Source organism: Streptomyces sp. NPDC050560, from assembly GCF_044457285.1.
GTDB lineage: Bacteria > Actinomycetota > Actinomycetes > Streptomycetales > Streptomycetaceae > Streptomyces.
Map to the genome: position 1 here is coordinate 1 of NZ_JBITGT010000008.1, position 57671 is coordinate 57671.

Genomic DNA, 57671 nt, shown 5'->3' on the forward strand with positions numbered 1-57671 from the left:
TCCGAACCCGGAAGCTAAGCCCTTCTGCGCCGATGGTACTGCGAGGGGGACCTCGTGGGAGAGTAGGACACCGCCGAACTCTTTGTGAAGAAGTGTCCCGCACGGGCCCCTGATTGGGGAGCCGGTGCGGGGCACTTCTGCGTTCTCTGACGGTTCCCGGAAGTGCGGTCGAAGGGCTCGGGTTCGCCTCCGAGGCGCTGGCGTAAGGTGCTCGTGGTATCTGCGGCACATACAGCGGGTGGTGAGGCAGTGCAGGGGAGACCTGTGGAGCCGGCGGAGGAGTCTTCCCCGTACGACATCGGCGAGGGCCCTGAGCCCACCGAGCGCGGGGTGCTGCGCTGGGCGTACCAGCAGCAGCGCCGGCCCATCAGGGCCGCGATCGCGCTCACCGCGCTCCACCAGATGTGCGAGGCGGCCGTCCCCGTGCTGATCGGTGTCATCGTCGACCACGCCGTGCGCCGCGGACACATATCCGACCTGGTGCTGTGGACAGCACTGCTCGGGGCGCTCTTCCTCGTGCTCACCAGCAGCATGCGGCTCGGCGGACGCTACAACAGGCGCGGCAGCCAGGGCGCCGCCCATGTGCTGCGGATGGCGGCCGTGGCCCGCATCCTCGACCCCCGCGGCTTCGCCAAGGGCGCGGAGGGCTCGGGCTCGCTGCTGTCCACCGCCACCTCCGACACCCTCCGCATCGGCCTCGGCAACCGCGCCTGGGTCATCGGATCGAGCGGGGTCGCCGCCCTCGTCTTCGGCGCCGTGGCCCTGCTGATGACCTCCGTACCGCTCGGGCTGCTCGTCCTGTGCGGCCTCGTACCGCTGCTCGCGGCCACCCGGTTCCTCGCGAAACCCCTCAGCGAGCGCGGCAGCGCGGAACAGGCGCAGGTCGCGCGGGCCACCGGCACCGCCGCCGACCTCGTACGCGGCATCCGCGTCCTCAAGGGCCTCGGCGCCGAGGCCGCAGGGGTGCGGCGCTACCGCGCGGCGAGCAGGGCCTCGCTCGCGGCCACCGTGCGCGCCGCGCGCTGGGAGGCCGGATACCAGGCCGTCACCCTGCTCCTCAACGGGCTCTTCCTGACCGTCGTCGCCTGGGTCGGGGCCCGCTTCGCCATCGAGGGGACCATCACCGTCGGCGAGTTCGTGGCCTCCGTGGGGCTCGCACAGTTCCTCGTCGGACCCAGCAACAGGTTCGGCATGGCGATGAGCGTACGGGCCAGGGCCCGCGGCTCTGCCAGGCGCCTCGCGGAACTCCTCGCCGCGCCCTACGCCACCGAGGGCGGCAGCCTCGACACCCCCGCACCCGAGCGCCCCGCCCCCGCCGAACTCACCCTGCGCGCCGTCTCCGGCGGGCCGCTGCACGGCGTGGACCTGAGCGTGCCAGCCGGGGCCACCGTCGGCATCGCCGCCCCCGACCCCGCGACGGCGGCCGCCCTGCTCGACGTCCTCGCGCTGCGCGTACTGCCCGAGTCGGGCCGCGTCGAACTCGACGGACTCGACCTCGGCGACCTCAGGCTCGACGCGGCCCGCGCCGCCCTGCTCGTCGCCGACCACGACGGGGACCTCTTCGACGGCACCGTCGCCGACAACGTCGCGGCACCACAAGGCGGCGACGACCCGGGCACCGCGCCGCACGCCGACGCCGCGCACCTCGCCGCGGCCATGGCGGCGGCCGACGCCGACCAGGTCGTCGAGGCGCTGCCGCACGGCGCCGAGAGCACCGTCGGGGAGCGCGGCCGAAGCCTCTCCGGCGGCCAGCGGCAGCGGGTCGCACTCGCCAGGGCACTCGCCGCCGACCCCCCGGTGCTCGTCCTGCACGAGCCCACCACCGCCGTCGACGCCGCCACCGAGGCGAAGATCGCCGAAGGGCTCGTCACCCTGCGGGCCGGCCGCACCACCGTGCTCGTCACCACGAGCCCCATCCTGCTCCAGGAGTGTGAACGGGTGTTCCTGCTCGACGACGGCGTGGTACGGGCCGACGGCACCCACCGGGAGCTGACCGACGGCGAGGTCTCGTACCGCACGGCGGTGATGGCGTGACCACCCAGTCCAAGAGCACACCGGAGACGGGCGGCGGCCGTCCCGCGGTGCCCGCGGCGCGGCAGGCGCCCGACACGGCGGGCGCGGGGGCGCGGGAGCTGCTGCCCACGGCGAGCGCGGCCGAGGTACGGGCCGAACTCCTCGCACGGCTGCGGGCCGCACCGCTGCGGCCCGTACTCGCGCTGGTCCTCGTGGTGGCCGGGGTCGTCGGCGGGCTCGTGGTGCCGCGGGGGCTCGGCCGGGTCGTGGACCTCGTCGCCGAGGGCGGCCACGGCACGTCCGCGATCACCGCGCCCGTGCTGCTCGTCGGCCTGGCCTGCCTCGCCCAGGCCGCCTTCGGCGGCTGGGGCAGCGCGCTCGTGGCGCGCACCGGCGAGGAGGTGCTGGCCGGGGTGCGGGAGAGCGCCCTGGAACGGGCCGTCGAGACACCGCTCGAACGGCTGGAGAAGTCCGGCTCCGGCGACCTCGTCTCGCGGGTCAGCAACGACGTGTCGACGCTCGCGGAGGCCGTACGGTCGCTGGTGCCGCAGCTCGCCGCCGCCGTGCTGGAGATCGGGCTCACCCTGGTCGCGCTGCTGCTGCTCGACTGGCGCTTCGCGCTCGCTTCGCTGCTCGTGGTGCCGTTGCAGGTGTACGCGCTGCGGTGGCTGCTGCGCAACGGGCGGCCGGTGCGGCGCGGCGAACGGCTCGCGCTCGGCGAGCAGGCCCAGACCATCCTGGAGTCCGTGGACGGCGCCCACACGGTGCGCGCGTTCCGGCTCGGCCCCGCCCGGCTGCGGGCCGTGGGCGCCAAGTCGCGGGTGACCCGGGACCTCGCGCTGCGCGCCACCCAGATCGCGACGCGGTTCTTCGGCAAGCTCAACGGCGCCGAGTGGGTCGGCCTCAGTGCCCTGCTCGTCGTGGGATACGCGCTGGTACGGGCCGACGCCGTCGGGATCGGCGCGGCCAGCGCCGCGGCACTCTACTTCCACCGGCTCTTCGACCCCATCAACGGGCTGCTGTCGTCGTTCGACGAGGCGCAGTCCGCCGGGGCCGCGGCGACCCGGGTCGTCGGGCTCGCCAGGCTGCCGCGCCGCGCGCCTGCGGGCGACGGGGCCCCGGGGGCCGTCGGCGGCGGGGGTACGGGCGCCGTCGTCGAGCTGGCCGGGGTGGGGCACAGCTATGTGCCGGGGCACCGGGTCCTCGGGCCCGTGGACCTGCGGCTCGCCGCCGGGGAACGCGTCGCCGTCGTCGGGACCACAGGCGCGGGCAAGAGCACCCTGGCGCGGCTCGTCGCCGGGGTGCACCGGCCGACCGAGGGGCGTGTACTGCTCGGCGGTACGGCGTACGAGGAGCTGCCGGACGAGACGCTGCGCGGGGCCGTGGCGCTGGTCAGCCAGGAGACCCACGTCTTCGCGGGCACGCTCGCCGAGGACCTGCGCCTTGTCGCGCCCGACGCCGACGACGCGGCGCTGCACACGGCGCTGGAGACCGTCGACGCGCTCGGCTGGGCGCGTGCGCTGCCCGACGGGCTCGGCACCCGCGTCGGACAGGGCGGCGCGCGGCTCACCCCCGTACAGGAGCAGCAGCTCGCGCTGGCGCGCCTGGTGCTGGCCGACCCGCCGGTCGCGGTGCTCGACGAGGCGACAGCGGAGGCGGGCAGCGCCGGGTCACGGGCGCTTGAGGCGGCGGCCGAGCGCGCCCTTGAGGGCCGTACGGCGCTGGTCGTGGCGCACCGGCTGACTCAGGCGCGGCGGGCCGACCGGATCGTGGTCGTCGACCGGGGCCTCGTGGTCGAGCAGGGCACCCACGAGGAACTGGTCGCCGCAGGGGGCGGTTACGCGGCGCTGTGGGCGGCGTGGTCGGGGGCGCGGGTGTAGCGCGCGCCCGGCGTACGCAGGCGGCGTGCGCTCCGGCGCTTCGGTGTCCGGGTGCTGCCGGGTGCCGGTGGGAACCGGTCGGGTCAGGTGGGGAGTTGGTCGGTCGGCCAGTCGGGCCAGCGGGACCTGGCCTGTTCGCGGGAGCGCAGCAGGGCGAGCGTGGGCAGGCCCTGTTCCGCACCCGAGGCGAGGAGCGCGGGGAGTTGGGGGAGCGGGGCGACCGCGGCCACGTCGTCGAGGACGAGGGAGAGTGGTGGGTCGAGCCGACCGGCGGATGACCGTTCGGCCATGCTCCGGCCGTGCTCGACCACGCTTGCCGCCAGTGCCGTCAGCAGTGGCATGGCTTCGGGGCGGGACTTGGGCTCCTCGATGGCCTCGCCCACCACATAGAGCGTGCCCCCTTCCGCGACGAGGGAATCCAGCGCGGCGGCGTCGCTTCGGCTCGGTGTGCAGGAGTCCCTGATGTGGACGGAGCCGAGCGCGGACAGGGCGCGGGCGATGAGCTGCTGGGCGATGTCGCGGCGTTCGGGGTGTGCGGTCAGCGCGCCCTCAAGTTCGCCCGCGGCGCCCGGCGCGGCCTTGGCGTGGGTGCGCAGCACCCGTACCGCGTCCTGGACGCCCTTGCCCTGCGCCCAGCGGTGCACATGGCGCAGTTGGCGGCCGTCCACGGCGGCGGCGTGCAGGAAGCAGCGCAGCAGGGTGTGGGCGGTGTCCACCACGGCGGCGTCGATCTTCGCGCTGGGGCGCACGGGGGCGAGCAGCGCTACGGCGCGCGCGCCGGCGGCCGTACGGTCCTGGCACCCGGCGGTTGGCGACCAGTGCATGCGCGCCGGGGTCTCGCAGAGGTGGGTGGGGTCGTAGAGGAGTACGGGGCCCAGTTTGGCGCGGGCGTCCTTGGTCTCCTCCCACAGGGCGGTGTCGGAGGTGATCACGAGCGCGGGGCCCTCGGCGTCGCGTACGGCCCGCAGCGCGGCGGGGCGGCGCACCTCGACGGGGCCGAGGACGGTGCCGCGGGGTGGGGCCGGTGAGGCGACGGGGGCGGCGGGGGCGGCCTCCACGGGTACGGGGTCGCTCGGGGCGGGCGCTGTCGGCGGGGGCGGCTCGGGGGTCGGCCGTGGGGCCGCCTCGCTCTTTGCCCGCAGGGGCGTCTCGGGCGGGGCCTGGTGGCCGCCGTGGGGGCGCGGTGCGGTGGGGCGCGCGGGCTTGCGGGGCGCGGGGCGGCGCTCGTACGGGTCGCGGCGGCGCGCGGCGGGCGCGGGGCGCTGTCGGGCGCGGCGTGCGCGCTGTCTGACGGCGCGCCAGCGGGTGACGGTGCCCATGACGAAGAGCGCGAGCACAAGCGCCACCATCACCTGGCCGATGAGCAGCCCCCACATGAGGCCGTAACCCGAGAGCTGCGTCGGCGGGGTGTCGGGCCAGGCGCCCGCTAGGTCGTGGGGGCTGCCGATGAGCTGGCGGACGGCGGCGGGGGTGTGGGCGAAGGTGACGCCCTTCGGCCAGGAGCCGTGCGCGAAGAGCCCGGCGAGGCCGGTCGCCGTCCAGATGAGGGCGGTGATGCCGAGCAGGAACGCGAGGAAGCCGACCAGCAGTCCGTCGGGGACGCCGCCGCGGCGCGGGGCCTCCGGCTCGGGGCCGGGGCGCCGCGCGCGGGGGCGCGGGACGGGGCGGCGCGGGGGCTCGTCGTACCAGTCGTCGGGGTCGTCCGGGGCGTCGAGGCCGTCCGGGGCGTCGGGGTCGTAGTACCCGTCTCGCCCGTCTTGCTCGTAGCGGCCGTGGGGCCCCTCGTGTTCGTAGCGCCCCTCGCGCCGCCCGTAGCGGTCGTCCCGCTCGTAGTGGTCGTCCGGGATGCCGGGGGCTCCGGCCCCGCGGGGGTCGTGCTCGTACGCCTGCCCGTGCTCGGGGCCGTTGCCGTGGCCGGGCCCAGGGGCGGGTTGTGGCCTGCGGCGGCGGCCCTGGTCGCGCTTGCGGTCCCGCATGTCAGGGCACCCCTCAGGCCACCGTGGACTCGGGGGAGTCGGTCAGCCGTTGTTCGACGAAGGCGGCCGCGCGCTCCTCGGCCTCGATCTCGGCGGCGCGCAGGGCGTCGTCGGGGCGCGGCGCGGACTCGGTCATGGCGCGGTCGGTGAAGACGAGGGGGCGCTCGGTCTCGGTGACGAGGTGTTTCACCACTTGGACGTTGCCGTTGACGTCCCAGACGGCGATGCCGGGGGAGAGCGTCGGGATGATCTCCACGGCCCAGCGCGGCAGGCCGAGTACGCGTCCCGTGGAGCGTGCCTCGTCGGCCTTCTGGGCGTAGATGGTGCGGGTGGAGGCCATCTTGAGGATGGCCGCCGCCTCCTTGGCTGCGGCCCCGTCGACCACGTCGGACAGGTGGTGGACGACGGCGACGAAGGAGAGTCCGAGCCGGCGGCCGAACTTGAGCAGGCGCTGGAAGAGCTGGGCGACGAAGGGCGAGTTGATGATGTGCCACGCCTCCTCGACGAGGAAGATGCGCTTCTTGCGGTCCGGCCTGATCCAGGTGTGTTCCAGCCAGACGCCGACGATGGCCATCAGGATCGGCATCGCGATCGAGTTGCGATCGATGTGGGAGAGGTCGAAGACGATGAGTGGCGCGTCGAGATCGATTCCGACCGTGGTGGGGCCGTCGAACATGCCGCGCAGGTCGCCGTCGACGAGCCGGTCGAGGACCAGGGCGACATCGAGGCCCCAGGCCCTTACGTCGTCTATGGCGACGTTCATGGCCTCGGCGGACTCGGGTTCGGGGTGGCGTAGCTGCTCGACGATGTCGGTGAGGACGGGCTGGCGGTCGACGATGGTCTCGTTGACGAAGGCGTGGGCGACCTTGAGGGCGAAGCCGGAGCGCTCGTCGAGGCCGTGGCCCATGGCGACCTCGATGATGGTGCGCAGCAGGGCGAGCTGTCCGGTGGAGGTGATGGCCGGGTCGAGGGGGTTGAGCCGGATGCCGTGGTCGAGGGCGGCGGTGGGGTCGAGCCTGATGGGGGTGATGCCCAGCTCGTGCGCGATCAGGTTCCACTCGCCCACGCCGTCCTCGCCCTGGGCGTCGAGGACGACGACCTGCCGGTCGCGGAAGCGCAGTTGGCGTAGGACGTAGGTCTTCTCCAGCGCGGACTTGCCGTTGCCGGACTCGCCGAGCACCAGCCAGTGCGGGGCGGGGAGCTGCTGGCCGTAGAGCTGGAACGGGTCGTAGATGTAGCCCTTGCCGGAGTACACCTCTCGCCCGATGATCACACCGGAGTCGCCGAGTCCCGGCGCTGCGGTCGGCAGGTAGACGGCCTGGGCCTGGCCGGTGGAGGTGCGTACCGGCAGCCTGGTCGTCTCCACCTTCCCGAAGAGGAAGCCGGTGAACGCCTCCGTGAGCATCGACAGCGGGTCTCGCATCAGAACATCAGCCCCTACCTGCGGATACCGGTCGCGAACGGAAGCGTGTTGACGAAGGCGCGGTGGTGCTCGCGGTCGCACCACTCCAGTTTCAGGTACGACTTCCCGGCCGAGGCGCGGATGGTCCGCTTGTCCCTGGCCAGGGCCTCGGGGGAGCGGGACGAGACGGTGATGTAGCCGACCAGGTTCACCCCGGCGGCGCCGCTGGCGAGGTCCTCGCCGCGCTGGTCGAGACGGTTGTGGGCGGCCATGTCACGGGGGTCGACGGTGCGGTTCATCTTGGCGGCGCGGCTGGCCTCGGCCACGTCGTTGGTCTTCTCGGTCAGCATGCGCTCGATGGCGATCTCGGTCGGTTCGAGATCCATCGTGACGGCGACCGTCCTGATCACGTCCGGGGTGTGAACGAGCAGCGGGGCGAGGAAGTTGACCCCGACCGGGGTCATCGGCCACTCCTTGACCCAGGCCGTGGCGTGGCACCACGGCTCCCTGGTGGTCGACTCGCGGGTCTTGGCCTGGAGATAGGTGGGCTCCATGGCGTCCAGCTCGGCGGGCCAGGCGTTCCGTTCCGACATGGCCTGGATGTGGTCGATCGGGTGGTCGGGGTCGTACATGGAGTGGATCAGGGACGCGAGCCTGCTCTGCCCGAGCGGCTGGCGCACCCGGATGTCGGCCTCCTGTAGCCGGGAGCAGATGTCGGTCAGCTCACGCGCCATCACCACGGCGAGTCCTGCGTCCCGGTCGAGCCTGCGGCCCCTGCCGTTTCTGGCGGCCCTGGCCATGGCCTGGGCCTCGGCGGCGAGGTCCCTGTTGTAGTGCATACAGGCGACGAGGTACGCGCGGTGCTGCTCGCTGCTCGTCGAGACCATCGACTGGAGCTGGTCGTAGGAGTGCTGGAGCCAGACGAGCGAGCGGTCGTCGCCGCGGGCCGCGACGTCCTTCGCGTGCGCGTCCGGGTCGGCCGGCAGGGTGCGGGCCAGCATCTGGAGCCGGGTGACGAAGCCGTCCCCGTTGGCGACGTGCTTGAGCAGCGTGCCGAAGCGGTCGACCAGCGCCTCCTGGTCCTCCGAGTCGCGGAGGCCGACGCCCGGGCCCTCGATCTCGATGGCGGCGGTCACGGTCCTGCGGTCGGCGTGCAGCAGCACGGCGATCTCGTCGGGGCCGAAGGGCGCGGCGAGCCAGGAGATGCGGCCGATGCCGGGCGGCGGCCCGACCTCGACCTCGCGGCCGTCGAGCGCCGTGCCCGCCTCCGCCACGTCGGAGCGGTAGGTGGCGCCCCGCCTGGCCTGCCGCTTGAAGCTGCGGTTGATCTCGAACCAGCGGTAGAAGGTGCGCCGCTTGTACGGCACGTACACCGCGGCGAGCGCGAGCAGCGGGAAGCCCATCAGCAGCACGATTCTCAGGCTGAGCACAGGCACGAGGAGCCCGCACATCATGCCGAGGAACGCGCCCCCGATGATCAGCGCGATCTCGCCCGTCTCGCGGTTGCGGCCGACGATCGCGTTCGGCCGCGCACGGCCGATGAGATACGTGCGGCGCGGCGAGACCGGGTGGGACAACTGCGAAACGTGTGGCTCCGTCGTCAACGCCCGTCACCTCCTGAAGTGTTGCCGGTGTTGCCTCCCGAGCCGCCTCTGCGGGTGGCGGCGTGCGGGGTGTTCAGGGGGCTGCTGCGCGGCGGGGGCGCCGCGGGCGTGTCGCCGCCGCGTGAGCCGTGCGCGGCCATGCCGCCGCTGGCCGGGTTGGCTGGTTTTGCGGGACTCGCCTGGCCGCCGGAGTCCTCGGCGCCGCGGGCGCTGTGGGTCTTGATGCCCTGGGAGACGAGGGCGGCGGGGGAGCTGATGACGGCGGCGGCGCGGCCCTCCGCGCCCTGGTGGATGCGGTTGCTGCGGACGTTGGCGATCTCGTCGCCGAAGCCGGGGACGAAGCGGTAGATCACGGCGCTCGCCATGATCGCGAGGAGGATGATGGCGAGTCCGGAGACCACGGCGGAGAACGCGCCGGGGCCGTCGTCGGAGTCGCTGAGCGCGCCGGCGAGGCCGAGCACGATCACGATCACCGGTTTCACCAGGATGACGGCGATCATGATGCCCGCCCAGCGGCGTACGTGGCCCCACAGGTTCTTGTCGACGAGGCCCGCGTAGACGACCGTGCCGAGGAGGGCGCCGACGTAGAGGAGGGCGGCCCTGATGACGAGTTCGAGCCAGAGGACGCCCGCGGCGATGATCGACACGAAGGAGACGACGATCAGCATGATCGGGCCGCCGCCGATGCCGTCGCCCTTGGAGAGCGCGGAGGAGAACGAGCCGAAGAAGACGTCCGTCTGGGAGCCGGTCGTCTTGGACAGCACCTCGGTGACGCCGTCGGTCGCGGACACCACCGTGTAGAGGATCAGCGGGGTGAAGGCGGAGGCGAGCACGGTCAGCCAGAGGAAGCCGACGGCCTCGGAGAGCGCGGTGGTCAGCGGGACGCCGCGCACGGCGCGCTTGGCGACCGCGAGCAGCCACAGCAGCAGGGTCAGCACCGTGGAGGCGGCGAAGACGACGGCGTACTGCTGGAGGAACTTGGGGTTGGTGAAGTCGACGTTCGCGGTGTTCTCGACGGCCTCGCTGAGCTTGCCGATGGTCCAGGAGGCGGCGTCGGAGCAGCCCTTGGCGAGGGAGGAGAGGGGGTCGAGGGGGTTGGAGGTGCCGGGGGGGAGGGTGCCGCCTCCGCCTCCGCCGCCTCCGCTGCCGGAGTCGTCGCGGGAGCAGTAGTCCTTGGCGGGGCCGTGAATCAGGTCGCAGGGGTCGCTGCTCGGATCGGGAGCGGCGGCAACCCGGGTGGCCGCGAGGATCACCACCGTCTGGACGGCTGCGACCGCCGCCGCGAGCTTGGCGCCGCGGTGGTTAGCGCGCATAAGTGAACCCTCCGTACCCCTCGACGGCCTTGGCGATCTCGTCGGAGTCGGAGGCCCGGTCGTCACCCGGGACCGGCGTGGGGCCGTCCTTCTGCGAGTGCGTGATGATCTTCCAGTCCTGGCCCGTCCACGCCATCGTCATGCTGATGGTGAACCAGCTGTTGGTGACGGGGTTGGTGGACTTCTCCCCGGCGAGCCCGAGGAGCCCCTCGCACCAGACGCTCACGGTGGCGCGATCCGTCGAGTAGCTCGCGGTCTTCGTCCCGATGGGCGAGGTGCGGGAGACGAAGGTGTAGCCGCTCGGGGCCGAGCCGTCGGACTCAAGGCCGAGGGCCTTGTCGAAGTCGGCGGAGTACGCCTTGTCCAGCGACTGCTTGAAGTCGCTCACTCGTGAGGGGGTGATGATCGACTGGAGGATGCCGTCTCTCTTGCCCTTGTTGAACATGTCCGCCGACCCCAACGCCACCGCATAGTTCGCCGCCGCACTCTGCGCCCCCCTTTCGTCATGGGAGAACCCCGCCGGAATGCCGCCCGAGTCGGTGGGGACCGGGCGGTCGCCGCTGGCGGACGTGGGGGCCGTGTGGGGCTTGGCGCTGTCGTCGGACGACGAACCGGAATCCCCGCCACCACGGTTCGCGAACGCGATCGCGGCGATCAGCAGGACCGCCACGCCCACGATCGTGACCAGACCGCGCGGAGAGGTGCGTGCGGGGCGCGCGCTGCTGCCGCCGCGCTCCGGGAGCCGGGTACGGGTCTGCCCCCGGCCGCCGACCTCGCCGTCGCGCCCGGGGTCGCCCCCGTACCCGTGGTCATCGCCCAGACTCATGCCGCGTTCGCCCCTTCAGCCGTCTGCCCGACCCCGTAGTACGACGGTAGCCGTGCGCGCCGTCGCAGGGGCGTGGTGTGGTGACTCGACATCAGGGAAACGCAACCTCGGCCGGTGGGCAGGCGGGACGGGTGGGGTGGGAGGTGGTTGAGGAAGTAAGGGAGGAAGGAAGAGGCGGGAGAAGCAACGGAGGGGCGGGAGGGGATAAGTGGGGTGATCGGGTAAATGGGGGGACTTGGTGGAAACAAGGGGTCCCGGTGCCCGGGTGACGGTGCTTCGGCCGCTCTCGGCGGCCCGGCCGAGGCGCCGGGCTACACGGCCATGCCGTACACGATGGTGAAGAGCGTGCCGAGCGAGCCGATGATGAACACTCCGGTGAGCCCGGCGATGATGAGGCCCTTGCCCTGCTCCGCGCTGAAGGTGTCGCGCAGCGCCGTGGCGCCGATGCGCTGCTTCGCGGCGCCCCAGATCGCGATACCGAGACAGAGCAGGATGGCGACGGCCATCACGACCTCGATCATGACCCGTGCTTCGCTGCCCAGGCTCCCGAAGGGCCCCCAGTCCGGGGCGATCCCGCCGATGATGGTGGTGATGTCGCCCTTTTCGGCTGCCATAAGCATGTAACTCACCGCCCCTGTTGGGTAGTTTCACTCCCCCTGCCATCCGCAGAGGTCGCGTCCATTCTCACCGACAATGATGCCTGCGTATGTCGACTTGACGTCAGCGATTGGCGGGTTTCGTACGGAACCGTTGTACGGGGGCGCCTCTGGTGGGCCGTCAGCGGGCGCCTTCGTGGGGCGCGCCAGCGCCGAGCCGGGACGCGGACCGATGTGCGAATGAACGTATCGTCACTCTGTGTATCACGCGAGTGGACCCCGAGCAATGAGGAAAAGGGAACACGCCGGGTGCGGGGGGCGTGACCTTTGCCTCATCGTTCGGGGTCGGGTGACGGGATAGGGCCGTCCTGGCGCGGGATTCCGGGCGCGTGGCCGCGCGGACGGCGCGGCCCCCGGGCTCCGGAACGCCGGAGTCCGGAGGCGGGAGAGCGGTTACGAGTCGTAGCCGTCGCCGCTGCCGTCGCCGCCGCTGCCGTAGCCCTGTACGACATAGGCGCACTCGGTGTACGTGTAGCCGGACTCGATCTTCGCGGTGTCGCTGCCCGCGCTGCCCGAGGTCGGCTTGTGCAGGAAGTACGTGGTGCCGACGGGCAGGTGGAGGGTCTTGGACGGGTAGTGCTTGCCGCTGTCCTTGCAGGCGTCGAGCGCGGCCTCCGCCTCGCCCGAGTAGTGCGAGCAGCTTCCGCACGGCTTCAGCGTCAGCTTGCCGGTCACCGGCCCGGTGTAGAGCACCTCGATGGTGTCGGGGCTGTCGTTCTCGATGGTGACGGGGATGCTGCCGCCCTTGTCCGCCGACGGCAGGTGCTCGCCCGCGCCCGGCACGGCCTGGGCGACCTCGGCGGCGATGGCGATCCGCTTGGCGGACGCGGCGTTCTTGTCCTTGCCGTAGTCCTTGACGAAGCCGTTCAGGGTGTCGAGGGCGGACTCGAAGTCCTTCTTCTTGAACTCGTCGACGCCGCAGGCGTAGGTGCCGCCAGGCACCTTGCCGCGGGCGCTGCCCGCGTCGTCGTTCAGGGCGCCCTTGCCGTCGCCCGCGTCGTCGGCGAGCGCGGACGCCTGGGCGTCGAGGGTGCGCAGCCGGGTGGCGGCGGCGCAGGGGTCGTCGCCCTTGACGTCGCCCGCGGCATCGTCGATGGCCGCCTTGAAGGCCGGCTCGACCTTCGCCGCCTGCCCCGATTCGGGGAAGGTGGTGAGGAGTTCGGCGAGGTCGCCGTTCTTCGGCTCCGCGTGCGCGTCCACCCCGATGTCGGCCGCGCCGCACTCGTACAGCGAGGTGGCGAGCCGTTCGTCGGGCCAGTCGGCGAGCGCGCCGAGGGTCTTCTCGTCGATCGTGTCGGGCACGTTGCGCAGGTACTTCAGCGGGTCGATCGCGTCGCAGTACTTCTTGTCGTCGTACGGTGCGCCGACCGCGCGGTAGTACGCGTCGAGCCGGTCGGGGACGAGCTTGCCCGCGCGTGAGTCCCGGTGGCCGCCGTCTATGTCGCCGTAGGTGTCGAGCGCCTTGGCGTAGTCGGCCTTGACGGACGTGAATGGCTGGTTCTTTGCCTTCTGTACGAGGGTGTCGGCGTCGTGCAGCCGGTCAAGGAGCGCCTGTTGGGTGGCCTCGTCGCGGGCGCCGTCGTAGAGGTAGGCGCCGCTGACCGGCACCGCGAGCAGCACCAGGCCGAGCAGCGCCGCCACCGGCGCCTGCGGCGGCCAGGCCAGCGGGGAGCGCAGCGCGCGTATCGCGCCGTGCACCGCGGCGACCACCAGCACGGCGGCGTATCCGGCGAGGACGCCGGGGGCGACGCCGTCGGGGTCGGCGGGCAGCGCGAGCAGCAGCAGGAGGCCGGTGGCCACCAGGCAGACCGCCAGGGCGAACCAGCGGCGCAGCAGTGCGTAGCCGATGCCGAGGCCGCTCAGGTTGAGCAGCGCGACCGCCGTGGCGCGCAGCGGGTCCGCGGGGCCCCGCGGCGGCGGTGGCGGGCCGGGCGTGACCGTCGGAAGCTGGATCGGCGGCGGCGCCCCGTACCCGGAGCCCTCGCCCCCGTCGCCGAACCCGCCTCCCGAGCCCTGGCCATAGCCCCCGGGCCCCTGCCCGTAGCCCCCGCCGCCGTACCCGTAACCCCCCGGGCCGCCCCCGTACGGGCCGCCGGGCGCGCCGTAGCCGTACCCCGGGCCGGCCCCCTGGGAGCCGCCGGAGCCGTCCGCGCCGCCGTAGCCGCCCGGCGGGGGCCCGAAGCCGCCGCTCTCACCCGGGGGCGGTCCGAAGCCCCCGCCGCCTCCGCTGCCTCTGCCACCGCCCTCGCCGTCCCCGGACGCGCCCGTGCCGTCCCGCTTGTCCCATGCCATCGCGTCCCCCCGGTCCCCGGGGACACGGCCAGGCGCGTCCCCCGTCTCCACCTGGTTGTACGTTCCACGGTCCGAGCACCGCGGACATACGTCAACCGCGCCCCCCAGGCCACGCGCCCCTGGCCCGGGGCCCGTTCACTCTATGCGCGATGCGCCGGGACCCCTCCCGGTTTTCTCCCGGCCCCCAACGGCCCCCGGCAGCCACGGCCGCCCCGTGCGCCCCAGGCCGCAGGGTGCGAGTCCGGCCACGCTGCCCCGATGGCCGGGCGGGCGGCGCCCCGCTCCGCCTACACTTGCCGGGGTCTGTTGCCTTGGGGCGAAGGGCGGTTGACGGTGCGTAAGGCTTGGCTGGTGGCGGGCCTTGCCGGGAGTGGCGGGCTCGGCTTCGTCGTGCTGCTCATGGTCGGGACGTATCTGGTGGCCGGGAGCATGGAGAGCGGCGGTGGCGGCGGCACCGTGGCGCTCGACGGCGAGTCGGTGCCCGCGGCGTACCGCAAGAGCGTCGAGGACTGGGGCAACCTCTGCCCCGCCATCAACCCCGCGCTGCTCGCCGCGCAGCTCTACCAGGAGTCCGGCTTCAACCCCAACGCCCGCAGCGCGGCCGACGCGGAGGGCATGGCGCAGTTCATCCCGTCCACCTGGGCCGCGCACGGCGTCGACGGCGACGGCGACGGCAAGAAGGACGTCTACAACCCCTACGACGCCATCCCCTCCGCCGCCAGCTACGACTGCAAGCTCGCCTCCTATGTGAAGGACGCCCCGGGCGACCAGACCGCCAACATGCTCGCGGCCTACAACGCGGGCGCCTACGCGGTGATCAAGTACGGCGGCGTGCCCCCGTACAGCGAGACCCAGAACTACGTGAAGACCATCACGACCCTGGAGAAGAGCTTCGCGAAGCCGGTGACCAGGCTCCAGCCGTCGCAGCAGGCGGCGGGCGCGATCTACTACGCGCAGAAGAAGCTCGGCACCGAGTACCTGTGGGGCGGCACGGGCACCGGCGCCGAGGGCGGCCGCTTCGACTGCTCGGGGCTGACGAAGGCCGCGTACGACTCCGTGCACGTGGAGCTGCCCCGGGTGGCGAACGACCAGTACAACGCGGGCCCGCATCCCGCGCGGGGCGAACTGCTCCCCGGCGACCTGGTGTTCTTCTCCGACGACCTCAGCAACTCCCGGGCCATCAGGCACGTCGGGATCTACGTCGGCGGCGGCTACATGATCGACGCGCCGAGGCCGGGCGCCGTGATCCGCTTCGACCCGGTCGACACCCCTGACTACTTCGGCGCGACCCGGGTCACCAGCGCGGGCGCCCAGGCGCTCCCGTCCGACGGGCCCTCCACCGAGCCGCCCTTCGCCCCCGCGTCCCCCTCGTCACCAGCCTCGTCTCCCTCCTCGGGGGAGACGTCGGAGGCGTCGGAGGAGCCGTCAGGTTCGGCGACCGACGCGGCGGAGACGCCCGCGTCCGACACATCCGACGAGTCCAGCGCGTCCGGCGGCGGCTCGCCCTCCGGGCGGCCCGGGGTGCTGGGCGCGGCGGGTGCCCGATGAGGGCCGTACGCGCGCCAGCGCCGCCACGCCCCGAGCGGTGCGTAGCCCCGGCGCACCCGTGCCGGGAGCCGTCCGCCACGGTCCGTCTGAACTGCGAAGACGAGTCTCTCTTCGATAACGTCTGCGTGATCATCCGGTAGAGAGCGGAACGAGGGGAACCTGACTGTGCGTTCCTGTTGCTGAGGCGGACGCACACCACGGGGGCCGGTGGAAGGGCGCACGGCGAAGTGCGCCACATGAACGACGAGCAGAGCAGACGAAGGGGCCGCAGGCCATGGCTGGACTCGCAGCGTCCGGGTCGAACCCCGACGTCGACTTCCTCTACGACATCAACGGCCTCGGCCACGACGCCCCCCACTGGCTGGCCCGCGCCGTGGAGTTCGCGGGGCTCTGGGGGCTCCCGGCGGTCATGGCGCTGCTGGTGCTCGGCTGCTGGTGGACACAGCGCCGGGCCGCGGCCACGCCGGAGGCGGCGGCCACCTCCGCCGCGGCCGTCCTGTGGTCCCTCATCGGCGCGGGCGTCGCCGTGCTGGTCAACGTCCCGATACGGGACTTCGTCGGCAGACCCCGCCCCGCCTCGACCCACGACGGCGTCCATGTGCTCGCGGGCGGCCAGGGCGGCTACTCCTTTGTGAGCACACACGCCACGCTGACCATGGCGATGGCCGCGGGGCTCTTCGTCGCCCACCGCAGATTCGGCCTCGCCGGGATCGTGGTGGCCCTGGCCGACGGCTTCTGCCAGGTCTTCCTCGGCGTGCACTACCCGACCGACGTGATCGGCGGCCTCGCCCTCGGCACCGCCGTCGCCCTCCTCGGCGCCCCGCTGGCCGCCGCCGCCCTCACCCCCCTCACCCGCGCCCTCGGCCGCTCCCCCCGCCTCTCCCGGCTCACCACCTCCCGGGAGCGCGGCCCGTCGTCGTCACCGGCGACCGGCCGCGGGGAGCCCGCGGAGAGACCGGCACCGGCGCCCTGCGACCCGGACCGGGACCAGAGCGGGCCCAGGGAGAGCGACCTGGCCGCCTGACCCCGGGCTCGGACCCGGCCGCGGCACGCCACGGCGGCCCGCGGCCTCCCGCGCGCCGGACGCCCGGCGGCGGGGCAGCGGCCGCGCGGTGGCTCAGGTGCCCTGCGGGTATCAGATGCCCTGCGGGTACGTGAAGAAGCCGTCCGGGTCGTAGCGGTGCTTGACCTGTTCGAGGCGGCTCGCCGCGTCGCCGTAGTACGCCGGGCGCCAGTCCTTCAGGGTGGGGTCCGTGTAGTTCTGGTACGCCGCGCCCGAGGCGTGCGGGCGCATCGCGCCGTGGGTGCGGTCGAGCCAGTCCCCGGCGGCCGTGCCGGAGGTGCCCGCCTGCCAGGACGCGACGTACTGCGCCAGCATCCGGGACCTGCGGTGGACGAACGCGGTCGCGGTGGGCGCCACCCGGTTCACGGCGCCGCCGAGCGCGGTCAGCGCCACGCTTCCGGTGCCCGAGTCCACCGAGGCGAGGTGGTCGAGCAGGGTCTGGATGCCGTCCTTCGACAGCGAGCGGTCGAAGAAGTCCGAGCGTGCCGCGTACGTCTCGCGCTTCAGCGCGCCGCCCTCGCTGCGGCCCGCCGTGGGCCCCGGCAGATGGCACTGCTCCCCGCTGTACGTGGAGCAGCCCGCGTACACCTCCATGGAGTCCTCGTACGAGCGCCGCTTCAGCGAGACGCTGCTCGCGGGGCCGCCCGCGCGGTCCGCGAGCCGGTCGACCGCGTTCTGCAACTCGCCGTAAGTGCCCAGCGAGAACGCCGAGACGGTGATGCCGGGCACGCCGCCCGCGGCGTTCTCGATGTCGAGCGCGGACCATATCTCGTCGGGCTGGTCGGGGCCCCACTCCTGCCAGGCGGCGACCACGTCCGCCGCCCTGCTCCACGGCCACGACATATAGGCGGTGACGCCCTGCGGCGCGGGGTGGGTGCGAAAGCGCAGCTCGGTCACCACCCCGAAGTTGCCGTTGCCGCCGCCGCGCAGCGCCCAGAACAGGTCGGAGTTCTCCTTCGCGTCCGCGTGGAGCTGCCGCCCGTCGGCCGTGACCACGGTGGCGGCGGTGAGGTTGTCACACGTCAGCCCGTAGGCGCGGGAGGCGACGCCATGGCCGCCGCCGAGGGTGAGGCCCGAGACGCCCACGGTGGGGCAGGAACCCGCGGGGATGGTGACGCCCTTGGCGGTGAGGGCGCGGTAGACGTCGATGAGCTTGGCCCCGGCCCCGACGACCGCCTCCGAGCCGCTGACCCGGATCGAGGAGAGCCGGGACACGTCGACGACGAGCCGCCCGTCGCCCGACGACCAGCCCGCGTAGGAGTGCCCGCCATTGCGTATCGCGACATGTGTCTTACGGGCCCTGGCGTAGGCGAGCGCGGTACGGATGTCGTCGACGCCCGCGACATACGCGACGGCGGCCGGCCGCAGCCCGTCGAAGCGGGTGTTGTAGAGCTGGCCCGCGCTGGTCCAGTCGTCGTCGCCCGGCCGCACCAGGCTCCCGTCGAGGCCCTTGCCGAGCGCGGCCAGGTCGGCGGGCGCGGACACGGAGGGCGCGGGCGGCCCCGAGGGCCCCGCCGACTTCGAGCCCGATGGCGGGTGCGAGTCCCCGTTCGCCCCGTCGGACGAGCCGCCCCCGCCGCCGCACGCCGCCAACCCCGCGCCCGCCAGCACCGCGGCTCCCGCCCCCATGAACGCACGCCGTTCCATCACGCCCCGCTCCATGCCGCCTCCACCGTCAGGTTCCTGATTCCCCAGGGAAACGAGACGACGCCTGCGACACGCGGGGTTCCGGGGCGCGGGGAAGCACGGCGGGCGGTGCGGGCCCCCGCCGGGCCGTGTGTTCAGTCCCCGTGCGCCCCCGCGGCGTCCGCGAGATGCGCCTCGACGTCGGAACGCGCCTTGCTGCGCGCTCTGCGGGCGGGGCCGCGCCAGCCGCAACTGCACCGGGCGAGACAGAAGCGCCCCGCCTCCGCCGTGCTCGTGCGGTGTCCTTCGACGGTACGGGGCCCTGTCACATCGTCCTGCTGCGCCACCCCTTCACCGTACGCGCGCGCGGCCGGGTGAGGTACGGCGTGACGGCTGGCGCGGGCGGTCGTTGAGCGAGAGGGACCACGGGAACGGACCGGCGCAGGGGGTTGGCGGGCGATGGCGGCATGGCGAGTGGGGTCTCCTGCGGACGAGGGGACCCCCGGCCGGGTTGGTGCGAGGACGGGGGAGTGCCGGGGCCCCCGCGGGCGGAGGGGCGCCGCGGCGGTCACTGCGGCGGCGGTGGCCGGGCTGGTGTCCTGCGCCGCGGGCTGCTCGGGCGACGGCGCGGCCGAGCAGGGCAGCGGGACGGTGGGCGGCTCCGCGGAGACGGTACGGGCCGCCGCGGCGGTCCTGGTCGAGCAGGGCACGTCGAAGGCGCGCACGGCGATGGAGATGGCCTCGGGCGGCACCCGCGTCACCATCAGGGGCGAGGGCGTCTACGACTACCGGGCGCGTACCGGCAGGCTCAAGGTGCTGCTGCCGCCCGACCCTGGCGGCACCGAGGAGCACCGCCCGATCACCGAACTGCTCGCGCCCGGCGCGCTCTACATGAAGCACAGGGGCGCGGGGGTGCCGGACGACAAGTGGGTACGGGTCGACACCGCGTCGCTCACCGACGGCAATCTGGTGACGGGCGGCGCGACCGATCCGCTGACCGCCGCGCAGATCCTGCGCGGCGCCGGGCAGGTCACGTATGTGGGCTCGGTGGATCTCGCGGGGGTGCGGGTGCGGCACTTCCGGGGGGTCGCCGATCTGGGGAGTGCGGCGCGGGCCGTGGGGGAGGGGTCAGGTGGGGCGTCGCTCGCCGCGGCGGCGAAAGGGTTCTCCAGGACCCGGGTTCCGTTCGACGTGTATCTCGACGGGGACGGGCGCATTCGCAAGCTGCGGCATCGGTTCAGTTATGACAACGGGGAGGGGGCGCGGCCCGTCGAGGTGACGTCCGTTGTTCTTCTCTATGACTTCGGGGCGGGGGCCGAAGTGGCGTTGCCTGAGGCCGCGGAGATTTATACGGGGCGTGTTCAGGGGCCCTGAGGGGGCCTTCGGCTGGGGGGCCGGGGTGGGGGGTGCGGTGTCTTTCTTGGCTGGGGTTCGTCGTGGTTGGGTGCGCAGTTCCCCGCGCCCCTTCTGGGGGGGGGCCGGGGTTGTGGGGATTGGTGGCGGTTCGTTGTGGTTGGTCGCGCAGTTCCTCGCGCCCCTGGGGGGGGGGTGCGGTTTCGTTCCTGGGCTGGGGGTTCGTTGTGGTTGATTGCGCAGTTCCCCGCGCCCCTTATGCAGTTCCCCGCGCCCCTTATTTCGGGGGTTGCTTGGTGGGGGTGGTTCGGAGGGAGGGGGTGGGTGGGGGCTGGAAATGGTCCATCCGTGCCATGTGCGGTGTGTGGGGTGCTGCCTAGGCTTGGGGCCTGTCGTCGCGCTCCCGTCTGCCCCGCCGCGAGTGGGACGACTGGACCTTAGAGCCCATGGCGGCGTGGAGGGGTGAGGCGCGTGGCTCCGGTGCTGGGAACGGCGGTGCAGGATGTCATCGCCCTGGCCGAGATAGAGCTGTGCGGGGATCTGATCATCGCCGCCTCCACCGCCCGTGAGGAACGTCTCAGCGCGGCCCGTATCGACGAGGTGCTGGGCGTCTCCGAGGAACGGCTCGTCGCCCAGGGCCTCGGCTGCTGAGCGGCGCCCGGGGCGCCTGAGCGCCCCCACCCGGGCCGGTTCCGGCACACCTCTGCGCCCCCCGGCCGGGCGGCCGACGGGCCCCGGGCTCAGGTGCGCAGCAGGCGGGCGATCGCCTTCGTGGCCTCCTCGACCTTCTCGTCGATCTCGTCACCGCCCTTCAGCGCCGCGTCGGCCACGCAGTGCCGCAGGTGCTCCTCAAGGAGCTGGAGCGCGAAGGACTGGAGGCCCTTGGTGGAGGCGGAGACCTGGGTGAGTATGTCGATGCAGTACACATCCTCCTCGACCATCCGCTGAAGGCCCCTGAGCTGGCCCTCGATGCGGCGCAGCCGCTTCAGGTGCTCGCCCTTCTGCTTGTGGTAGCCGTGCACACCGCGGTCGTGGTCGGTGACCACGGCGGGCTCCGTGGGAGGCAGCGGCTCGTTCACCGCGTCGGTGCCGGCGGTCGTCATCCCGTCCTCCAAGGAACGCGCAAGGGCTCGCAGAGCCACTCGGTGGGCCAGGGGAACACCTGCTGGAGAGATATACCCCTAGTGGGTATATGGTACCGATTTCTTCCGGGTAGGGAACGCTTGACAGAACCCCCCGGTGGCCGCACTGTCCGATAGGCGACACTGGGGACGCCGGTTAGCCGTGGCTAGATGTTGCGCTTAGCATCAGCCTGTCCGAAAACCAAGCATCCGAGGACCCTACGTGCGCTTTCGTCTGACCCCAAGGGAGACGAGCTTCTACGACATGTTCGCCGCGTCAGCGGACAACATTGTCACGGGCTCGAAGCTCCTGATGGAACTGCTCGGGGCGGACACCGCTGCCCGTGCCGCCATCGCCGAACGCATGAGAGCCGCGGAGCACGCCGGGGACGATGCCACACACGCCATCTTCCACCAGCTCAACTCGTCCTTCATCACCCCGTTCGACCGCGAGGACATCTACTCCCTCGCCTCCCAGCTCGACGACATCATGGACTTCATGGAGGAGGCCGTCGACCTCGTCGTCCTCTACCAGGTCGACGAGCTGCCGAAGGGCGTGGAGCAGCAGGTCGAGGTGCTGGCCAGGGCCGCGGAGCTGACCGCGGAGGCCATGCCCAACCTGCGCACCATGGACAACCTGACCGAGTACTGGATCGAGGTCAACCGCCTGGAGAACCAGGCCGACCAGATCCACCGCAAGCTCTTGGCCCACCTGTTCAACGGCAAGTACGACGCGATAGAGGTCCTCAAGCTCAAGCAGATCGTGGACGTGCTGGAGGAGGCGGCCGACGCCTTCGAACACGTCGCGAACACGGTGGAGACCATCGCCGTCAAGGAGTCCTGAGGCGACGTGGACATCTTCGCCCTCGTCGTGACCATAGCGGTCGCGCTCTTCTTCACGTACACGAACGGCTTCCACGACTCGGCGAACGCGATCGCGACCTCGGTGTCCACCAGGGCGCTGACACCGCGGGCCGCCCTCGCCATGGCGGCCGTGATGAACCTCGCGGGCGCCTTCCTCGGCAGCGGTGTCGCCAAGACCGTCAGCCAGGGCCTCATCTCCACCCCGCACGGCGACCAGGGGATGGGCATCCTCTTCGCCGCCCTCTTCGGGGCGATCGTCTGGAACCTCGTCACCTGGTACTTCGGGCTCCCGTCCTCCTCGTCGCACGCGCTCTTCGGCGGCATGGTGGGGGCGGCGCTCGCCGGGGGCATCACCGTGTACTGGTCCGGGGTGCTCGACAAGATCGTCATCCCGATGTTCCTCTCGCCCGTCATCGGGATCATCGCGGGCTATCTGGTGATGTGCGCGATCCTCTGGCTCTTCCGCAAGTCCAACCCGCACAAGGCCAAGCGGGGGTTCCGGGTCGCGCAGACCGTGTCGGCGGCCGCGATGGCGCTCGGGCACGGGCTCCAGGACGCCCAGAAGACCATGGGCGTGGTGGTGATGGCGCTCGTCATCGCCGACGTGTCCGACTACGGCGACCCGATCCCGGTGTGGGTGAAGCTGGTCTGCGCGGTGATGCTGTCGCTCGGCACGTACGCCGGCGGCTGGCGGATCATGCGCACCCTGGGCCGGAAGATCATCGAACTCGACCCGCCGCAGGGGTTCGCGGCGGAGACCACCGGGGCCACGATCATGTTCGGCTCCGCGTTCCTCTTCCACGCGCCGATCTCGACGACGCACGTCATCACGTCGGCGATCATGGGCGTCGGCGCGACCAAGCGGGTCAACGCGGTGCGGTGGGGGGTGGCGAAGAACATCGTGCTCGGGTGGTTCATCACGATGCCGGCCGCCGCCGTGGTCGCGGCCGTCAGCTACTGGGTGGTCCTGCTGCTCTTCGGGTGACCTGGCGGCCCTGGCCCCGTCGGCGCGGGCCGCTGCGTGGGCGCGCGCCGTGACCGGTGACAGCGGGGGCCCGCCCCCTGGGAGCTTCGAGGGGGCGGGCCCTTGCCTCGCGGTGGCACCGCCATGCAGCACCGCGAGGGTCTGCCGGGACCCGCCCGAGGCGGCGCGTCCCGAGACGCTCAGCCGAAGCGGCCGGAGATGTAGTCCTCCGTCGCCTGGACCGAGGGGTTGGAGAAGATGCGCTCGGTCTCGTCGATCTCGATCAGCCGCCCCGGCTGGCCCACGGCCGCCAGGTTGAAGAACGCCGTGCGGTCCGAGACCCGGGCGGCCTGCTGCATGTTGTGCGTCACGATGACGATCGTGAAGCGCTCCTTCAGCTCCCCGATCAGGTCCTCGATGGCGAGGGTGGAGATCGGGTCGAGCGCCGAGCAGGGCTCGTCCATCAGCAGCACGTCGGGCTCCACGGCGATCGCCCTGGCGATGCACAGCCGCTGCTGCTGGCCGCCGGAGAGGCCGGAGCCCGGCTTGTTCAGCCGGTCCTTGACCTCGTTCCAGAGGTTGGCGCCCCTGAGGGACTTCTCGACGGTGTCGCCGAGCCGGCTCTTCTTGTACGAGCCGTTCAGCTTGAGCCCCGCCGCCACGTTGTCGTAGATCGACATGGTGGGGAACGGGTTCGGGCGCTGGAAGACCATCCCGACGGTGCGGCGCACCGACACCGGGTCGATGTTCGCGCCGTACAGGTCCTCGTCGTCGAGGAGCACCTTGCCCTCGACGCGGCCACCCGTGGTGACCTCGTGCATCCGGTTGAGGGTCCGCAGGAAGGTGGACTTGCCACATCCCGAGGGGCCGATGAAGGCCGTCACCGAGCGGGGCTCCACGGTCATCGAGATGTCCTCGATCGCCTTGTGGGAGCCGTAGTAGGCGGTGAGGCCGCTGACGTCGATTCGCTTGGCCATCTGGATCACTGCTTCTTTCGTCGCCGCGTCAGCGGCCGGTCTTGGGGGACTTCCAGCGGGCGATGCCGCGGGCCACCAGATTGAGGATCATGATGAAGATGATCAGGGTGAGGGCTGCCGCCCAGGCGCGGTCGTACGCGGCGCCCGAGCCCGCGCTGTTGGCGTACTGCTGGTAGATGTAGAGCGGCAGCGACGCCTGCGCCCCGTCGAAGGGGTCGTTGTTGATGAAGGGCGAACCCCACACCAGCAGCAGGACGGGCGCGCTCTCACCCGCGATACGCGCGATGGCGAGCACCACACCGGTGGTGATACCGCCGATGGATGTCGGGATCACCACCCGCAGGATGGTGCGCCACTTGGGGACACCGAGGGCGAGCGACGCCTCGCGCAGCTCGTTCGGGACGAGCTTCAGCATCTCCTCGGTGGAGCGGACCACCACGGGCATCATCAGGATCGCCAGGGCGAGGGAGCCCGCGAACCCGGAGGGGCCCATGTCCAGCATCAGAATCCAGAAGCTGAGGACGAACAGACCGGCGACGATGGACGGGATGCCCGTCATGACGTCGACGAAGAAGGTGACGGCCGCGGCCAGCTTGCCGCGCCCGTACTCGACGAGGTAGATGGCGGTCAGGATGCCGATCGGCACGGCGATCACGGTGGCGATGCCGACCTGCTCAAGGGTGCCGATGATGGCGTGGTTGATGCCGCCGCCGGGGTCGCGGTCGGCGACCACGCCCATCGAGTGCGTCAGGAAGTAGCCGTTGAGCACCTTGACGCCGCGCTCGATGGTGACCCACACCAGGGAGACCAGCGGGATCAGCGCGATGAGGAAGGCCACCCAGACGACGCTGGTGGCGACCCGGTCCTTGGCCTGCCGCCTGCCCTCGACCCGGTAGGCGACCGCGTACGAGCCGGCGACGAACAGCACGGCGGCGATCAGGCCCCACTGGATGCGGCTGCTGAGCCCGGCGCCGAGGCCGATGGCGACCGCCACGGCGACGGCGGCGACCGCGATCGCCCACGGCGACCAGCGGGGCAGCGTCGCGCCCTGGAGGGCCGAGTGCCGCTTGGGGGCGATGTCCTGGACGGTGCTCATGCGTTCGCCCCCGAGTACTCGCGGCGGCGGGCGATGATCGCGCGGGCCGCGCCGTTGACCAGCAGGGTGATGACGAAGAGCACGAGACCCGAGGCGATCAGCGCGTCCCGGCCCTCCTCCGTGGCCTCGCTGAAGTTGCTGGCGATGTTCTGCGCGAAGGTGCCGCCGCCCGGGTCGAGCAGGCTGGCCTTGATGTCCATGATCGGGGAGAGCACGGTGGCCACGGCCATCGTCTCGCCCAGCGCGCGGCCGAGGCCCAGCATCGACGCGGAGATCACGCCGGAGCGGCCGAACGGCAGCACGGCCATCCTGATGACCTCCCAGCGGGTGGCGCCGAGCGCGAGCGCGGCCTCCTCGTGCATCTGCGGCACCTGCCGGAAGACCTCGCGGCTGACGTTGGTGATGATCGGCAGGATCATGATCGCCAGCAGGATGGAGACCGTGAGCAGGGAGCGCGGGGCGCCGCCCTCCCACGAGAAGATGTGGGTCCAGCCGAGGTAGGTGTCGAGCCAGCCGAAGAGGCCGTTCAGATGCGGGACGAGCACCAGCGCGCCCCACAGGCCGTACACGATGGACGGCACGGCGGCCAGCAGGTCGATCACGTACGCGAGCACGCCGCTGAGCTTGCGGGGCGCGTAGTGCGTGGTGAACAGGGCGATGCCCATCGACACCGGCACCGCGAGCAGCATCGCGATGATCGACGAGACGACGGTGCCGAAGGCCAGGACCGCGATGCCGAACACCGGCGGGTCGGTGTTGGCGTTCCACTCGAAGGTGGTGAAGAAGTTCCCGTGGTCCTTGCTGATCACCGACACGGAGCGGTAGGCGAGGAAGGCCGCGATGGCGGCCATGATCACCAGCAGCAGGATGCCGGACCCGCGGGAGAAGCCGAGGAATATTCGGTCGCCCATGCGAGTGGCGCCGCGCGCTTCCCTGCGGTGCTGCGCGTCGCTCGGCACGGGGGGTGGGGGAGGAGCCGTGGGGCTCTGGGTTGTGGTGTCCATGCTTAGTCTCCGGTCTGCGGAGCCGCTTCGTGGGCGGCTCCGGGCGGCGGTGCACCGGACGGCGCGGGCGGTCGGCCGGGGCTCGGCGACCGCCCGCGATCGGGTCAGCTCAGGCCGCTGATGGTGTCGCGGACCTTGGTGGCGATCTCGTCGGGCAGCGGGGCGTAGCTGTTGTCCTTCAGCAGCGCCTGGCCGTCCTCGCTCGCGATGTAGTTGAGGAAGGACTTGGTGGCGGGCAGGGTGTCCGCCTTGTTGCCCTTCTCGCAGGCGATCTCGTACGTGACCAGGGTGATCGGGTACGCGCCCTCGTCGCTGGGGTCGTAGTTGAGCTGGAGGGCGAGGTCCTTGCCCTCGCCGACGACCTTCGCCGCGCCGATGGCCTTGGAGGCGTTGTCGACGGTGGCCTTGACCGGGTCGGCGGCCTTGGTCTTCACGTCGACGGTCTTGATGCCGTTCGTGGCGTACGACAGCTCGAAGTAGGAGATGGCGCCGGCGGTCTGGGTGACCTGCTGCGCGAGCCCGGAGGAGCCGGTGGCGGACTGGCCGCCCTTGGCCTGCCAGACCTTGCCGCCCTCGTACTTCCAGTCGCTCGCGGCGGCGGCCTTCAGGTATGCGGTGAAGTTGTCCGTGGTGCCGGACTCGTCCGAGCGGTGGAACGCCTGGATCTTGGTGCTCGGGAGCTTGGCGTCGGGGTTCAGCGCCTTGATCGCGTCGTCGTCCCAGGTCTTGATCTTGTCGTCGAAGATCTTGGCCAGGGTCGGGGCGTCGAGGACCAGGTTGTCGACGCCGGGGACGTTGTAGCCGATGGCGATCGGGCCGCCGACCATCGGGAGGTCGATGGCCTGGCTGTCCTTGCAGACCGACTTCGACTTCTCGATCTCCTCGGGCTTCAGCGCCGAGTCCGAGCCCGCGAACGCGGTCTGGCCCTGGAGGAACGAGGTGACGCCGGCGCCTGAGCCGTCCGGCTTGTAGTTGATGCGTACGTCCTTGCAGGCCGCCGTGTAGTTCTTCACCCACGCGTCGATCGCGTTCTTCTGCGCGGAGGAGCCGTTGGCGAGCAGCTCACCCTTGGCGTCGTCGCACTTGATCGACCCGGCCTGGGCGTTGCTGCTGTTGCCCGTGCCGCTGCTGGCGTCGTCGCTGCCGCCGGTGTCGTCCGAGCCGCACGCCGTGAGGGCCAGGGCGCCGGAGACGGCGACGGCGCCGAGGGTGAGGGCGCGAAGCCGGTTCTTGCGCTGAAGCTTCACTTTCGGGAGTTCCTTCCAGGAGCCGCCTCTCGCGGGCGGCGTGCGAAGTCGGGATCGCATGTCGTTACGGACGGTTGCTGCGCGGCGCGTGTGGGGAGCGGCACGCATCGTTCTGGGGCCGAAATTAGGCAGATGAGGTGAAGCGCCCGATGGGCAAAAGTGAACGGCGGGTGAACCTCGGCGGGCGGTGCGGTTAGGTAACGGAATGCTCACGGACGAACGTCGTCCATGTCACGCGACGTCGGGGTCCGGCGCGGGCCGTGCGCCGCACGGGGCGGGGGTGGGCGGGGAACGGCTCCGGGCGGCACGGGTCGAGCGCCCGGCTCGGAGGTTTTTTCCTCATTTTCAACCGATCCCCGAGCCCCCGCCCGCGAGAGACGCGCCGGGAGGGGGCCGAAGGCCCCACGGGACCGCCACGCCCGCGCCGGGGAGACGTGGCCCACCCCCGCGCCGGGAGGACGTAGCCCCGCGCCCGCGCGCGCCGGGCAGAAGGGGCGGCGCTCTTTCTCCGCCCGCCGCAGCCGCAGCGGCTACGCCCCGCCCGCCAGGGTTCCGAGGAGGGAGGCCACCAGCTCCCGGTCCTGCCCGACCGTCAACCGGCCCCGTGCCTCGACGGGCGGCAGCCACACCACCCGGTCGACCTCACGGTTCGGGGTGAACACCCCTCCGGTGGCCCGCGCCGCCCAGTACCTGACCTGCTTGGGCCGCCCGTCCACCAGGTAGCACGCCGTCGGCAGCTCCGCGCCGAGCCGGCACTCCATGCCGGTCTCCTCACGCACTTCGCGCACCGCGGCCCGCCGCGCGGACTCGCCGCGCTTGAGCTTCCCCTTCGGATGGGACCAGTCGTCCCACTTGGGCCGGTGCACCAGCGCCAGCTCGATCCCCCCGCCCGGCGCGGGCCGCCACAGCAGGCAGCCCGCGGCGAGCACGGTCACCCCGTCGGCACCCGTCACCGTCATCGCGCCCTCACCACCTCCCGCAGCCACGCCTCGTGGAACGCGAACCGCGCCGCCTCCACCTCGTGCCGCTGGTCCGCGTGGAGCAGCCCGAGCGCGTACGCGGTCGACGGGGCGATCCGGGGCGTACGCGCCGCCGCGGCGGCAGCGGCGGCGGCCTCGGCCGCGTCCCGGTGCCGGTCGAGCGCGCGCCCCGCCTCGGCGAGCCTGCCGTCCCTGCCAGGCTCGCGCTGCCGCTCGGCGCCCAGCACCTCGCGCGCGTACCTGTGCAGCCGCAGCAGCAGCCTTACCTGGTGCCAGGGCGCGTCCTGGGCGTGCGGCGCCGGGTCGGCCGCGAGGCTCTGGGCGAGCGAGTCCGCGTTGTACGGGCGCCCCGCGCGGTGCAGCGGCAGCGCCGCGACCGCCTCCATCAGCCGGTTCTCCGCCTCCGCCGCGTACTGCGCCAGGTCGGCGCCAGCGGCGCCCGGCAGCAGCGGCACCTCGCTCGCCAGTACCGCCACCCGGTCGGCGAGGGCGTGGAAGCGGGAGGAGCCGAGGGCCTGGAGTGCGGTGGAGTGCGCCCTCGTCCTGGCCAGGGTGAGCTGCCGTTCGAGCAGCGCGCCCGCCTTCGCCGCCCCCACCGTGAGCGTCCCCGGCATCGGGGGCCCCGCGGCGGGGCCGGCCGGGGGCTCGGGCTGCGGTGTGAGCGGCGGCGCGGTGCGCAGGCCGTTCGCCGCGGGCCTGCCGCGCGCCGGGACGCCGCGCCGCTCGCCGCCCGCCGCCTGGGCGCCCGGCCGCTCGCGGCCCGCCCGCGCGGGCGGCGCGGGGTCGGCCGCCGGGTGCTGTCCCGGCACGCCGGGGGCGCCGGAGAGCCGGTGCAGCGCGCCGAGCAGCCGTTCGAGCCGGGCCGCGCAGGCGTGCTCGTGGCCCAGCGTGCTGGAGAGCCAACCGAGCTCGGCGCGGAGCGCGTCCGACCACTCCGGGTCGAGCAGCGGTCTGAAGGTGTGCAGGGTGCCGCCGATCCTGCGGGCCGCGGCCCGCAGCGCGCGCACCGCCTCCGCCGGCTCCTCGCCGCCGCTGCCTGCGCCGCCGCTCTCCCGGTGCTGCCGCAGCGAGCGGAGGAACTCCGTCGCCTGCCCCTGAAGCTGCCCGGGCAGCCCTTCTTTGCCCGCGGCCAGTCCGTCCCCGCTCACGGCCTGCTCCCCCGAGACCCGCGCCGCGCCCGGCCTGGCCTCCTCGCTCGGTGGGGCGGCGGCCTGTGCCCCGCCGCTCCCCGGTGGTCCTTGTACTCGGGGCGCCGGGGGCCGCTCACGCACCCGCCCCTCGGCCGCCCCGTACACCGCGCCCGCCGGACCCGCGCCCGCCGGGGGCGGTCCTGTGCCGCCCCGGTGCCGGGCCCCGGACTCCGCGGCGCGCCCCCGGGCGCCGCCGCCGGGGTCATGGTGTCGCTGTGCCACGCCGGCGCCTCCGGGCGTCTATGAGCGTCTCCTGGATGTTGCGCAGCGGCCTGCCGGAGGAGGGGTCCGTCGCGTGCCGCGTCCAGTCGCCGTCGGGGCCCAGGTGCCAGGAGGAGGTGCTGTCGGACATGCCGGTCTCCAGCAGCCGGTTCAGCGTCGCCCGGTGGGCGGGGTCGGCCACCCGTACCAGGGCCTCGATCCTGCGGTCCAGGTTGCGGTGCATCATGTCGGCGCTGCCGATCCACACCTCGGCCTCGCCGCCGTTGCCGAACGAGAAGATCCGCGAGTGCTCAAGGAAGCGGCCGAGCACGGACCGTACCCGGATGTTCTCCGAGAGCCCCGCGACCCCGGGCCGCAGCGCGCAGATCCCGCGCACCCACACGTCCACCGGGACGCCCGCGCGCGAGGCCCGGTACAGGGCGTCGACGACGGCCTCGTCGACCATCGAGTTGACCTTGATACGGACGAAGGCGGGCCGCCCGGCGCGGTGGTGGTGCGCCTCCTTGTCGATCCGCGAGACCAGGCCGTCCCTGAGCGACTTCGGCGCGACCAGCAGGCGCCGGTAGGTCTCACGGCGCGAGTAGCCCGACAGCCGGTTGAACAGGTCGGAGAGGTCGGCCCCGACATGCGGGTCCGCGGTCAGCAGCCCCAGGTCCTCGTAGAGGCGCGCTGTCTTCGGGTGGTAGTTCCCCGTGCCCACGTGCGAGTAGCGGCGCAGCGTCTCGCCCTCCTGGCGCACCACGAGCGACAGCTTGCAGTGCGTCTTGAGGCCGACGAGCCCGTACACCACGTGGCAGCCCGCCTCCTCCAGCTTGCGGGCCCACTTGATGTTGGCCTGCTCGTCGAAGCGCGCCTTGATCTCCACGAGCACCAGCACCTGCTTGCCGGACTCGGCCGCGTCTATCAGCGCGTCCACGATCGGGGAGTCGCCCGAGGTGCGGTACAGGGTCTGCTTGATCGCCAGTACGTCGGGGTCGTTCGCGGCCTGTTCGAGGAACGCCTGCACGGACGTGGAGAAGCTGTCGTACGGGTGGTGCAGCAGGACGTCGCGCTCGCGCAGCGCGGAGAAGATGTCGGGCGCGGTCGCGGACTCCACCTCGGAGAGTCCGCGGTGGATACGCGCGACGAACTTGGGGTACTTCAGCTCTGGCCTGTCCAGCGAGGCGATGCCGAAGAGCCCGGTGAGGTCGAGCGGCCCCGGCAGCGGGTACACTTCGGCCTCGCTGATCTTCAGCTCGCGTACCAGCAGGTCGAGGACGTACCGGTCGATGGACTCCTCGACCTCCAGACGCACCGGCGGCCCGAAGCGGCGCCGCATCAACTCCTTCTCCAGGGCCTGGAGAAGGTTCTCCGCGTCGTCCTCCTCGACCTCAAGGTCCTCGTTCCTGGTCACCCGGAACATGTGGTGCTCAAGCACCTCCATGCCGGGGAACAGCTCCTCCAGATGCGCCGCGATCACGTCCTCCACCGGCACATACCGCTGCGGGGACGCTTCGAGGAAGCGGGACAGCAGCGGCGGCACCTTCACCCGCGCGAAGTGCCGGTGCCCGCTGACCGGGTTGCGCACCACGACGGCGAGGTTCAGCGAGAGGCCCGAGATGTACGGGAACGGGTGCCCGGGGTCGACCGCGAGCGGCGTGAGAACGGGGTAGATGCGGTTCCTGAACAGCGTGAACAGGCCCGCCTGCTCCTTCTCCGACAGCTCGTCCCAGCGGACCAGGTGGATGCCCTCCTCCGCGAGCGCGGGGGAGACGTCCTCCTGGTAGCAGGCGGCGTGCCTGGCCATCAGCTCCCTGGCCCTCGCCCAGATCATCTCCAGCACCTCGCGGGGCTGGAGCCCGGAGGCGGAGCGGGTGGCGACCCCGGTCGCGATACGGCGCTTGAGACCCGCGACCCTGACCATGAAGAACTCGTCCAGATTGCTGGCGAAGATCGCCAGGAAGTTTGCCCGTTCGAGCAGCGGGGTGCTCGGGTCCTCGGCCAGTTCGAGTACGCGTTCGTTGAAGGCGAGCCAGCTTCGCTCACGGTCGAGGAAGCGCCCCTGGGGCAGCTCGGTGGCCTCGGCGTCCTCCTCGTAGACATCGAGGTCGGCGTCGAGATCGGGGTCGAGGTCGGGGACGGCGGCGGCGACGGTGTGCGGGCGGTGCGCGGCGAGGGAGCCGACCGAGGGCTGGGTGTGCTGCGCCCCGGGGCCCGGGGCCACACCGCCGACCCCTGCGGCGGCACCAGGCCGGGGCGACGGGGTCTGCGCGTGGGCGTCGGGCTGTGTCATGACCCTATTCTTCCGCGCACCCGGCCTGCCCGGCGCGCTGAAGGTCGCACCGGAGCCTGGGGGCGTCCCGTTCTGCGGCTGGTCGGGCACGGCGGGCTGCATTCCGCGAGCGTCGCAAGGGAGTCTGAATCAGTGGTTACGGCCATATGACCCCCCGGGGGACAGCCGGATTCTCCCCGGTGGACGAGGCTTGGGGTGCGCTTGGCTCGCGGTGCGTCGGGGGTGCTGTCTTTGGGGTTGTCGGTGGTGGTCTCGGCCGTGGGGGCCCCTCGGGGGTGGCGCGGGGCTGCCTCGGCCCCGGTGGGGGGCCGGTGGTCGGGCTGGTGACGGCGTGGACGGTCGTGATGGTGGTCTTGATCCGGCGGGTCTCGGAGCGTCCGTGGCCGGTGTCCTGGGTGTGGCCCTGGAGCGGGATGTCTTTTGAGGGAAGAGTTTTGAGCTGCTTGGAGCCGCTTTCGGGGGTTCTTCTGGCTGCCTTTGGCGATCGGTGGCCTCTCCGGGCTTCTCGTCGGCGTCCAGTGGGCGAGGACGGGCCCAGTGGTGCTGCGCCGACAGGCACGCTCTTCCCCTCGGATCACGGGGCGTAGAGAACTCCATGACCCCGGAAGCCCGTCCCCGTCCCCCGCGCCACCTCGCGCCCGACAGATCGACACCAGCCGGACACCACACGACTGCACCAAAGCCTTGCGAGGAAGCCGGCGAACGCCTCTTCACCTCCTCCTCGGCGGTCCGCGAGGCGCTTTCCTCTGCCGCACGTCTCCCGACCCGTACCCCCGGTACGGGATGTCAGTTGAACTGTTTTCCTCGCCGTGCCGTTGTTTCACAGGTAAGGGCAGCGGAAGCCGCGGTCCGAGTTCAGAACGGCACTCCGGTACCGATCGACCTCTGTCGACGTCGTCAAGGGAGAGTGACTGAAATGCCAAGTAGCAGCAGTGACAGTGATTTTGAGAATCTACGCAATGCCGTCTCTCCACAGCTGAATCCAAGCTACTACACCGATCAGCAGCTAAGCAGCCTGAGGAGCCTGGACGATCTGATTCTGGACAACGAGGAGCGTGGTGCCAGGCAATTTGTCCGCGCGAACCCCATGGATGAAGAAATGGACGATATGAGGGTCGTCACAATGCGCGACGCGCAAGAATTCACTCGGACTAGGACTGCGCTCGCGGCGGCTTGGGCATCTTATCAACGCCACCCGGATTCGGCCCGTCGTGAAAACGCTCATGAGCAAGCGGCGCTAGCGCATGATGCGGCTACCGCACAGTGGATAGAGACGGGAATGAATTACTGTACAGAAATAAGCAGATACTTGGATTCACGAGACGAGGACGTGGTGAATATCGCTCAGGGATGGATGGACGAGCGGCCTGTAGATCTGCTGACCCCAGACCAACGCGAAAACTTGCGAGACGGGTACCAGGCTCTCGCGATGCAGCGAGTGACTCGACCTACCCGAGCAGGGAGGGGAGAGGATTACCCTGGGGCGGCGACTCTTGACGCATTCTTCGCGCGAACACTTGGTGCGGGTGCCGCACAGATGGTGAATGGAAACGGCCGACGAGCGGGCGAGACGTCACAACGACGGGTAAACGGCCACGGCCAGAACGGAGGCCACAGGCGAGCGCGCCGTTGACAACGGCTCGGAGTGCGTCCCGCGCGACGAGTCGGACGACGCCCGCTCGCCCTTCCTGCGTGGTCCGGCGACGCCTGAGGGCCGAGTGGAGCTCGCCTCCACCGGGACCGGGCGTTCGGCCCGTGCTCCCCGAGGGGGCCTCTTCGCCACCTATGCGCAGACGCGAGGCTCTTGGCGCTTCATGCGGACCTCCACCGGGCTGTCAACCTGATCAGGTCCGAGAGTCGTCCGTGGTCAATCCGGTTCGAGGGTACCGGCCGGCGCCTGCCGACCTGACCCCCGAAACCGCCGACGCGCCCAAGCCCCCACCCGGCGTCCGCGCACAAACCCCCCACCGGGGCCGAGGCCGCCCACGAACGGAAGGGTCCGTGTGGGCGACGAAGTCGTTCACACGGACCCGACCCACGACCAATGGAAACGCCCCCAAGTCCTCCCCAAAGCAGACCACGACCGAGACCACCACAAAACCACCCCACAATCCCGCACCCGATACCAACGGCAAGCCGAGACCGAAGAACCACGAACCACGAACCACGAACCCGAGGAACCACGAACCCCGAACCGCGAACGGAGAACGGAGAACCGGAACCCGGAACCCGGAACCTAAGACTCGGCCCGATACATCAGGTCCGTTTCATAAGTGGCGAAGCCGAGTCCTTCGTACACCCGCACCGCCGCCAAGTTGTCGGCATCGACATAGAGCATCCCGGTCTCCACCCCCCTCCCCACCAGATAAAGCAGGCCGACGGCCGTGAGCGCCTTCCCGAGCCCGCCCCCCTGCTCACCCGGGCGGACGCCCACCACGTACACCTCACCCACGCCCTCCCCCCCATGCACCTTCGTCCAGTGGAAGCCGATCAGCTCCCCACCGCGGAAAGCGAGGAAGAACCCCTCGGGGTCGAACCAGTCCTCCGCCATCCGGTCGTCCAGGTCGCGCTGGGTGAGGGAGCCCTGTTCCGGGTGGTGGGCGAACGCCTCCGCGTTCACGGCGAGCCAGGCCGCGTCGTCCTGCCCCGGCACGAACGGACGTACCGTCACGCCCTCGGGGAGCACCGGCTCCGGGATGTCGAGTCCGCCGAGCGGGCGCCGCATCTGGCGCAGTTCGCGGAAGAGGCTGAGCCCGAGCACCCGCGCCAGGTGCCGCGCCGCGGGGTGGCCGCCGTGCGCCCAGACCCGCAGCCGCTTGCCGGTCTCCGCGAGCAGCGCGTTGCCGAGCGCGCGCCCGTGGCCGCGGCCACGGGCGTCCGGGTGTACGACGAGTTCCGCGGCGGGCGCCTCCACCGGGTCCGTGGCGTCGAGTTGGGCGTAGCCGAGCAGCGCGGGCGCCGCCGCGTCCCCGACGGTCAGCAGCAGGTGCCGCACCCCGGCACGCGGGCCGCCCCGCAGCCGCAGCCTGCCCTGCTCCGAGACGGGCTGCTGCCCGTCCGCCGCCGCCGCGGCGGCCAGCAGCGAGGACACCTCCTCCGCCTGCGCCGCGGTCAGTTCCTCGGTGGTCTCGATGCGACGCTGTCCCGCCTCGCTCGCTGATGCGCTGGTCATGACCACGAGCGTACGGGCAGCAGCCGGGGCGCGGGAGGAAGCCCGACCCCGGAAGGCAACCCGTACGTAACCCGCGCCCCCTGTTCCGCTACGCGCGTTGACCCTAGGCTGCGCCCCGGCGCAGCAACGGCGCCCGGGCGGCACCCGAAGGGAGCGGCCCGTCACCCGTACCGCAGTCACCTCACAGGGGGGCACGTGTCAGCCAAAGCCCAGTCACGGCACCGTTCGAGACGCCGTTCCCGCCAGGCCCTCACCGCCGCGGCGCTCGCCGCCGCCTGCGCGCTGCTCGCCGCGATGCCCGCCAGCGCGACGGGGACCCACGGCGGCCCCCACGGTCACGGCCACGGTCATGGCCACGGCAGTCATGGCCACGGTCACGGCGGCCACGGCGGGCACGGGCACGGCAAGCCCGCCCCGACCGTCGACGTGCAGATGCTGTCGTTCAACGACTTCCACGGAAACCTCAAGCCCCCCGCCGGCTCCGACGGCAGCCTCACCGAGACCGAGCCGGACGGCACCACGAAGACCGTGCAGGCGGGCGGCGTCGAGTACCTGGCCGGCTCGCTGCGCACCGCACGCAAGGGCAACCCGTACAGCATCACCGCGGCGGCCGGCGACCTGGTGGGCGCGAGCCCGCTGCTCTCCGGGCTCTTCCACGACGAGCCCACCGTCGAGGCGATGAACAAGCTCGACCTGGACGTCACCAGCGTCGGCAACCACGAGTTCGACGAGGGCGCCACCGAGCTTGCCAGGCTCCAGAACGGCGGCTGCCACCCCGACGACGGCTGCTACGAGGACGGCAGGACCTTCGAGGGCGCCGACTACCCCTACCTCGCCGCGAACGTGACGGACGAGAAGACGGGCAAGCCGATCCTGAAGCCGTACTGGGTGTGGAAGCACAAGGGCGTCAAGATCGGCTTCATCGGGGTCACCCTGGAGGGCACCCCCGACATCGTCACCGCCGAGGGCGTCAAGGGCCTCAAGTTCCACGACGAGGTGGAGACGGTCAACAAGTACGCCAAGGAGCTGGACAGGCAGGGCGTCAAGTCGATCGTCGCGCTGATCCACGAGGGCGGGATGCCCGCCTCGACGTCGTACAACTACGACTGCGACTCGCCCGGCGCGGGCGACGGGATCTCGGGGCCGATCGTGGACATCGCCAAGGGCATCTCGCCCAAGGTGGACGCGCTGGTCACCGGCCACACCCACCAGGCGTACGTCTGCACGGTCCCCGACCCCTCGGGCAAGCCGCGCATGGTCACCTCGGCGTCGTCGTTCGGACGGCTGTACACCGACACCACGCTGACGTACGACAAGCGCACCAAGGACATCGTGCGCACCAGCGTGAAGTCCGCGAACCACGTGGTCAGCAGGGACCAGCCCAAGGCGCCCGACATGACCGCGCTGATCGACCACTGGGACTCGCTGGCGGGCCCGATCGCCAACGAGCCGGTCGGCTATATCGCGGACGACATCACGGGCGAGGGTGACGAGTCCCCGCTCGGCGACCTGATCGCGGACGCCCAGCTCGCGTACGGCAGGACCCTCGACCCGGAGGCCGACCTCGCCCTGATGAACCCGGGCGGTATCCGCGCCGACCTGGTGAAGGCGGCGAGCGGTGACGAGGGCGACGGGGTGGTCACCTATGGCGAGGCGTTCACGGTGCAGCCGTTCAGCAACACCGTGAACCTGGTGAACCTGACCGGGGAGCAGTTGGTCACGGCGCTCCAGCAGCAGGTCAGCGGGGCCAACGAGGCGTCCCCGAAGATCCTCCAGATCTCGGACGGGCTGACGTACACGCTGGACATGACCAAGTCGGGTGCCGACCGGGTGGTCGCGGACTCCGTGAAGCTGAACGGTGAGCCCGTCGAGCAGGACGCCAACTACCGCGTGGTCATGAACAACTTCCTCGCGGGCGGCGGCGACGGCTTCGCCGAGCTGGGCAAGGGCACCGAGCCGCTGGTCGGCGGCGACGACCTGGCCGCGTTCTCCGACTATCTGAAGGCCAACTCCTCGGCGGACGCGCCGCTCTCGCCACCGGCCGCCGACCGCATCACGGTCGTGCGGTAGGGGCGTGCGGTAGCGGTCGTACGACCGCGGGCCCGCGGCGCGGCGGCTCGTACGGGAAAGCCCGCGGCACGGCGGCTCGTACGGGAAAGCCGTGGTACGCAGGCGAAACCGCGGCGCGCAGGGGAAACAGGAGGGGCTCCGTCCGACGGGCGGGGCCCCTTCCGCCGTCTCCGCCGCCGCCGTGGGCCACCGCTTCCGTGGCGGTGATATTTTTCGATCATGTCTGGAATTCCACGCCTCCCGGGGCTGACGTCGGACGAGGCGGACGGGGTGGTCAGGGCCGCGCTCGCGGTCGGCGCGGAGCGCGGGTTCCCCCCGCTGGCCGTGGCCGTCCTCGACGTCGCAGGGGAGGTGATCGCCCTGCGCCGCGCCGACGGCGGCATGCCCATGACCAGCAGAATCGCGGTGGCCAAGGCACGCACCGCGCTGCTCGCGCTGAAGCCGTCGGGGCAGGTCGAGCTGCCGGGCGGCATCGTCGACGGCATCCAGCACCTCTACGGCGGCGACTTCGTCCCCTGGGCCGGCGGGGTCCTCATCACCGAGGGTGATCTGATCCTCGGCGCGGCGGGCGCCTCCGGCGGCCACGCCCGAGAGGACGAGGAGGCGGTGCGCACGGCGGTGCGGCGCTGGCACGAGGACCGGTCCCGGTCCCCTCTTCCGCCGCCCCCGGACGGCCCCTACCCCGCTCCCTGACCGCCCGCGTCCGAGCCGCCCGGCCCGCCCTGGCCTTCCGGACCCTCCTGGCCTCCCCGGCCACCCCGCCCGCCCGGTGAAGGGTCGCCTGGCGGTGGGGTCGCCGCGCCCGGGAGGCGTACCGTCGCCACCGTGCCCGTGCCCTCCTCCGCCGGGCGCAGGGCCACCTCGCCGCCGCTCTGGCGCACCGTGCGCGCCACGATCGACAGGCCGAGCCCCGAGCCGGGCAGGCTGCGCGCGGAGGGCGAGCGCCAGAAGCGGTCGAAGACGTGCGGCAGCTCCTCCGGGGGAATCCCGGGCCCGTGGTCGCGCACCGTCAGCACCCCGGCCGCGAGCCGCACCTCGACGGTGCCTCCCACCGGGCTGAACTTGACCGCGTTGTCGAGGATGTTGACGATCGCGCGCTCCAGCGCGGGCGGCTCGGCCCGTACCCACCAGGGCTGCACATCGGCCGTGACGGACACCTCGGTGGCGCGCAGCCTGGCCCGGCCGAGCGCGGTGTCCACGATGTCGTGCAGCGCCGTCACCCGTACCCGGTCGGGGTGCTGGCCCACGTCGGGCCGCGACAGCTCCTGGAGGTCGCCGATCAGCGCCGCAAGCTCCGTCATCTGCGCCCGCACCGACGCGAGCAGCGCCGTCCTGTCCTCGGGCGGCAGCGCCCGTCCTGTCTCCTCGCTGCGGGCCAGCAGGTCGATGTTGGTGCGCAGCGAGGTCAGCGGGGTGCGCAGCTCGTGCCCGGCGTCCGCGATCAGCCTGGCCTGGCGGTCGCGGGAGGAGGCGAGTGCGGCGGTCATCGAGTTGAAGGAGCGGGAGAGCCGGGCGATCTCGTCCTCGCCCTCGGCCGGGATGCGCACCGTCAGGTCCTCGGTGCGCGCCACGTGTTCGACCGCGCCGGTGAGCTGGTCCACCGGCCTGAGCCCGGCACGCGCCACGCCGAGCCCGGCGGCGCCCGCGCCGAGTACGCCGATGCCGGAGGCGAGCAGCAGCATCAGGGCGAGTTCGTTGAGGGTGGAGCGGGTGTCGTTGAGCGGCAGCGCGATCTGTAGCGCCAGGTCGCCGTAGCGCAGGCTCTGCACGGAGAGCGCGGTGGTCAGCACCCGTACCGGCTGGCCGTCGTCGCCCGTGCCGTCGCGGAAGTGGCGCACCCCGGGGGCGCCGCCGCTCGCCACGTCCTTGTCGTCGTCGGTGACCTTGAGCGCGCCCGCGGCGCCCGGCCAGACACAGCGCCCGCCGTCGGACTTGACCACCTGGAGGTAGTAGTCGGTGCGCACCGGGCCGTTCTGGGCCGGCGGGGCCGACTCGGTGCAGTTGCCGAGCACGCCCTGGACGTCCGAGAGCCTGACCGAGCCGACGGTGTTGACGAGGTCCGCGTCCACCTCCCCGTACAGCTTGCCGCGTACCAGGAACCAGCAGACCACGGAGACCGCGGCCACCGCGAACGCCACGGCCGCCGCCACCAGCATGGCGAGCCGGGTGCGCAGCGGCAGCGCCCTGATGCGGCGGGCGGCGCGCGCCACGCTCGTCGGGGGGTGCGGCGGCGGGGGGCCCGCCGTGGGCGGTGCCGGAGGTGCCTCGGTCACTCGCCGCCGCCAGGCCGCAGTACGTACCCCACGCCGCGCACCGTGTGCACGATCCGGGGCTCGCCGCCCGCCTCCGTCTTGCGGCGCAGGTACATCACGTAGACGTCGAGGGAGTTGGAGGAGGGCTCGAAGTCGAAGCCCCAGACGGCCTTCAGGATCTGCTCCCTGGTGAGGACCTGCCGCGGGTGCGCGAGGAACATCTCCAGCAGGGTGAACTCGGTACGGGTCAGCTCCACCGGGCGCGGGCCCCTGAACACCTCGCGGGTCGCCAGGTCCATCCTGAGGTCGCCGAAGGACAGCACGTTGGAGACGCCGTCCTCCTCGGCGCCGCCCGCGTCGGCGGCGTAGGAGCTGCGGCGCAGCAGCGCCCTGATGCGGGCGAACAGCTCGTCCAGCTCGAACGGCTTCACCAGGTAGTCGTCGGCGCCCGCGTCGAGCCCGGTGACCCGGTCGCCCACGGTGTCGCGCGCGGTGAGCATGAGGATGGGCACCGTGGAGCCGCCCGAGCGGATGCGGCGGGCCGCGGTGAGGCCGTCCATGCGGGGCATCTGGATGTCGAGCACCACCAGGTCGGGCCGGTACTCGGCGGCCTTCTCCAGCGCGTCGGCGCCGTCCACGGCGGTCTCGGTGCCGTAGCCCTCGAAGGCGAGGGAGCGCCGCAGGGCCTCGCGCACGGCGGGCTCGTCGTCGACGATCAGAATCCTCGGTTCGCCTTCTGGGGGAGTCATGCCTGCGTCCTCGGGGTCGGGCTGCCGTGCCCGGTCACCGGGCGCGGCGCGGACAGGGTGTCTGCGGCGCGGCGCCACGGCCTGCGGGCGCGACACCGCGTCTTAGCCTCGCACGGCCGCGCCCTTCGGCACGGCAGCAGGCCGCGGCCGGTCAGGCCCCACACTGCCTGACCGGCCGCGACGGTGGGCGGGGGGTGCCGCGCCTCACCCTCGGAGATGGTCCAGGTCGGCCTTGACGACGTTGATCGGGATGGCGAAGCCGAGACCGACGCTCCCGGAGTCGGACGACGACTGGTCGCCCGAGTACATCGCGGAGCTGATCCCGACGACCTGGCCCTCCATGTTGAGGAGGGCGCCGCCGGAGTTGCCGTGGTTGAGCGAGGCGTCGGTCTGGATCGCCTTGTACGTGGTGGTGCTCGACCCGGTGTCGCCGTTGAACTGCTGCCCGCCGAACCGGAAGGGCCACTCCTGCCCGTCGCTCCCCTGGCCGTTTTGGCCGGAGCCCTGGCTCTGGTCGTCGTCGACAGGCACGGTCACGTCGCGGTTGAGCGCGGAGACGATACCGCTGGTGACGGTGCCGCTCAGGCCCTCGGGGGAGCCGATGGCCACGACGTCGTCGCCGACGCGCAGCGCGTCCGAGTCGCCGAGCGTGGCGGGCTTGAGCCCCGAGGCGCCCTCCAACTGGATCAGCGCGAGGTCCTTGTCGGGGTCGGTGCCCAGGGTGCGCGCGGTGTACGTCTTGCCGTCGCTGGTGCGCACCTTGATGGTCGAGGCGCCCGTCACCACGTGGTTGTTGGTGACGACCTGCCCGCTCTTGGTGATGACCACCCCGGAGCCGAGGGACTCGCCCGAGGCGCTGGTGCTGGTGATCTCGACTATGGCGGGGCTCGCCGCCTGGGCCACCCCGGCGACGGTGCCCTTGCTGCCCGCGGAGACGGTGGTGCCGCTCACGGTCGAAGTGCCGCCGTCGTGGGAGCCGGTGAGCTGCTGGACGCCGTACGCGCTCGCGCCCCCGACGGCCGCCGCCGCGATCGCCACCGCGGCCAGCAGCCCCAGCGGGCCGCGCATCCGGCGCCGGTGGTGTTGGTGCACGGTGGGGGCGTGGGCGGGGGGCGCGGGCGCCGCCGCGAAGGACGCGTAGGTCCCGTCGGGGCCGGTGGGGCCGCCGGGCGCCGTGGTGTTCGGGTGGCCGGTGGTGTCGGGGTGGTCCGTGGCGCCCTGGGGTGCTGGCGCTTCCTGCCCGTAGGGGTGCCGCGGTCCGCCGTGGGGATATGCGGACTGCCGCTCGCTCTCCCCGGGATACTCGGGGTACTCGCCGCCTCGGCGGATGCTCTCGTCCATGTCCCCAAGCCTGTGCGCCGTTCATGAAAGCACCGTGAGGACGTCCTGAGAAGGGCGCGAGAAGCGCGTATGCCCGATATAAGTACCGCCGGGGACGGGGCCGTTCCGGCCGGAGCGCGCGGGCGGGGGACAGCGGCGCGGGGACGACGGCGGCCACCCGGGGGAGCGGCCAGGGGGCGCCCTGGGAGGCGGGCCCGGGAGGCGGGTCGGCGCCTTGGGAGGCGGCCCCGCGAGCGGCTAGGCGCAGCCGCAGGAGCGCCGTACCACCAGCCGGGAAGGGAACTGCCGCAGCCGCTCGCGGTGCGGGCCGCCGGTCCTCGGGCCCTCGTCGAGTACCAGGTCGACGGCGGCGCGGGCCATCGCGGGGCGGTCGGAGGCGACGGTGGTCAGCGGCGGGTCGGTGAGGGCCGCCTCCTTGACGTCGTCGAACCCGGCGACCGCCAGCTCGCCCGGCACGTCGATCCGCAGCTCGCGCGCGGCCCGCAGCACCCCGATGGCCTGGTCGTCGGTGGCGCAGACGATCGCGGGCGGCCTGCGCGGCCCTGCGAGCAGCCCGAGGGCGACCTCGTACGCGTCGTAGCGGTTGTACGGGGCCTGGAAGAGGCGCCCCTCGATGGGCCGCCCCGCCTCCCGCATCGCGCGCCGCCACCCCTCGACATGGTCGGTGACCGGGTCGCCGACGGCGGGGGTCTCCTCGATGCCGCCGAGGCAGGCGACGTAAGCGCAGCCGTGTTCCAGCAGGTGGCGGGTGGCGAGCTGGGCGCCGCCGACGTCGTCCGTGACGACCGCGACGTCCTCGATCGCCTCGGGGCGGCGGTGCAGCAGCACCACCCGGGCGTCCCACGCGTCGATCTCGACGGCGGCGGTCTCGCTCGGACCCTGGCTGACCAGGATGAGGCCGGAGACCCGCATGCCGAGGAACGCCCGCAGATAGTGCACCTCGCGCTCGTCGAGGTAGTCGGAGTTGCCGACGAGCACCATCTTGCCGCGCTCGGCCGCGGCCTGTTCGACGGCGTGGGTCATCTCGGCGAAGAACGGCTGCCGGGCGTCCGGGACGATCATGCCTATGAGGTCGGTGCGCCGCGACGCCATGGCCTGCGCGACCCGGTCGGGCCGGTAGCCCAGCTCCTTGATGGCGGCGAGCACCCGCTCCCGGGTGGCCGGGGCGACGGGCCGCGGTCCGTTGTTGATCACATAGCTCACGACCGCGGTCGAAGTACCCGCCAGCCGCGCCACATCGTCCCGCGTCACCTTGGCCACGCCGAGAGTCTACGCGGATGGACCGGTTCCCCATCCCGGGCGGGGACGGAATTCCCCGCCGGGACGGCACACCCGGGATCGCCGCGGGCGGGAGCGTGCCCCCGCGCCGCGGCGGTCCTCACCCCGCCGGCTGCGGCTCCCTGGCCTGCTTGGCCTGCTCGGGCGGCTCGGGGGTGACGAAGCGGTAGCCGACGTTGCGCACGGTGCCGATCAGCGACTCGTGCTCCGGGCCGAGCTTCGCCCGCAGCCTCCGTACGTGCACGTCGACGGTCCTGGTGCCGCCGAAGTAGTCGTAGCCCCACACCTCCTGGAGGAGCTGGGCGCGGGTGAACACCCGCCCCGGGTGCTGGGCCAGGTACTTCAGCAGCTCGAACTCCTTGAAGGTCAGGTCGAGGACCCGGCCCTTCAGCTTCGCGCTGTACGTGGCCTCGTCCACCGAGAGATCACCGTTGCGGATCTCCATCGGGGAGTCGTCGTTCACGATCTGCTGGCGCCCCGTCGCGAGCCGCAGCCGCGCCTCGACCTCCGCGGGCCCCGCCGTGTCCAGCAGCACGTCGTCCACGCCCCAGTCGGCGGAGACCGCGGCGAGGCCGCCCTCCGTCACCACGAGCACGAGCGGGCAGCCGGGCCCGGTCGAGCGCAGGAGCTGGCAGAGGCTGCGTACGTGCGGCAGATCACGCCTGCCGTCGACGAGGATCACGTCGGCGCCCGGGGTGTCCACCAGCGCGGGGCCCTCGGCGGGCGCCACCCGTACCTGGTGCAGCAGCAGCCCGAGGGCCGGCAGCACCTCGGTCGAGGGCTGGAGGGCATTGGTCAGGAGAAGGAGTGAACTCAACGGCCTCCACCCGCCTCAGTGGTCCGACTGTGGTGCTTCGCTCGCTTGCCCATACGTCGCTTCCTCCTCGGTCCCTGGTGGGTACCGCACGCCTCGCGAGACGCGTTCGTATACAACGGCCCGGAAAGCACAAAAGGACCCGAAGGCGTCGATGCCCGGGTCCCACTCGCGACAGAATAACCCACATGAGCGTGGTACGGGCAGGTGGAGACGGGCGCACAGAAGCGGACGGGACGGGGCGCGCGGGCCTTCGCACCCTGTTGAGGGCGGCGGACGGGGTCCGTATCGACGTGGCCTACCGGCCTGGTCCCGGGGGCCGCGAAGGGCGCGGGGGGCCCGATGTGATCGTGGTCGCGCACGGCTTCACGGGCGATCTGGACCGTCCGCACATCCGCCGTATCGCGGCCGGTTTCGCCCGTCGTGCCGCCGTGGTGACCTTCACGTTTCGGGGGCACGGGCGCTCGGGGGGCCGCTCCACGGTGGGCGACCGGGAGGTGCTCGACCTCGCGGCCGCGGTCGCCTGGGCCCGGTCGCTCGGGCACCGCAGGGTCGCCACCGTCGGCTTCTCGATGGGCGGCTCCGTGGTGCTGCGGCACGCGGCGCTGCACGGGGGCGGGGACCCGGACACGGACGCCGGGCGCACCGCGCGGACGCGCACCGACGCCGTGGTCTCCGTCAGCGGGCCCGCGCGCTGGTTCTACCGCGGCACCGCCCCGATGCGGCGGGTGCACTGGCTGGTCACCCGCCCCGCGGGCCGGGTCGTCGGCCGCTACGGGCTGCGCACCCGCATCCACGACAAGGACTGGGACCCGGTGCCGCTGTCCCCCGTGCAGGCGGTGCCGCTGATCGCGCCGACGCCGCTGCTGATCGTGCACGGCGACCGCGACCCGTACTTCCCGCTCGACCACCCCCGGATGCTGGCCACCGCGGGCGCGGGCGCGGCCGACCTGTGGCTGGAGCAGGGCATGGGCCACGCGGAGCACGCCACCACCGACGCCCTGGTGGCGCGGATCGGGGAGTGGCTGGAGAAGCGCGGATAGGCCGGGGGCGCGCGGCCGCGCCCCGTCCGGGTGGCGCTGCGGGCCGCCGGAGGCAGGCATGATGGACGGCGGCACCGCAGCGGCAGTCGGACGGCGGCACCGTCGCGGGAGACGGAGGAGAGGGAGGCGCCCATGGCCACCGGCACCATCCGCTACTGGGCGGCCGCCAAGGCGGCGGCCGGTACGGCCGAGGAGGCGTACGACGCGGGCACGCTCGCCGAGGCGCTGGCCGCGGTGCGCTCCCGGCACCCGGGCGAGCTGGCACGGGTGCTGACGCGCTGCTCCTTCCTCGTCGACGGCAACCCCGTCGGCAGGCGCGGCCATGAGACGGTACGGCTTGCCGAAGGCGGCACGGTCGAGGTGCTCCCGCCGTTCGCGGGAGGGTGAAGACGGCCACGATGGCGGTCACGACGGTTCACGACGGTTGAGGACGGTAAGGACGCCCATGAGTGAGCAGCCGGGCGGGGACCACTGGCCCGCGGCCCATCACGAGCACGGGTACGGCGACCAGCCCGAGCAGGGCCACCCCGGCCCGTACGCCCCGCCGCCCGCGGCGGGCGGTGCGCCGGGGCCCGCCCAGCAGTGGGAGGGCCAGACCTGGGAGACCCACACCCAGCCGGTGGTCCAGGACACCGGGGCGGAGACGGCCTACCTCCCCAGGACCGAAGGCCACGGCTACGCCCAGGGACCCGGCGCCCCCCAGCAGCAGCCCTACGCCCCCGGGCCCCAGCAGGGCTCCGGCTACGGCGGCCCCGGGTACCCCCAGGCATACCCCGACGCTTATCCGGACGCGTACCCCGACGCCTCCTACCCGGACGCCTCCTACCCCGACGCCTCGTACGGCGCCGCCCCCTCCTACGGCGGCCCCGCGTACCCCGCCTCCTACGGCGACCCCGCGGGCGCCCCGCCGCGACAGCCCGCGCCCGGGCCCCCGTACGGCGCCACGCCCCCGCACACCGCGTACGCGAACCCGGCGGCGGCCCCCGGCGGCGCCCCCGACCACGGCGACCACGGCTACGCCCACCCCGGCGCCCAGCCCGCGCCCGCGCCCGGACCCCAGGACCACACCCAGGAGCCCGAGGGCGACCGCGGCGGCTACGGGCCCGCCACCCTCTCCGGTAACGCCCGGGTCACCGACGCCCAGCGGGCCAGGGCCGAGGGCCGCTCGCCGATCATCGAGCCCGGCATGCAGCCCGCCGCGCTCACCGCGCTGCTCGGGCTGCTCCTCGCGGGCGGCGCGGCCGTCGGCCCGTACGGGCTGCTGGTGCCGCTGGTGCTGTTGCAGGCGGTGACGGCGGCCGGCTGGTTCCGGCTGAACGGGATGTGGCCCGCCCGGCAGGGCATCGCGCTGGCGTTCCTCGGCGGCGTGGTGGCGGACGCGGTGCTGCTCGGCGTGGGCCGCGAGTACGCGCCCGCGGCGATCCTCGGCACCCTCGGCGTCTGGGTGCTGCTGGCGCTCGCCCTCCAACTGCGCAGCCACGCCTCGGCCGACGAGCGGATCGCGGGGCTGATGGCGACGGTGGTCTCGGCGGCGCTGGCGATCGTGGCCGCGGGGCACCTCGGCGCCGACCGGGACGCGGTGCTGGTCGGCGGCGTGGCGGTCGCGGCGGCGATCGTGGCCCGCGCGCTGCCGCTGCCGCTGCCCGCCTCGGTGGTGCTGAGCCTGGCCGTGGGCGGCGCGGCGGGCTTCGCCGCGGGCGGCGCGGGCGACTTCGGCGCCAGGGCGGGCACGGCGCTCGGCGTAGCGGCGGCCCTCTCGGCCCTGATCGGCCACCGCGCCGCCAGCTACGACTACCCCTCCCGCTTCGTCCACATGACAGCAGGCATCGCCCTCCCCCTCACCGCCGCGGCCCCCGCGGTATACGCCCTGGGGGAATGGCTGACCTGAGCACGGCCCCGGGGGGCTGGGAAGCGGGCCTGCCGCGGCCCCCGCGGGCCCTCTCGCACCGAACGGTCTCCTTCACACCTCATGTGCGCGATTTGGCCTGATCGGGGCATCTTTCTGACGGGTAGTCGTGATCCGCCTGCGGAGCGTCGCATCCGTGCAGCAAACTGGGTTGATCAGGCGACGTCTTGGGGGTGGACGATGACAGTGGTCGAGCAGTGGACGGCCGATCACGACGACGAGACGGTGATCGTCGTCACCGAGGAGGAGTTCCTCGCGGCCGCGCGGCGCGCGTTGGACGATCTCGGTCTGACCTACGCCGAGTTAAAGGACCAGGCGCGGCGGCACGACTTCACGTCGGCCCAGGCGCACGCCCTTTGGGTATCCATCGGCGGCACGGTTGACCTCTGAGCTTCCCAAGCTCAGAGCGCGAGTTCGATTCTCGTCACCCGCTCCAAAGAAAAGCCCCAGGCCGTCGGCCCGGGGCCTTCGTGTTATCTAGACCTCTCTAAGCGTCGCGTGCCAGATCCGTGCCAGATTGGCCGTCCGGCATCTTTCGTGCAGCTTTTCGCTGCCGCTGAACCAGCCTGTCGAGTCCGGCTGCAACTTCCTGCTGCCGCTCCATATCCGAATGCTGATACATGAGCGCGGCCCGCTCCGAGGACTGCCCGGCGCGCACCATCGTGTCCTTCAGGGTGGCGCCCGAACGAGTGGCCAGGGTGTGCCCTGTGTGCCGCAGGTCGTAGAAGCGGAATGTCTCCGGCAGCCCGACCGCAGTCCGCGCCCTTGCGCCACTTCCGGCCGAAGGTCGACCGCCGGAACGGCTTGCCCCGCTCCCCCACGAAGAGGAGCCCATCCGTCCCCGCCTGCGCGTACCAATCCAAATGTCGCCGCAACTCGATGTGCAGGAACGGCGGCAGGACCACGAGCCGCTTGCCCGCATCCGACTTGGTCGGCCCCTCAGCCCTCCGACCTGTCGTGAGCTTCGGCGCCGCCTGCCGAACGCGGACCGTCATCGTGTCCAGGTCGACATCCCAGCGGCGTAACTCCGCTTGCTCCTCGGGACGCAGCGGCCCGTATGCACCGAAGTAGACCATCAGCCGCCAGCGCGGCCCGAGGGCAGAGGCCAGCGCGTCTACCTGCTCGACGGTCGCGATGGAGCGTTCGGCTGCCGTCTCCTTCCCGGCCCCCCGGATGCGGCAGGGGTTGCGGCGGATCAGCTCGTCCTCGGTCGCGGTCTCCAAGATCGCCTTGAGGAGCCGGTAGCTCTTGGCGACGGTGGTTTCCGCGCCGGTCGCATCGAGCCGTTCGGCGCGCCAGCTCCGCACCTGCGGCGGAGTGATCTTGTCGAGATCGAGTTCCCCGAAGGTGGGCAGGATGTGCAGCCTCAGCAGACGCTTGTACAGCTCGTCAGTAGTCGGGGCAAGTCGACGCTCCCTGACCCAGCGGAGCGCGTACTCCGCGAAGGGTACGGCCGACGCCTCCGGGTCCTGCCAGTCACCGCGGCGGATCTCTGTCCGCTTCTCCGCGAGCCAGTCATCCGCCTCCCGAACCGTCGCGAAGGTCACGGGCGCCGGCCTCATGACGTCATCGGGGCCGGGGTACCGCGCCTGGAAGCGCCCGGAAGGCAGCTTGCGAACGGCGCCGAACGTACGCCGCTTGCCTTTCTTGTTCGCCATTAGGCAGCCCTCCTTCGGCGTCCCACGGGCACGACTGTGTTGCGCGTGATGAAGTCGTTCAGCGTGGTTTCCGGGATACGGACGTGACGCCCTACGCGGACGAAGACGATGCGCCGCTCGGCGATCAGGCGCCGGGGAAAGCGCTGCGTGGTCCCCAGGCGTTCGGCAACCTCAGGCACGGAGAGAAGGCGTTCGCTCATGCCCGCGCCTCCTGCTTCGCCGCCCGGATGCCCGCCGCGATGAGCGCTTCGTCCGGGGCGTAGCCGCGCCCGGCGAAAGCCCAGCGGCTCACGGTGACGACGGACCGGTCGGCCAGGCCGAGTGCGGCGCGCTGCTGGTCGGCACGATGCTTTGCACGAGCTGTCCGCAGCGCGGTCAACGTGGTCGAGTACCGCCGGGACTTCGAGGAGAAGTGGCCGCCGTAGCCGAGCATGTGGGCCCAGCGCCGCAGGCCCAGAGGCTCGAAGTCCGGCAGCGCCCCCAGCCACCAACACGTACTGATCATGCGCAGCGTGTGGGTTCGCACAGGTAGGACCGCGAAATCGGCCGCATGACGAATACGAGTGTCGACGGCGCCCGCCGCTTCCGCACCCTTTGTGGCGTACTTGGCGATGTACGCGGCGGCGGCCGCCGACGTCAGCCGCTCGCCCGCACCGAACTCCGCGATGGGTCGTACGTCGATTTGCTGCCCGAAGCGCAGCATGCGCGGCCCGATCACCTCGCTGCCTGGTGCGATCAGTCGGACCCGGCCGGCAGCCTCCCGAACAGCGCCGGTCAGGAGTCGGGTAGTCGCCCAGGTCGGTGGTGCCGAGTCGGGTCCGTCCGGGCCGTCGAGTCGGATGACGGCATGGAAGTGGATGAGCCCCAGCCGCTGGTACTCGGCAACCGTCGCGTAGGAGAGGCGCAGCCGTCGGGCAAGGTCGGCCCGGGTGGCGCCAACCCGCCGCGCCATCTCGCGGCGCAGCTCCAAGGCAAAACGGTGCCACAGCCGCCCCGCGTGAGCCTGCCAGAGCACTGCCCCCGAGTCGTAGCAGCGCGGGCACAGCGGCTCCCCAAGCCGCACGTCGTCGTCTCCGCGTCGCGTACGGCACCCGAGGAGCGCGCCGTGCGGGCACCGCTTGGCCGTGCGCCGAGGTCGGCATGACCGAACACGACCGCCGTGTTCCCGGCGAGTGTGGACCGCACCGAAGCCGGGCGCGGTGAGGGGCGCGAAGACACGCGGGTGCCCGCCACCGACGCCGCAGTCTCCTTGCCGCCGACCAAGCCAGCACGAATGAGCTGATACGTGTCCGCACGGTAGAGCGCGGCGCAGGTCGGGCAGACACTCGCCCGCCGGTTTCCACAGGCTGTGAGCAACCGGCCGCCACGATCCTCGGACGAGAAGGAGTGCAGGGCTTCCCCGCTCGTGGCATCGAAGAGGGTGGCGTTTCCGACCAGGTAAATGGGGTTGGTGCAACCGTCCAGGCGCACGACGCCGCTGTACCAAGAGGCGAAGTCACCGGCCGACGCGCGCTCGACCAGCGCGGCCACGGCGATCGGTGTCCGGTTCATCGGCCACCTCCGAAGGCGTGGGCCATCACGGTGGCGATTGCTTCCGCACGGGTCTTGGCACTGAACCTGAGCGTCGGGCAGCCACAGTGCTGCGGCGTGGGCCGGGCAGAGTCGCTGTTCTGCACCGTCTCGATCGACCAGCACGGCTTCCGGACGACCGACACAGGTGGGGTTCTCCGACTCGCGGAGCGCACAGCGGTACTGCGGAGATTTGCGCGAGTAGGTGGGGTTGGTCAAAGTGTGAGTGCTCCTTTTGCTGCTCGTGTGGCGGTTGGAGTGGGCTTCCGGCGGGGGCGGGTTTGGCGACTTCGCGCCCCGTCGGAGGCCGTTGGAGACGAGTGCGGCATGGGAACCTCCCTCATTTCGTAGCAGGTCAGAAGTGGAGTTGACCGAGGAAGCCGCCCACCCCCTCCAGCGCGGCACGGATGGCGGGTGCCGCTGCGGTGGTCGCGACGAGGAAGCCGAAGACCGAGCAGAGCAGGAACTCCACCCACCGCAGGTAGCGGATGCGCAGCAGGAACCAGATCATGAGGCCGAGCAGCAGCGCGGCCGACATGGTGACGAGCACGGCGGACACCTCTCATGTGTGATCACGGGGGCTCTCGGCGTCGGGGTTGTCGCCGTCGAGCCGTTCCAGGTGGACCGCAGGCCCGGCGGACGGAGAACCGAAGAAGTCGGCCAGCTCGGGCAGGTACGGGGTCAGGTGCGCGTACTCGGCCGCGGTCGCCTCGGCCTGCGTCTCCGAGACGAGGTGTGACCGGGCCCGTTCCCACCCATCGCCGGACGCCAGGACCGCCGTACCGGCTTGGTCGGGCCGAATGGCTTGAGCCGCCTTGATGGCGTCCGGGTTGAGATCGCCGAGCGCCACCTCGGCCGTACCGGGATCGGCCACTCGATGGCAGACCCGACCGCCGAGTTGCGCGCGCAGGGCGGTGACGCCGGGCCCAAGGTCGGAGCCGACCCGTTGGCCGGCCACAACGAGGAACACCCCAAGCGCTGCGCCCAGTTGGGCCAGGCGGATGAGCGCCGTACCAGCCGCCTGCGCTTCGTCCTTCTCGCTGCGATTGGCCAGGAGGAAGAGTTCCGCGATCTCGTAAACGATCACGACGACGGGCGTAGGCCGGTCCTCTTCGGGCAGTCCCCAGATGTTCCGGACACGAGCCGTCCGGCAGACCGCCATCCGGTCGAGCGCCAGGTCGACGAGCGCGGACAGCAGCTTGACCGCTTGTCGCCGATCGGTCGCCAGGGCCGACAACCGAGGTCCGTAGAGCGACAGCTCCATGCCACCCTTGCAGTCGACACCGACCAATGCGATCGGTTGTGGCGCCAGGCCCGCCACCAGGGCGTTGATGAGCGTCGACTTGCCAGAGCGAGTGGCACCGACGATCAGCCAGTGCGGTACCTCCCGAAGGTCGATCATCCACTGCGCACCCGTCTCCAGAGCCCCGACAGCCACCCGCAACAGCTGAACGGCTCCTCGCTGCCTCGGAAAGCGGGGCTCCCGCAGTGGATCGGTGGCAGAGGCCACAACGCGCACGACGCCAGGTCGGTGAGGCGTGACGCGCACAGCATGCACCTGCCAGCCCTCGGCCATGGCGGGGGCCGCCTTGGCGAACGCATCCGGCACCTGCCCCGGTAGCAGCCTCACCAGGAGCCAGAAGCCGCCGGCCGTCGGATGCAGCACGCCGCGAGCCGGAACACGCGGCTGCGGTGGCGGCGCGCCCTTGCCGACAAGCCCGGAGACCACGACGAGCGCCGCCTTGCGGCTCACGGCCAGTCCGCACCCGGCCATCAGCGGACGCCACGTCCGCGCCAACCGCACCCAGGCACAGGGAAAACCGACGAGGTACCACCAGGCGACCGGGTACCGGTGCCGGAGAATCGGCGTGATCGCCAACAGAGCCACCGCCAGGACCGCAAGCACCAACAGTGCTATGCCGGGCCCGTGGGCAGAGGACTGTACGGCCAGGTCGGTCACCGCGCACCGCCCTTGGCCGCCGTGCCGCCAGAAGACGGCGGGGCGGAGAGAGGCTTGATCTCGGCCGCTCGGAAGGCGACACCGTGCCGGCCGCCGTTCTCCCACGGAGTGGCCACCAGGTCCCGGACCTGCACCGGCATGCCGACTTGCACGCCGCGCGGCTCGCCGGCAACGCTCACGTTGACCACCTCGGCCGTCGCGCCGGACATCAGGCACAGCCCGACCTGAAACACGGTCTGCCCCGTGTCGCGGTCGACGCGGACCTGCCCCGTCTCCCTGTTGGCGACGCGCGGGGCCGGGGGGCACCGCACAGAAGATCCCGGTGAACTTGCTCGTATCGATCGGAAGGCTTGCCACTGCTCACAACTCCTTTGGTTCATCGATCCGTAGTTACCGGCTACGGGATGACTTCCACCCGTAGTACGGACGGTGATGACAAGAATGCGACCCGCAGTACGGGTTGTCAAGCGAGATGGCGTGAGAGATGCTGTCCACGATCGTGGGCAGCACCAGAACCAGCCCCGACAGGCCAGAGCACCAACGGAGACGCGATGCCATCCGAGCGAACGCCCGCCAAGTACCGGCAGATCGCAGAGCACCTGCGCGCGGGCATCCTGGACGGCACCTACCCGGCCGGCCAACCGCTCCCCTCTGAAGAGGTCCTGGCCAAGCAGTTCGGGGTGACCAGGCCGACCGTGCGCCAGGGCATCGCGGAGCTACGGGCCGCCGGGCTTGTCGAGGTCATGATGGGCCGCGGGATGTTCGTCCGCTCGCCCCACTCGCGCCCGAGCTACACGCGTCCTCGCGGCGTCCGGAGCGACAGCAACGGCCGCTACGTCGAGGCTGACGGCCTGCGCTGGACAGACGCCGAGGAACCCGCGGTCACCCGCACTGACGCTCCGCTAGCGCTCGCGGACCTCCTGGACATCCCGCCGGGCGAGCCCATGTACACCTACGACGCGGTGCAGACCGCCGACCGGGGCCGCCTCCGCCAACTCCACCGCACCCACGTGCCGTTCTCGGTTCTCCTCGACACGAAGTACGAGGAGAAAGCGCCGCCGCCGGCTCCGCAGCTCTACGGCGCGCTCAGGGACCTCGGTCACGACCTCCAGTTCACGGAGTACCTGCGCACCCGCATGCCGCTCCCAGACGAGGCCAAGGCCCTACGCCTCCCCGACGGAGTCCCGTTGCTGCACATCCTCCGGGTCACGCTGAACAGAGAGAGCAAGCCGCTGGCCCTGGAGGAGTTCCAACTCCCCGGAGACGACTTGGAGCTGAGCTACAACCTCTGACGCCGAGGACTGGTGGCTCAAACTTTCTCTACGTCTTCAAGCCCCGGCTGCGCTCCGCTCCGCCGGGCGCGCTTCCCGGCTCCGCTCGGGGCTGCGCTCATGCCTTCGGCCCGCGCTGCCCCGGCTGCGCCGACGCCCGCCCACAGTGGATAGGCCCGGAGGTCATGAGTCGATCATCCAACGACGCGGCCCACGGTCACAGACGATGCCTCCGGCGGGGGATCGGCCGGCACCGGGTGGGAGGGGGCGCCGTACCCGGCCGCGGGCACATCGCGGCGAGCGTTGGGGGCTCCCATCCCGTCCACCGTCGCCCCAGGCAGAGCCGAGCAGACGCGGCCCATGGCGTCCAGGTCGTTCGTACAGTGGCGCGCTCCACCTGGACGCCATGAACCACGCCCGCTCCACAGACGTGTGGGTCGACGGCGGACGGGATGGGAGCTGGGGTGAGTGGTGGGCTGGGGTAGAGGATGCCGCCATGGCAGATGAACTGAGACGCCCTCTCAGCGAGCTTCGGCAAGGCGAGACAGTCCGAGCAACGATCACTAGTCACCAGCCATGGGGCCTCACAGCACAGCTCGTCGAGTACGAGCCGGTGGGCGCCTCCCTGGACACGATTCGACGAGGCAGCGAGCCGGGGCTGAAGCGACTCGTGCAGGAGCTGCCACCCGTGGGGGCGATGGACCTCGCCGTACCCAGTCCCGCCGAAGACTGACCACACGGGGCTGCCGTAACCCTGCGGGACAACCTCGCAGGCAGGCTGACTCAGCTCTTCGGCAGGAGCGCGTGAACTCCCTGGGCCGCACACTTGAAGCCTCGACGCCATCAAAGCACCTCGCACCGTCGGTCACATGCGGATCGACACGTCTTCAGAACGAAACCCTTCGAAGCCGTGGCACACAGCGGTACGTTGATGGATGATTAATGAGCACATGGATGCGCATCGGAGCAAACAGATCTCTGGAGCCAGGGGGACACGTGGATCCTTATGCCAATGCACGGGAAGAGCTCAAGGGCCTCCTCAACTCTCCCACCGTCGGCAGTGGAGCGAATGAGGACACGACTCGGCTCCATTTGATTGACGCCCTTTTGTTTAGCTGTCTAGGCTGGAAGCCGCAAGAGACAGTGACAGAGGATCACCACAACGGAACCTACGTCGACTACGCCGTGGGCACACCGGCTACCCATTTCATCCTAGAAGCCAAAAAAGAAGGAATCACTTTCAGCCTTCCACCTGGTATCGTCGGACGGCACGCAATCTCCGTCCCAACTCTACTGGAAGACGAAAATACCGCTAAGGCGATCCGCCAGGTTCTCGGTTACTGCCAAGAGCGCGGAGTTCCTATCGGCATTATTTCAAATGGACATCAACTAGTTGCGTTCTTTGCCTCTCGACAAGATGGCGTGCCACCCCTGAAAGGTAATGCTCTAGTTTTCAGCTCGCTTAAAGAGATGCACGACGACTTCCCGACGTTGTGGGGTCATCTTTCCAAGTCGGCATTCGCTACGCGCAGCCTTCAAAGATACCTGCTTGGCAGAAAACCACAGATCCTCGCCCCAGAAAAGCTCTCCAACTCGATCAATAACTACCCCGGCTTCAGGCGGCGAACCGAACTTGAAACTGACCTCAAGATGCTTGGTCAGCTCTTCATCCAGGACCTTGAGCACGAAAAGCAGATCTCAGATGAATTCGTTAGAGATTGCTATTGCGCAAGCGGAGCCCTGTCTCAGTATTCAATGGTCAGCCGCGAAGTCCTTAGGGCTCGTTACGCTTCTGTCGCCGACGCCGTAGCAGGAGGCGTCGAACAGGTGACTGCCAAGAAGGGCCTTAACCCAAAGCTGACGGTCGATATGGTCACGGCTGCCCTCAGTCGACGCCCCATCATTCTCCTCGGCGACGTGGGGGTGGGCAAGAGCATGTTCCTTCGCCACCTAATTAGGGTCGACGCCAAGGAAGTTCTTGTTAAATCAATCATCCTCTATGTCGACTTTATCCGAGAACCCGTTTTTGTAACAGATCTGCCAATGTACATTACGGACCGCATGACAGAGCAGCTTGAGGCCGAGCACGGTATCGACATTCAAGAGCGGGGCTTTGTGCGCTCGGTCTACAACAAGGAGATCAACAGATTCAAGCGCACGATCTTTGGGGATGATTCGGATCCCGCGGAATATCGAAAGCGTGAGCTTGGAATGCTCGCAGGGCATCTGTCCAACGAATTTGAGCATTTGCGTCGCTCTTTGGAACACATCAAGGCAACATCCGGAAAGTCGCCGCTCGTAATTCTCGATAACATCGACCAGCGTCCGCCCGAATTCCAAGAGAGCATTTTCGAGTCTGCGCACTCAATTGCAGATTCTTGGCCAGGCACCGTATTTGTCTCAATCCGCCCTGGCACGTTCTTTCAATCTCGCGCGCACGGAGCATTGGCCGCATATCAGACTCGGGTATTTACGATCGCCCCAGCGAGGACGGATCAAGTGGTATCGAAGCGGCTTGAGTACGCCCGGAACAAGGTTGTCGAGTCAGGTGTCGAAGGCGTTTTCCCCGAAAATCTATCCATCGACGACGGCGACCTCATCGCTTACCTCGACGCCCTCATTAGAGCCTTTAAAATTGATGGGGAGTTGAAATCCCTGATCGACAACATGAGTGGCGGAAATACGCGAACTGCTCTTCTTTTTCTGTTTACGTTCATCGGGAGCGGATACGTTTCGACCCAACGCGTTTTGGATGTTGCCTCGTCAGGAAAAGTCTACACAGTTCCAATGCACGAGTTCATTCGTGCCATCGTCTTCGGTGACTACGACTACTTCAACCCGGAAGCTAGTGCGGTCTGCAATCTATTCGATATCTCAACAAACGACGGCCGTGAGCACTTCCTCCTTCCCAGTATTTTGGCTCATTCCCAGCGAATCGCGGAGAGTGCGGGCAATGACGGCCTCGTCTCCGCAGCCAGCATCTACTCCTTCTGTCAGGGGCTAGGTTTTTCCCAGGAGCAGATTGGCGCACAGCTTGATCGAGCCACGAAGAAGAACCTGCTGCGATTCTCTGATGCCCTCGACGGTGGTTCTTATCAGCCCACCAGCGTGGGCAGCTATCTTTACAGAAAAATGATTCATTCGTTCAGCTACGTCGACGCCATGACCGTGGATACTCCGATCGTGGATCCCAGCATCCGTCGTAGTATTGGCGATGTCCACACCATCAAGGAGCGCGTACAGCGCACAAAGGAATTCCGGGCATATCTGGATTCCCAATGGGTTCCGTTCGAAACTACGGCAAGCGAACTTCCCTTTCGCTGGAACGAAGTAAGCCTCATGTTGGCTGACGATATTGCAGATGCTGAGCGAAAGGCCCAAGGCGCCGCACAGCGGCGGGCCGAGTCGTCCCCGAATTTCTGGGGATAGCCGTCACCTCGCAAGATGCCAGCCCTGGGTGAGAGCCGATGTGATGGCAGCGCTGACATCACAGGGCAGCACCGCGGCGCTCGGCGCTCCGAACCAGTTGCTGGCATGAGGCTGATTCGTGGTGACCACGAGGACCGTGCGGGGAAGTCCGCGTGCTGCACCGCGTACGTGCACGGCCGATCACAGAGAGCCTGGTCGTAAGTCGGCCGACCGCGCAGGCGCCAGCGGTAAGTCGTGCCGTCGACGACGATGCGTCGCGAACTCTCGCGGCCGATCGCCATGGCGGGCCCTCATCCCCTGGACTGGTCGCGATGCTAGCTGGTCAGAGCGTGGGGGAGGCCAGACTTTCGGGCCGTCTCTGGGCCGTCCGAGGCCGCTCAACAGTGACCAGCGGCGACCGATCGCTCGGCATACTCAGTGACGAACTCCGGGCGGTACATGGCTTGGTAGTCGTCGAGCGCCCGACGAAGCATGGCGGCCCCGCGGGGAACGCCGGCCGCGAGCTGGTCCCAGCTGAGGAAGCGCACACGGTTCGGGATGCTGACCAGTCCGGTGATTGCATCCCAGAAGGCGTCCCAGTTCCTGCCGTAGAACTCCGGGAAGTCCAACTCCCGCATCAGCAACAGGTGGAGAAAGTGCTCGTCGCTCACCTCACTGACATCAATGGTGATCACGGCAACATGCTTGCACGAAGGTGCACCGTTCTGACATCCACGAGTGACATCAACGACAGTGGACAGCGGCGGCAACCAGCAGCCGTGAGCGTCACCGACCCACAAGGCAGGCTTCAGCTAGGCGGCATGGAGATCGAACTCCTAAAGCGGTGCTCGGCTCAGTGACCCCGGCGGCTCGTCCGGGCTGCGGCGCTGGGGCGCCGGTCCCGGCCGGCCGCCGGACGCGGCTACGCCGCATGTGTCCAGGCATACGAGGGCCCCGCTGCGTCGGGTTCGAAGCAACGGGGCTGTCGTCGGCAGCTATGCCGCTGGTGCGTCCGGGCGGTTCGGTCCGGTTGCCCGCTCGGCCATCTCCGAGGTGAGTCCCGTAGCGACCAGACGAGCCAACAGCTCGGCCGCGTCTGGGCGGAGCGCGCCGAGGCAGACCAGGCCGTCTCCGAAGATCGACACGTCTGCTTTGAGGCCCGGGACGTCGGCCTCCAGGCCCGCGGAGCGCAGCTGCTCCGCCAGGGCCTCAGCCGCTCGCTTGGCCTGTCCCCAGCCGCGGACGTACGGGCGTGCCTCGGTCAGGTCTTCCGCGCGTCGGGCGACGACGCGGCGCGGGTCGATGGGGTCTGCCATGTCTGCACTCCCGATCGGTCAGTTCGAGGGGCGGCGGGTGTCGTCGGCGTCGCACTCGCAGAGCAGAGCGCGGCGGACCAGTTCCGCCAGGCGCTCGGCGGTGGCCGGCGAGATGCGGCCCAGGTCGATGAGGCCGTGTCCGAAGGCGTTCAGGTCCGCACGCAGATAGGGGAAGTCGCGTGCCATGCCTGCCGCCGTCAGAACCTCTCGGAGCGAGGTAGCTGCGGCCCGTGCCGCGTACCACTCCTCGGTGTCCAGCGGTGACCAGCGCGCCGCGTCCGGTCGCTCCTCGTCACTCGGCACGACCTGTCACCCGCTTTCGGGTTTCGGTCGCTCCGCCGGTCCTCGTCTGTATGTCGGCGCAGTGTTCGCCGT

Annotated in this window: 46 protein-coding genes, 1 rRNA gene and 3 pseudogenes (1 of these 50 running past the window's edge); 17 read left to right on the forward strand and 33 right to left on the reverse strand. The window is 71.1% G+C overall.

From position 1 onward, the window contains the following. The 3 genes from rrf to ACIBIW_RS19285 form a co-directional block, all read left to right on the forward strand. A 5S ribosomal RNA gene (gene rrf, locus ACIBIW_RS19275) occupies positions 1 to 79 on the forward strand; the annotation flags it as partial. A gap of 170 nt (positions 80 to 249) precedes the next feature. After that, positions 250 to 2034 carry an ABC transporter transmembrane domain-containing protein gene (locus tag ACIBIW_RS19280; RefSeq protein WP_399337650.1) on the forward strand — a complete coding sequence of 595 codons (1785 nt, stop codon included), beginning with the start codon at positions 250 to 252 and terminating at the stop codon, positions 2032 to 2034. Beyond that, positions 2031 to 3893 carry an ABC transporter ATP-binding protein gene (locus ACIBIW_RS19285; protein WP_399337652.1) on the forward strand — a complete coding sequence of 621 codons (1863 nt, stop codon included), beginning with the start codon at positions 2031 to 2033 and terminating at the stop codon, positions 3891 to 3893. The genes ACIBIW_RS19280 and ACIBIW_RS19285 overlap by 4 nt, the downstream gene beginning before the upstream one ends. Positions 3894 to 3976: 83 nt before the next feature. Here the strand turns inward: ACIBIW_RS19285 and ACIBIW_RS19290 are convergent, their stop codons facing one another. The 7 genes from ACIBIW_RS19290 to ACIBIW_RS19320 form a co-directional block, all read right to left on the reverse strand. Further along, on the reverse strand, positions 3977 to 5869 hold the full coding sequence (locus ACIBIW_RS19290; RefSeq protein WP_399337654.1) for a type VI secretion protein: 1893 nt from the start codon (positions 5867 to 5869) through the stop codon (positions 3977 to 3979). Between the two features lie 13 nt (positions 5870 to 5882). Next, entirely contained in the window at positions 5883 to 7292 is a 1410-nt protein-coding gene (locus tag ACIBIW_RS19295; RefSeq protein ID WP_399337656.1) for an ATP-binding protein, read from the reverse strand. 14 nt (positions 7293 to 7306) lie between these two features. Beyond that, the gene (locus ACIBIW_RS19300; protein WP_399337658.1) at positions 7307 to 8875 is read right to left on the reverse strand and encodes an SCO6880 family protein; all 1569 of its coding nucleotides are present in this window, start codon (positions 8873 to 8875) and stop codon (positions 7307 to 7309) included. After that, a complete protein-coding gene (locus tag ACIBIW_RS19305; protein ID WP_399337660.1) occupies positions 8872 to 10188 on the reverse strand; it encodes a hypothetical protein in 1317 nt (438 codons plus the stop codon). Before ACIBIW_RS19305 ends, ACIBIW_RS19300 begins: the two co-directional genes overlap by 4 nt. Then, entirely contained in the window at positions 10178 to 11014 is an 837-nt protein-coding gene (locus ACIBIW_RS19310) for a hypothetical protein (protein ID WP_399337662.1), read from the reverse strand. Before ACIBIW_RS19310 ends, ACIBIW_RS19305 begins: the two co-directional genes overlap by 11 nt. Before the next feature lie 311 nt (positions 11015 to 11325). Beyond that, entirely contained in the window at positions 11326 to 11634 is a 309-nt protein-coding gene (locus ACIBIW_RS19315) for a hypothetical protein (RefSeq protein WP_399337664.1), read from the reverse strand. Between the two features lie 429 nt (positions 11635 to 12063). Further along, the gene (locus ACIBIW_RS19320; RefSeq protein ID WP_399337666.1) at positions 12064 to 13962 is read right to left on the reverse strand and encodes a hypothetical protein; all 1899 of its coding nucleotides are present in this window, start codon (positions 13960 to 13962) and stop codon (positions 12064 to 12066) included. 327 nt (positions 13963 to 14289) lie between these two features. On the opposite strand from ACIBIW_RS19320, the gene ACIBIW_RS19325 reads away from it, so the two are divergent. Further along, positions 14290 to 15510 carry an NlpC/P60 family protein gene (locus tag ACIBIW_RS19325; RefSeq protein ID WP_399337668.1) on the forward strand — a complete coding sequence of 407 codons (1221 nt, stop codon included), beginning with the start codon at positions 14290 to 14292 and terminating at the stop codon, positions 15508 to 15510. A 274-nt stretch (positions 15511 to 15784) separates the two neighbouring features. Beyond that, complete coding sequence (locus tag ACIBIW_RS19330) at positions 15785 to 16534, forward strand: phosphatase PAP2 family protein (RefSeq protein WP_399337670.1); 750 nt, start codon at positions 15785 to 15787, stop codon at positions 16532 to 16534. 111 nt (positions 16535 to 16645) lie between these two features. On the opposite strand, the gene ACIBIW_RS19335 is transcribed toward ACIBIW_RS19330, so the two are convergent. Continuing rightward, positions 16646 to 18220 carry an FAD-binding oxidoreductase gene (locus ACIBIW_RS19335; protein WP_399338365.1) on the reverse strand — a complete coding sequence of 525 codons (1575 nt, stop codon included), beginning with the start codon at positions 18218 to 18220 and terminating at the stop codon, positions 16646 to 16648. A 134-nt stretch (positions 18221 to 18354) separates the two neighbouring features. Further along, entirely contained in the window at positions 18355 to 18546 is a 192-nt protein-coding gene (locus tag ACIBIW_RS19340) for a hypothetical protein (protein ID WP_399337672.1), read from the reverse strand. A 235-nt stretch (positions 18547 to 18781) separates the two neighbouring features. On the opposite strand from ACIBIW_RS19340, the gene ACIBIW_RS19345 reads away from it, so the two are divergent. Together ACIBIW_RS19345 and ACIBIW_RS19350 are read left to right on the forward strand one after the other, a co-directional pair. Then, complete coding sequence (locus ACIBIW_RS19345; RefSeq protein WP_399337674.1) at positions 18782 to 19573, forward strand: hypothetical protein; 792 nt, start codon at positions 18782 to 18784, stop codon at positions 19571 to 19573. A gap of 441 nt (positions 19574 to 20014) precedes the next feature. Beyond that, positions 20015 to 20203 carry a hypothetical protein gene (locus tag ACIBIW_RS19350; RefSeq protein WP_399337676.1) on the forward strand — a complete coding sequence of 63 codons (189 nt, stop codon included), beginning with the start codon at positions 20015 to 20017 and terminating at the stop codon, positions 20201 to 20203. Between the two features lie 89 nt (positions 20204 to 20292). On the opposite strand, the gene ACIBIW_RS19355 is transcribed toward ACIBIW_RS19350, so the two are convergent. Then, on the reverse strand, positions 20293 to 20655 hold the full coding sequence (locus tag ACIBIW_RS19355) for a metal-sensitive transcriptional regulator (protein ID WP_399337678.1): 363 nt from the start codon (positions 20653 to 20655) through the stop codon (positions 20293 to 20295). 241 nt (positions 20656 to 20896) lie between these two features. On the opposite strand from ACIBIW_RS19355, the gene ACIBIW_RS19360 reads away from it, so the two are divergent. Together ACIBIW_RS19360 and ACIBIW_RS19365 are read left to right on the forward strand one after the other, a co-directional pair. Continuing rightward, positions 20897 to 21517, forward strand: a complete 621-nt coding sequence (locus ACIBIW_RS19360) for a DUF47 domain-containing protein (protein ID WP_399337680.1) — start codon at positions 20897 to 20899, stop codon at positions 21515 to 21517. A gap of 6 nt (positions 21518 to 21523) precedes the next feature. Continuing rightward, positions 21524 to 22522 carry an anion permease gene (locus ACIBIW_RS19365; RefSeq protein ID WP_399337682.1) on the forward strand — a complete coding sequence of 333 codons (999 nt, stop codon included), beginning with the start codon at positions 21524 to 21526 and terminating at the stop codon, positions 22520 to 22522. Positions 22523 to 22701: 179 nt separating this feature from the next. Here the strand turns inward: ACIBIW_RS19365 and pstB are convergent, their stop codons facing one another. The 8 genes from pstB to mshD all read right to left on the reverse strand — a co-directional run bounded on the left by pstB (position 22702) and on the right by mshD (position 34661). Then, the gene (gene pstB / locus ACIBIW_RS19370) at positions 22702 to 23478 is read right to left on the reverse strand and encodes a phosphate ABC transporter ATP-binding protein PstB (protein ID WP_399337684.1); all 777 of its coding nucleotides are present in this window, start codon (positions 23476 to 23478) and stop codon (positions 22702 to 22704) included. Between the two features lie 28 nt (positions 23479 to 23506). After that, entirely contained in the window at positions 23507 to 24574 is a 1068-nt protein-coding gene (gene pstA, locus ACIBIW_RS19375; RefSeq protein ID WP_399337686.1) for a phosphate ABC transporter permease PstA, read from the reverse strand. Continuing rightward, positions 24571 to 25578, reverse strand: a complete 1008-nt coding sequence (gene pstC / locus ACIBIW_RS19380) for a phosphate ABC transporter permease subunit PstC (RefSeq protein ID WP_399337688.1) — start codon at positions 25576 to 25578, stop codon at positions 24571 to 24573. The genes pstA and pstC overlap by 4 nt, the downstream gene beginning before the upstream one ends. 104 nt (positions 25579 to 25682) lie before the next feature. Next, on the reverse strand, positions 25683 to 26825 hold the full coding sequence (pstS, locus tag ACIBIW_RS19385; RefSeq protein ID WP_399337690.1) for a phosphate ABC transporter substrate-binding protein PstS: 1143 nt from the start codon (positions 26823 to 26825) through the stop codon (positions 25683 to 25685). A 530-nt stretch (positions 26826 to 27355) separates the two neighbouring features. Continuing rightward, positions 27356 to 27784 (reverse strand): NUDIX hydrolase, encoded by a 429-nt coding sequence (locus ACIBIW_RS19390; RefSeq protein WP_399337692.1) that lies wholly within the window; start codon positions 27782 to 27784, stop codon positions 27356 to 27358. Further along, positions 27781 to 28953 carry a CHAD domain-containing protein gene (locus ACIBIW_RS19395; RefSeq protein ID WP_399337694.1) on the reverse strand — a complete coding sequence of 391 codons (1173 nt, stop codon included), beginning with the start codon at positions 28951 to 28953 and terminating at the stop codon, positions 27781 to 27783. Before ACIBIW_RS19395 ends, ACIBIW_RS19390 begins: the two co-directional genes overlap by 4 nt. A gap of 244 nt (positions 28954 to 29197) precedes the next feature. Next, entirely contained in the window at positions 29198 to 31489 is a 2292-nt protein-coding gene (locus tag ACIBIW_RS19400; RefSeq protein WP_399337696.1) for an RNA degradosome polyphosphate kinase, read from the reverse strand. 2236 nt (positions 31490 to 33725) lie between these two features. After that, entirely contained in the window at positions 33726 to 34661 is a 936-nt protein-coding gene (gene mshD / locus ACIBIW_RS19405) for a mycothiol synthase (RefSeq protein WP_399337698.1), read from the reverse strand. A gap of 195 nt (positions 34662 to 34856) precedes the next feature. Here mshD and ACIBIW_RS19410 point away from each other — a divergent pair, with 195 nt between their 5' ends. Continuing rightward, positions 34857 to 36731: a bifunctional metallophosphatase/5'-nucleotidase gene (locus ACIBIW_RS19410; RefSeq protein ID WP_399337700.1), complete on the forward strand. Its 1875-nt coding sequence runs from the start codon at positions 34857 to 34859 to the stop codon at positions 36729 to 36731. A gap of 219 nt (positions 36732 to 36950) precedes the next feature. Beyond that, positions 36951 to 37424, forward strand: a complete 474-nt coding sequence (locus ACIBIW_RS19415; RefSeq protein WP_399337702.1) for a heme-binding protein — start codon at positions 36951 to 36953, stop codon at positions 37422 to 37424. Here the strand turns inward: ACIBIW_RS19415 and ACIBIW_RS19420 are convergent. From ACIBIW_RS19420 to ACIBIW_RS19440, 5 genes are all read right to left on the reverse strand, one after another. Next, positions 37409 to 38941 carry an ATP-binding protein gene (locus tag ACIBIW_RS19420; protein ID WP_399338367.1) on the reverse strand — a complete coding sequence of 511 codons (1533 nt, stop codon included), beginning with the start codon at positions 38939 to 38941 and terminating at the stop codon, positions 37409 to 37411. The two genes, ACIBIW_RS19415 and ACIBIW_RS19420, sit on opposite strands and share 16 nt — an antisense overlap. 59 nt (positions 38942 to 39000) lie before the next feature. Then, on the reverse strand, positions 39001 to 39732 hold the full coding sequence (locus tag ACIBIW_RS19425; protein WP_399337704.1) for a response regulator transcription factor: 732 nt from the start codon (positions 39730 to 39732) through the stop codon (positions 39001 to 39003). A 204-nt stretch (positions 39733 to 39936) separates the two neighbouring features. After that, a complete protein-coding gene (locus ACIBIW_RS19430) occupies positions 39937 to 41073 on the reverse strand; it encodes a S1C family serine protease (protein WP_399337706.1) in 1137 nt (378 codons plus the stop codon). Between the two features lie 237 nt (positions 41074 to 41310). After that, the gene (locus tag ACIBIW_RS19435; RefSeq protein WP_399337708.1) at positions 41311 to 42333 is read right to left on the reverse strand and encodes a LacI family DNA-binding transcriptional regulator; all 1023 of its coding nucleotides are present in this window, start codon (positions 42331 to 42333) and stop codon (positions 41311 to 41313) included. Positions 42334 to 42451: 118 nt separating this feature from the next. Continuing rightward, positions 42452 to 43168 carry a response regulator transcription factor gene (locus ACIBIW_RS19440; protein WP_399337710.1) on the reverse strand — a complete coding sequence of 239 codons (717 nt, stop codon included), beginning with the start codon at positions 43166 to 43168 and terminating at the stop codon, positions 42452 to 42454. Between the two features lie 185 nt (positions 43169 to 43353). On the opposite strand from ACIBIW_RS19440, the gene ACIBIW_RS19445 reads away from it, so the two are divergent. The 4 genes from ACIBIW_RS19445 (at position 43354) to ACIBIW_RS19460 (ending at position 46504) form a co-directional block, all read left to right on the forward strand. Further along, a complete protein-coding gene (locus ACIBIW_RS19445) occupies positions 43354 to 44208 on the forward strand; it encodes an alpha/beta hydrolase (protein WP_399337712.1) in 855 nt (284 codons plus the stop codon). Between the two features lie 132 nt (positions 44209 to 44340). Beyond that, positions 44341 to 44595, forward strand: coding sequence for a MoaD/ThiS family protein (locus ACIBIW_RS19450; RefSeq protein WP_399337714.1), 255 nt, complete (start codon positions 44341 to 44343; stop codon positions 44593 to 44595). Between the two features lie 58 nt (positions 44596 to 44653). After that, positions 44654 to 46096 carry a hypothetical protein gene (locus ACIBIW_RS19455; RefSeq protein ID WP_399337716.1) on the forward strand — a complete coding sequence of 481 codons (1443 nt, stop codon included), beginning with the start codon at positions 44654 to 44656 and terminating at the stop codon, positions 46094 to 46096. A 198-nt stretch (positions 46097 to 46294) separates the two neighbouring features. Continuing rightward, positions 46295 to 46504, forward strand: coding sequence for a hypothetical protein (locus ACIBIW_RS19460; protein WP_399337718.1), 210 nt, complete (start codon positions 46295 to 46297; stop codon positions 46502 to 46504). 97 nt (positions 46505 to 46601) lie between these two features. On the opposite strand, the pseudogene ACIBIW_RS19465 reads toward ACIBIW_RS19460, so the two are convergent. The 6 genes and pseudogenes from ACIBIW_RS19465 to ACIBIW_RS19490 all read right to left on the reverse strand — a co-directional run bounded on the left by ACIBIW_RS19465 (position 46602) and on the right by ACIBIW_RS19490 (position 51658). Then, positions 46602 to 47772 (reverse strand): annotated as a pseudogene (locus tag ACIBIW_RS19465) (tyrosine-type recombinase/integrase). Then, entirely contained in the window at positions 47772 to 47972 is a 201-nt protein-coding gene (locus ACIBIW_RS19470) for an excisionase family DNA-binding protein (protein ID WP_399337720.1), read from the reverse strand. The pseudogene ACIBIW_RS19465 and the gene ACIBIW_RS19470 overlap by 1 nt, the downstream one beginning before the upstream one ends. Beyond that, positions 47969 to 49323, reverse strand: a pseudogene (locus tag ACIBIW_RS19475) (replication initiator). The gene ACIBIW_RS19470 and the pseudogene ACIBIW_RS19475 overlap by 4 nt, the downstream one beginning before the upstream one ends. Before the next feature lie 373 nt (positions 49324 to 49696). Beyond that, positions 49697 to 49900, reverse strand: coding sequence for a hypothetical protein (locus ACIBIW_RS19480; protein ID WP_399337722.1), 204 nt, complete (start codon positions 49898 to 49900; stop codon positions 49697 to 49699). Between the two features lie 3 nt (positions 49901 to 49903). Then, the gene (locus ACIBIW_RS19485) at positions 49904 to 51301 is read right to left on the reverse strand and encodes an FtsK/SpoIIIE domain-containing protein (protein WP_399337724.1); all 1398 of its coding nucleotides are present in this window, start codon (positions 51299 to 51301) and stop codon (positions 49904 to 49906) included. Next, positions 51298 to 51658 (reverse strand): annotated as a pseudogene (locus ACIBIW_RS19490) (hypothetical protein). The gene ACIBIW_RS19485 and the pseudogene ACIBIW_RS19490 overlap by 4 nt, the downstream one beginning before the upstream one ends. Before the next feature lie 194 nt (positions 51659 to 51852). Here ACIBIW_RS19490 and ACIBIW_RS19495 point away from each other — a divergent pair. Together ACIBIW_RS19495 and ACIBIW_RS19500 are read left to right on the forward strand one after the other, a co-directional pair. Further along, positions 51853 to 52593 carry a GntR family transcriptional regulator gene (locus ACIBIW_RS19495; RefSeq protein WP_399337726.1) on the forward strand — a complete coding sequence of 247 codons (741 nt, stop codon included), beginning with the start codon at positions 51853 to 51855 and terminating at the stop codon, positions 52591 to 52593. Positions 52594 to 53514: 921 nt separating this feature from the next. Further along, on the forward strand, positions 53515 to 56001 hold the full coding sequence (locus tag ACIBIW_RS19500; protein WP_399337728.1) for a hypothetical protein: 2487 nt from the start codon (positions 53515 to 53517) through the stop codon (positions 55999 to 56001). Between the two features lie 377 nt (positions 56002 to 56378). Here ACIBIW_RS19500 and ACIBIW_RS19505 read toward each other — a convergent pair whose 3' ends face one another. The 4 genes from ACIBIW_RS19505 to ACIBIW_RS19520 form a co-directional block, all read right to left on the reverse strand. Beyond that, positions 56379 to 56675 carry a barstar family protein gene (locus ACIBIW_RS19505; protein WP_399337730.1) on the reverse strand — a complete coding sequence of 99 codons (297 nt, stop codon included), beginning with the start codon at positions 56673 to 56675 and terminating at the stop codon, positions 56379 to 56381. Positions 56676 to 56975: 300 nt separating this feature from the next. Continuing rightward, positions 56976 to 57296, reverse strand: coding sequence for a hypothetical protein (locus ACIBIW_RS19510; protein WP_399337732.1), 321 nt, complete (start codon positions 57294 to 57296; stop codon positions 56976 to 56978). Between the two features lie 18 nt (positions 57297 to 57314). Further along, positions 57315 to 57599 (reverse strand): hypothetical protein, encoded by a 285-nt coding sequence (locus ACIBIW_RS19515; RefSeq protein WP_399337734.1) that lies wholly within the window; start codon positions 57597 to 57599, stop codon positions 57315 to 57317. Then, a protein-coding gene (locus tag ACIBIW_RS19520; protein ID WP_399337736.1) for a bifunctional DNA primase/polymerase crosses the window boundary here: on the reverse strand, positions 57589 to 57671 show its final stretch. The gene runs 517 nt beyond the window's last position; only the last 83 of its 600 coding nucleotides appear in the window; its start codon lies off the right edge, out of view; the stop codon is at positions 57589 to 57591. Before ACIBIW_RS19520 ends, ACIBIW_RS19515 begins: the two co-directional genes overlap by 11 nt.

Coding starts and splice junctions, on each gene's coding strand:
- pstC (WP_399337688.1), bottom strand. CDS start 25,578: ATGGACACCACAACCCAGAGCCCCACGGCTCCTCCCCCACCCCCCGTG.
- ACIBIW_RS19390 (WP_399337692.1), bottom strand. CDS start 27,784: ATGACGGTGACGGGTGCCGACGGGGTGACCGTGCTCGCCGCGGGCTGC.
- pstA (WP_399337686.1), bottom strand. CDS start 24,574: ATGAGCACCGTCCAGGACATCGCCCCCAAGCGGCACTCGGCCCTCCAG.
- ACIBIW_RS19335 (WP_399338365.1), bottom strand. CDS start 18,220: ATGGAACGGCGTGCGTTCATGGGGGCGGGAGCCGCGGTGCTGGCGGGC.
- ACIBIW_RS19500 (WP_399337728.1), top strand. CDS start 53,515: ATGAGCACATGGATGCGCATCGGAGCAAACAGATCTCTGGAGCCAGGG.
- ACIBIW_RS19315 (WP_399337664.1), bottom strand. CDS start 11,634: ATGCTTATGGCAGCCGAAAAGGGCGACATCACCACCATCATCGGCGGG.
- ACIBIW_RS19470 (WP_399337720.1), bottom strand. CDS start 47,972: ATGAGCGAACGCCTTCTCTCCGTGCCTGAGGTTGCCGAACGCCTGGGG.
- ACIBIW_RS19495 (WP_399337726.1), top strand. CDS start 51,853: ATGCCATCCGAGCGAACGCCCGCCAAGTACCGGCAGATCGCAGAGCAC.
- ACIBIW_RS19305 (WP_399337660.1), bottom strand. CDS start 10,188: ATGCGCGCTAACCACCGCGGCGCCAAGCTCGCGGCGGCGGTCGCAGCC.
- ACIBIW_RS19295 (WP_399337656.1), bottom strand. CDS start 7,292: ATGCGAGACCCGCTGTCGATGCTCACGGAGGCGTTCACCGGCTTCCTC.
- pstB (WP_399337684.1), bottom strand. CDS start 23,478: ATGGCCAAGCGAATCGACGTCAGCGGCCTCACCGCCTACTACGGCTCC.
- ACIBIW_RS19415 (WP_399337702.1), top strand. CDS start 36,951: ATGTCTGGAATTCCACGCCTCCCGGGGCTGACGTCGGACGAGGCGGAC.
- mshD (WP_399337698.1), bottom strand. CDS start 34,661: ATGACCAGCGCATCAGCGAGCGAGGCGGGACAGCGTCGCATCGAGACC.
- ACIBIW_RS19430 (WP_399337706.1), bottom strand. CDS start 41,073: ATGGACGAGAGCATCCGCCGAGGCGGCGAGTACCCCGAGTATCCCGGG.
- ACIBIW_RS19450 (WP_399337714.1), top strand. CDS start 44,341: ATGGCCACCGGCACCATCCGCTACTGGGCGGCCGCCAAGGCGGCGGCC.
- ACIBIW_RS19310 (WP_399337662.1), bottom strand. CDS start 11,014: ATGAGTCTGGGCGATGACCACGGGTACGGGGGCGACCCCGGGCGCGAC.
- ACIBIW_RS19460 (WP_399337718.1), top strand. CDS start 46,295: ATGACAGTGGTCGAGCAGTGGACGGCCGATCACGACGACGAGACGGTG.
- ACIBIW_RS19445 (WP_399337712.1), top strand. CDS start 43,354: ATGAGCGTGGTACGGGCAGGTGGAGACGGGCGCACAGAAGCGGACGGG.
- ACIBIW_RS19330 (WP_399337670.1), top strand. CDS start 15,785: ATGGCTGGACTCGCAGCGTCCGGGTCGAACCCCGACGTCGACTTCCTC.
- ACIBIW_RS19425 (WP_399337704.1), bottom strand. CDS start 39,732: ATGACTCCCCCAGAAGGCGAACCGAGGATTCTGATCGTCGACGACGAG.
- ACIBIW_RS19320 (WP_399337666.1), bottom strand. CDS start 13,962: ATGGCATGGGACAAGCGGGACGGCACGGGCGCGTCCGGGGACGGCGAG.
- ACIBIW_RS19400 (WP_399337696.1), bottom strand. CDS start 31,489: ATGACACAGCCCGACGCCCACGCGCAGACCCCGTCGCCCCGGCCTGGT.
- ACIBIW_RS19455 (WP_399337716.1), top strand. CDS start 44,654: ATGAGTGAGCAGCCGGGCGGGGACCACTGGCCCGCGGCCCATCACGAG.
- ACIBIW_RS19290 (WP_399337654.1), bottom strand. CDS start 5,869: ATGCGGGACCGCAAGCGCGACCAGGGCCGCCGCCGCAGGCCACAACCC.
- ACIBIW_RS19510 (WP_399337732.1), bottom strand. CDS start 57,296: ATGGCAGACCCCATCGACCCGCGCCGCGTCGTCGCCCGACGCGCGGAA.
- ACIBIW_RS19355 (WP_399337678.1), bottom strand. CDS start 20,655: ATGACGACCGCCGGCACCGACGCGGTGAACGAGCCGCTGCCTCCCACG.